Source organism: Shewanella sp. MBTL60-007 (assembly GCF_019654915.1).
In the GTDB taxonomy this organism is placed as follows: domain Bacteria; phylum Pseudomonadota; class Gammaproteobacteria; order Enterobacterales; family Shewanellaceae; genus Shewanella.
The window spans coordinates 1-57068 of sequence record NZ_BPET01000036.1 but is presented as its reverse complement, the minus strand read 5'-3'; the positions used below and the strand labels follow the sequence as shown (position 1 = coordinate 57068).

The window sequence follows — 57068 nt, the reverse complement described above, 5'->3', positions numbered from 1 at the left end:
TTTATATATCCATGGCCCTATCCTCTACTTTTGAAATTCCGGGTCGTTATCTGTAGTTGTCACAATCGAGTTCGAGACTATTTCTTGATTGCTTGATTTGTAGTCTAGAGTAATTTTCATTACAATTTCACAATAAAAATTTTACATTGTGAATTTTACAGAATGAAAAATAATCAGAGCTTGATCAGAAAGTCACATTTCTTGGGCACAAAGATCCGTAACTTGAGGAAGAGAAATCACCTCACGATGGAAGATCTCTCTGCGCGCTGCGTACGTGTTGATCCCGAATCAGCCCCCTCTGTATCCTACTTATCCATGATTGAGCGTGGTAAGCGTGTACCTAGCGCAGGCATGCTTGCAGTCATCGCCGCGGTGTTTCAAAAAGAGATAGATTGGTTTCTAGATGATGTGCCCGAAGATGATGCAATTACCCCTAATAAAGGACGCCGTGGTGGTATAAGTGGAATGGCGTTAGAGCCAAGCTTTCTTTTTTCCAATGACATTTTACAGATTGCGATCCCAGAAATGCTGTCACAAACGGGTACCACAGGAAGGGAGTTTGCTCACCTCTTAATTCGTGCCCATCAAGAGCACCACCAGAACCACTTTCCTGATCTTGAGCGCGCTGCCGAAGAGGTTGGACATAAACGCTTGCCGCTTGCGATAGATGATCTTAAAGATATTGCTAAATCACTAGAACTCAAATTAAAGTGGATCGATAGAACGCCTCAGGAGGTCGTTGATGAGATGGGAGTTAGCACCACCCATGTTGTCACCTCTTTTTTTGAACCGCCTTCCACCATCTATTTAAACAAGATGCTCAAGTCTTTTCCCACACGGCTTAAGTACGATTTGGCTGTGCATATTGGCCATTGCGTCCTGCATAATAAAGATGGGTTAAAATGCGTCTTAACCGCCGGAAGACGCCATACCGCCGCCCATGAAGAGCCTGCAGCACCGACTTCATCAACGCTTAATGCACAAGATATTTTACATGCATGGCGTGACTTCGAATCGAGTTTTTTTGCTGGAGCACTGCTCTGCCCTAGAGTGCCTTTCAGACAGCTCTTGGATCGACACGGCTATGAGATCGATGTTAACAAATCCATAGGCGTTTCCGCTTCTGTGGCAATGCGACGAATGACCGTGGTGTCGCCTTACCCTCATTGGCATTACTTCGATGCCTACGCGCCAGGCAAACTAAAAGCTGTCTATCGTGGTAACGGTATTCCTCTACCTTGGGGGAATATGCGCGTGGTAGAAGATCCCTGCCAACACTGGGCCGTATTTCGAATGATCAACGAACCTAAAGTCGGGACATCGGCGCAGATATCGATACTTGATGTTGCTGATGAGCCAAGGATCTATTGTTGTGAGTCGATAAAAATTAAAGATATGGCGGGTAATAATCACGTTTTATGTGCGGGTATCGATCTTAACCCTGCAATTGATGCTCAAGGCGGTGATGCAGCAAGCATTGCTGCCGAGCTAAAACAATCTTGCGCAACAAATAATGGAACGGTAGAGATGCCGAGTAATATTAAACAAAATCTAATGAGCGTGGCTAAAATCCTTAATATCAATTGGATAGAGAGAGGCATTAAAAACGAGGCAAGATTAATTTGTGCGAGAGGCGCCGTTTGTCCAAGACAACCAAGCTGTTATCAAGCAGGAAAGCCTCAATGTCTTGAGAGTTAATCGCGAACAAGGCTAAGTGCTAACACTGATAAGCGTCGATATAGCAGCAAAATAGAAACAAACAGAACGGCCTAAGTTCTGTTTGTTTAATCCAGTTTTATTTCACTTTTTTACCATAGGCAATACCTTGAACCTTAATGCATTGCTCAGAGTAACCAATACCAAATGACAGAGAATCGTCTATGGTCACATCGGTGATGATCACCGTGCCTTGAATAGCGCTTTTAGCTGCGGCAATGGCCTTAGGAGAGGAAACACTGTCCCCCATAGGGAACAGATAAAGAAACTGGGTTTGGCAACTCTCGCCAAAAATAGGCCCTAATTTGACGAGAGTATCTGTAGTCGCTTTATCCTGATAAGTACTGGTCACAAATGAGCCATGATTGGCGATATTACACCCTGTCATTGTAAGCGACACAGTCAATAGAAATGCTAATTTACGCCCTACTACCATAAGTCATTCCTTTAAAAAATAATTCCTATTAAAACGAGAGAAGCTAACTGTTCAATCCTACTCCCGCTGATATGCCAATGTATTAATGTGCTGCACCCCATAGGCAAAATGCCTTCGCCTACTAAGCAGCTAGTTAGTTCACCGTAACAATCTCAAAGTCGCGACGGTTCCCAGCAACCAGTAAACTAAACTCATCTCCTTGCTCTTTATTCATCATAGCTCTGCCAAGTGGAGACGCGAGCGTGACAACCATCACCGAATATTTATTCCAAGTTACCTTTAAGCCACCAGCGCCTGGTCCAACAAACAGATATTGGCTTTTCCCTTCGGTGTCCATCAACTCTACTAGCTTTCCTAAGCCCACCTTAGGCACATTGACCTCTGACACGCCACTTAATCGGGTAAACAAGGCGTCAAAATCTCTTATATCGGCTTGACATTGCGCTACCCTCACAGACTGTCCGTGTGCGAGATAGGATGCTTCTAGGCCAAATGTTTCATACTTACTCTTAGCAATACTCTCCGTGTCAGTTGCCGTTTCATGGGCTCGCTTTGCTGCTGCGATGGCACTGACGAGTGCTTTTTCCAGTTCCCGTCGAATAAGGTGATGCAACTGATTAATAGGTAACACTTCTCTTGCTTATCCTGAGTATAAAGCTGCCACTATACTAAGAGTACCAAAACCGCTCTACGATGGCGTATTAATAATTCGGTGTCTAGACAAAAATCCACTTGATAAACAGCGCTGAATTGTTAGCTTAGTGTTAATTGCTTGGATTATTGAAAGCAAGGTCATAGGTGTTTATCCGTTAAATCCGGCTTGAAAAGAGCTGTGTTTATCGCAGTCGGTAAAGGAATAAGATTGAAAAATCAATACAACCTGGCTTGGAATGAAATATTAATCAACTCCCTTGGCTTCGCTCCTGTTAGGCTGAAATGGTTTATATTGTCTCCCCTATTATTGTTGTGTAAACCTTGCTTGGCTCAAGATCTTGAACCTCGTAGTTACACTAACATTCCTATTGGATTGAACTTCTTAGCTGCAGGTATCGTACATTCCGAAGGTGAGCTATCCCCAGCTCCAACAGCGCCGATAACAGATGCAAACTTAACTATCGATGCAGCCGTTATTGGGTACGCACACACCTTCGCCTTAGCGGGTAGTTCATCAAAGATTGATCTTTCTACTACCCGCGTCTGCTATGAAGGTAGCGCAACAATTAATTCTGAACGCCTCTATGCTGACCGCTGTGGATATGGTGATCCGACAATAAGGCTAACCTGGAATTTTTTTGGCGCACCAGCATTAGAACCGAAAGATTTCTCCAGCTGGCAGCAAGGCGTTGTCGTTGGAGCGAGTATGCAGATTGCTTTGCCGATTGGCAGTTACGACTCAGGTAAACTACTCAATACCGGAACCAATCGTTGGGTATTTCGCCCAGGTATTGGTATGTCACATAAGCTCGGGCGCTGGTATTACGACCTGATAGCGTCAGTTCGGCTATATGGTGATAATGATGAATATTTTAACGACACTCGCTTACAACAAGAACCCCAATATACGCTCCAAGGCCACCTCATCTATAACATTAGCCGTGGACACTGGGTCTCATTGAACGCTAATCTATTTTTTGGTGGAGAAACCAAAAAAGATAATATTGCCTCATCCGATGATCAGCGTAACTCACGTTTCGGCATCACCTATTCGATCCCCGTGAGCGCCCAACACAGTGTAAAGCTCTACGCCAACACAGGTGTCATCACTGAAGTAGGTAACGACTTCGATACTTTTGGCGCATTATGGCAATACCGATTTTAATGTCATACCCATCAGGATATAAAAAGCCCAACCGCTTAAACTGCAATTGAGCTCTGTTTATATCAAGGATCGCGCCTATAGATAATACTACGAACGGTCACTCTCAGTCTAAATCGTCAAAATACCAATAGCCCGCATTAACCCACTGCGTTAACTGCGCCATAACGGCTTCATCATCAAACCAAGTTTGAATATCTTCAAGGGTAAGCATCTGTTTGTTACAGCAAGCTTCGATAACCTCTGAAGCACCTTTAGCAAACTGCACTTGCTCACCATTGATGTACATGACACCTGAGCCTATAGTCGCAGCAAAATAGAGGCAACGTAGACCCCCTAAGCGGATCAAGGGCTGTTCGGCGATAATCGCCTTAACATCTTCAACATCGAAGCCAAGATGAGCCTCCGGTAAATCCAGTTCGCACTTAGATTGCGTCAGATAACGACCACTAAACTCACTAATTAAGGTGTCGTCCAAGGTATCTACAAGTTGCTGCTTAATGCGGCTAAGATCTCGGTCATCAATTAATCCAGAGTGTTGACTAAGACCGCGGTCCGGATCGGTGATCTGTTTAGTACCAAGCTCATTATCGATAAGGTGGTCAGCCAAAGCACTCACCATATCGCGCGAAGATGCTGTGCGATAGCCTACAGAGAAACTCATCGATGGCTCTAGGGTGACGCCGTCATGGGGGTACCCTGGTGGCAGATAAAGAATATCACCCGGTAATAATTCAACATCTATGATCGGCTCAAATGCTTCGGTATGAAGCAGTGCAGGATGAGCAGCAAACTCTTTGTGTGGCCCTAAGTCTCCGACACGCCATCTACGTCTTCCTGAACCCTGACAGATAAACACATCGTAGAGATCGATATGTGGGCCCACTCCACCACCTGGCACAGCATAACTAACCATTACATCGTCTAAACGCCAGCGTGGGATAAAGTCAAAACACTTAAGCAGATCTTCAGCTTGAGGCACCCAATTATTTAATGCTTGAACAATCAATGTCCAATCGGTTTCACCGAGATGCTCATAAGATTCAAATGGACCAAACTCAGCTTGCCACTCCCCTTTTTCTCGGTAGACCCTGCGGGACTCGACCATTTCATCACAAGCTAGTCCAGCCATCTCATCTGGAGAAAGCAGATCTTTAAAGTTTTTAAATCCTTGGCGGATCACAAGCGGTTTCTTTTGCCAGTACTGCTCAAGAAATTCCTTTGGCGTTAAACCATTTATATCTAATTGCATGCTATTAACTCACGAAAATTTGCACGCATTCTATCAAATGTGACCAGATAAAAATCACGTAGGGATCATGAAAACATGCTTACTCGGTGCAGCTATTAACGAAATTATTAAAAAGCGAAGTTAACGAAAGCAAAGCTAATTGACTGTAATAGCCGGATCAATACAATACCAAGCAAACATTACAGACGAATGATTAAATTGACCAATAGCAAACTCGCCACCCTATCTCGCCCCGCCGATACCGTTATCGTACTCGACTTTGAAACCACTGGCTTGTCACCAACTCAGGGCGACCGTGCGATTGAGATAGGGGCGGTCATGCTCAAAGATGGTAAAGTTATAGACCGTTTTCAGCAGCTAATGAATCCAGGCTTTAGAGTAAGCGGCTTTATCGAAAGTTATACAGGGATTACAAACGCCATGTTAACTGATGCGCCTTCATGCGAAGAAGTTATGCTGCAATTTGCTGACTTTATCGGTGACTATAACTTGGTTGCCCATAACGCCTCTTTCGACCAACGATTTCTTGATGCCGAGCTTAATCGAATTGGTAGTCATTATGTCGGTCAATTTGCTTGCTCCATGCTCATAGCACGCAGACTCTACCAAGATGCGCCGAATCATAAGTTGGGAAGCCTAGTTAGTTATAAGAATATTGAACATGATGGTGTATTTCACCGAGCCCTAGCCGATAGTGAAATGACCGCAAACTTATGGCTGACCATGCTAGAAGATTTGCACCTAGACTACCAATTAATCAAGCCTGACTTTGGGTTATTACAGAGTATTGCCAAGCAGAGTAAATCGAATGTAAACCAATATCTTAAACGACAAAAATAGCATTTACGCACTGTTTAATCAGTGCGTAAATCCAGCTAACATTTGCTAGGTTGCTAGGAGAGAGAGTTTTATAGGCCTAACTCATCGAGTAGATCGTCAGCGTCAGTTTTACTCGCTTCCTTTTTCTCTGAGATGTTTGAAACAGGCGTAGGATTGGAATTTGCTAAAATCTGACCGTGCTCTGCAAGCAACTCATCTAAATCAAAATCATCATCCGCTTCGAATTCACTTAACTTGATAAACTCAGTCTTATCCATGGCAAATTCGAGATAGAAAATATGATTATTTTTGGTCTTAAACGATACTCTTCTCGCTACTGCTTCATCTAGGTTGGTATCGATCGATATTGTCAACTCTTTATTAATAGTCAGCATCTTAGGTTGACTTTGACTGATGCTCGTTTGCAACTCTTTGCTTATTTTGTTGATGAAATCCCCTAAGATCTGGTTCATCAATTCGCCCATCACATTACCAACTTCATCTGAAGTATGTGAAAAAGCAAGATCGGACTCAGGCATCCCCATGTTAAGCATGTATTCTCGATAGATCTCAAGCGCAGCAGGCGCCGAAAAGTTAATCACCACCAAGCCAGAAAAACCGCCATCGAAAATAGAGAAACAACCTAAATCAGGCTTTAAACAGGTACGGGTAATAGATTGCACCATACCTGCGTGGCTAACTTGACTATGCGTCGTGCTAAAAAGGACATGAGATACTGAGTGGCATAGCTTTAATAAAATATCATCGGTCGTAACTGATACAGTGGCTTGCATAAAATTAACCTTTTTAAAATAGTCGAGACATATTGCCCTAGCGAATTAACAAAACAAAGTAAAACAGCAAAACAAATTAAACGAGTTTCCCCTTTTAAAAAAAATAGCAACCGACTGACACAGCACTTGATATGGCAATCAGGTGAAATTCTAGCCTACCCAACTTAATTTGCCAGCACATATAGTGATATCACCCTGATCAAACAAATTCTATGACGCCTTGCGCAAAATCGAGCAGATATCACCCACGAACCTCTTGGCAGATACAGTTAACATTTTTAAAATAAACATACGCTTACTGTTTCACCTTAGCGACATTAAGAGTAAGTTTTATATACGTATTCGTAAACAGAGCTACAACGCTATGACAGCCCTACTAAGACAGTTTACTATTCTACAGCGCTTAATCTTAATGCTCATGCTTGCAGCAATCGGTACTGTTTGTTTCGCCAGTTTTTCAATCAACAAACAGTACAACAATATTATCGCTCAGAAATGGCTACAAAATGATGCTCTCATTAATACAGCGATTAAGATCATCGAAGCTAATAACCAGCAAGTAGATGGTCAGGCTGTCGATATTATTAAGGCTCAGCAAAGTGCCGCTCAATTGATTAATCAGATCCATTTTGGAAATGATGGTCACTTCATCATCTTAGACGCTCAGCGAAATATTATCGTTCACGGTGCAGATACGAATGCCCTATCACAAAGCGCCACCAGCCTTGTTCAATCGCAAGAACAAGCCAATCTAGACGCCTTAATCAACCTAGCCGCAACCCAAGCGTCGGCTAAGGCGCAAATTAGCTTTCCAAATCCAAGTAGCGGTCAGTTAGAAGCTAAGCTGATGGAGGCTAAACTGTACCAGCCCTGGGGCTGGACCGTGATGACAGGCAGCGATATGAGTGAAATCGAAGAACTCATGTATTCGATGGCGCTAGATTACTTAGTCATTATGCTAATAATTTCCGTACCGATTTTTCTTTTTTTCTTAGTACTTAATGTCTCTATCACTGCACCACTAAAAGATGCCATCGCCGCAATGAAGGATATCGCACAGGGTGAAGGCGATCTAACACAAAAGCTACCAACTAAAGGCAAAGATGAAGTCGCAGAGTTGGCTGAGGCTTTTAACCTGTTTGTAGTCAAAATTCACGACATGGTCGCTCAACTTCAACCTATTGGTAAAAATTTAGATAGAGATGCTATCGGCCTGCTAACCGCAGTCGAAGAGTCTAATAGCAGCGTCGAGCACCTGCATCGAGAAACCTCTAGCGTGGCAACGGCAATTAATCAAATGCTGTCCACAACCCAAGAGATGGCAAGCAGCACTAACCAAGCAGCAGATGCGGCTAACAGTGTTAAACACCAAGCTCAACAGAGTATGTCGATGATGAACTCAACACTTGATAATGTTCAACATCTTGCCGATGAACTTATACATGCGCAACAGCTGACCCACACCCTAGGTCAATCATCGGTACAGATCGGTAGTATCTTGGATGTGATCCGCGCCATAGCAGAGCAAACTAATCTTCTTGCACTTAATGCCGCCATTGAAGCCGCTAGAGCTGGAAGTCACGGTCGTGGTTTTGCTGTTGTAGCAGATGAAGTTCGTGCCTTAGCCAATCGCACCCAAGATTCCACCAATGAAATTCAAGGGATCATCAAAGATATTCAATCGGGTGTAAATTTGGTTGTCGCTAGTAACGAGCAGAACCAGAACCAATCACAGCAGGTTCAATCACAAGCTAAGGGCGTCAGTGAGTCATTGAACGATATACTCAATCTCATCGCCCATATTAGCGACATGAATACTCAGCTGGCCAGCGCTACAGAGGAACAATCCATTGTAACCGAGGAGATAAATCGTAATATCTGTACTATCACAGAGCTTACCGAAGTATCGGTAAAAGCCAATGAAAGTAACCATAATGCGGCTATATCTCTTCAGACCATCAGTAAAGACTGCGCACAAACCTTAGGCCAGTTTAAAGTTAACTAACAATCGCCAATTCAGATCCGAGGGCAATATTCGCCCTCGCGCTCTTAACCATTTGTGATAAGCTAAATTCACAAAGGGAACTTATCTAAGAGTAAATTTATGGCTCGTATGACCTTAGCGACTCACCCCGAGCTCTACACTATCCATAGCTTTTCATCTGACTGCACTATTCCCGCGGAAATTTTTCAGCAAGAGATGTATTTTATTGGCAAAACTAAGGATGAGATCTCAGTCGTTGTTTCATCTAAGCTTGCTCTAAATAGCCTTGAGCAGGAAGATGACTGGCGCTGCCTCGAAGTGATCGGTCCATTAGGTTTTTCAATGACTGGGATCCTCGCTAACGTCTCCGGAACACTTGCCAATGAAAAGATCAGTATTTTTGCTATCTCCACCTTCGATACAGACTATATTCTGGTAAAAAAAGACACCTTAGCAGCTGCGACCAAGGCGCTCAAAAAGAAAAACTATCAAATAATTGATTATTAGCTTAATAGTTCTTAGATTAATCACTCCTACGCATAAATTGAGCTAGCCATTAGCTACTTCTAAGAGTTTAAAGATGATGTATGAAAAAGTAGTGACCATTACCGCTAAACACGGCATTCACACCCGGCCTGCAGCACTTTTGGTTAAAAAGGCTAAGTCTTTCGACTGCAACATCATAGTGGAGTGTGACGGTAAAAAGGCCAGTGCAAAAAGCCTATTCAAGCTGCAAACACTGGGACTTTATCAAGGCGTTTCAGTTAAAGTTATCGCTGAAGGGGAGCGCGCTGAGCAAGCTGTGGAAGAAGTGTCTGAATTACTCATTACATTAAGTTAAGGGTCTTGCTATGTCGATTACTGGAATTGTTGTTTCATCGGGGATCGCCTTCGGTCAGGCTTTACACCTCAATTTGCATCACGAAAAAATCGACTATAGAGTCATAGCTAAAGCTCAAATTCCCGTTGAAATTCAAAAACTAAAAAAAGCCTTTGAGCTTCAAAAGCTGCACTTGGTCCAAGGGCTTACCAAATTAGAACCTAAAACCAGCCATTTCGAGCTTATCGAAGCCGATATTCTTCTATTGGAAGATGAAGAGCTAGTTAACCAAATCGAAGAGGCGATAACAGCACTGCAGATCCGCGCAGCAGTTGCAATTGAGCGTATTTTTACCTATCAAGCATCGGAGTTAGAGCAATTAGACGACCCCTATTTAGCTAATCGTGCTCAGGATATGCTCTGTTTAAGTAATCGTCTCATTGCCCGACTAAATGGCGCACAGCATCTCGATGTCAGTCAACTTAAGCAAGATACTATTATCTTCGCACACGATTTAACGCCTGCCGAATTCGCTATGCTTCCTCTTGAGCATATAACAGGCTTAGTGCTTAATACTGGCGGTATTACCAGCCATACAGCTATTCTCGCCCGTAGTGCCGGTATACCCGCCCTGCTTAGCTGCCAATATGAGCAGGCTAATATTAAAAATGGTGCTCAAGTCGTTCTTAATGCCATCGACGGTGAGCTAGTGATTGAGCCAACGAGCCAACGTCACGCTCAATTAATGCTATTAATGCAGCAGGATGTTGAACGCAAGCAACAATTATTGACCCTTAAAGATCTACCAACCGAAACCTTGGATGGTCACTGCGTATCTCTGTTAGCGAATGTTGGTAGCCTAAACGAGATCAGCCACTTAGCCGACGTTGGAGCAGAAGGGATTGGACTGTTTAGAACCGAATTCATGTTAATGAATACCAGTACACTGCCCGATGAAAAAACCCAATACCACTTTTACTGCGATGCACTGCATTTGATGGAAGGCAAAACCTTTACCATCAGAACCTTAGATGTCGGCGCAGATAAAGAGCTGCCATGTCTGACGCCATTAATAGAGGATAATCCAGCATTAGGCATTAGAGGGATCCGCTATAGTCTGGCCAACCCTGAACTTTTCAAAACCCAGATGAAGGCCATTCTAAGAGCCGCCAATCACGGTGCCATTCGTCTAATGTTCCCGATGATCAATCAAGTTGAAGAATTAGAAGCGTTATTAGGGCTCATCGACGAGTGTAAACTTGAGCTAGTAGAAGAGGAAAAAGGCTTTGGCCAACTAAGCTATGGAATTGTGGTTGAAACTCCTGCAGCGGTACTCAACCTATCTTCTATGTTACCTTTGCTCGACTTTATTAGCCTAGGCACCAATGACTTGACCCAGTATACGATGGCAGCGGACAGAACCAATCCGTCGCTAACAAAAACCTACCCGTCGCTGTCGCCTGCTGTATTACAGCTCATAAAAACCGCGGTCGACCTTGCCAAAGAAAACAATATTAGGGTTTCATTATGTGGTGAACTAGGCAGCGATCCAAAAATAGCTCCCTTACTCGTAGGTATGGGGATCGATGAGCTTAGCGTCAATTTAAGTTCACTATTAGAGGTAAAATCAGGCTTACGTGATATAAGTTACCAGACATGCGTAACCCTAGCTAAGCATGCATTAAAGATAAAAAGAATCGAAGAATTAGATCTTTACATTAACGGTTTCAAATAATACCGATATAATGGCTATCGCCTTCATCGATCTCCTATGAACATAGCAAGAGGCAAATATAGATGGGATTTTTAAGCCGTATTCGACGCCTGATCTCAGGTCAAGCTGACATCGCTGGTGTTGTGAATGTTTATGCCCCAGTTTCCGGTAAAATTGTTGCCGTAGAAAAAGTACCCGATGCCGTTTTTTCAGAGAAAATAGTAGGTGACGGATTAGCTGTCGAGCCCAAAGGCCAACTGGTCCTTGCGCCTATTGACGGCACTATAGGAAAAATATTCGAAACAAACCATGCATTTAGTATCGAATCTACTCAAGGTCTTGAGATTTTTGTCCATTTTGGCATAGGCACTGTCGAACTCAGAGGTAATGGCTTTAAGCGCCTAGCAGAAGAGGGTCAAGAGGTAAAAATCGGGGATCCTATATTAGAGTTTGATCTCGACTATTTAACCGAGCACGCCGATAGCTTGCTAACTCCCGTACTCATTGCCAATATGGAAGACATACAAAGTTTGGACAAGAAACAAGGTAACATCGAAGCAGGCAAAGATGTTATCTTTTCAGTCATGCTGTAGCGCATGAAAATCTGCGTAACTGAAATTGGCTCAACTGACAGCTTTTAGACCTGCAAAGATACGCCTTGAATAACACTCAACTAAGGCTTTATCACGTCAGTTCACTCTTGAGCCGATTCAAAAGCAATGCCACAATGCAAAAAATTTATAAAAACAGATTGGAGTACCCTTTGAGACTTTTCGGAATTAAGAACTGCGATACCGTACGTAAAGCACGTAAATGGCTAGAAGCCAATCAAATCGAAGTGGCTTTTCATGATTTTCGTGAGGACGGCCTTAACACTGAGCAGGTTGAAAAATGGGTTGCAGCTATTGGTTGGGAAACGCTATTTAATAAGCGTAGTACTAGCTTTAGAAATCTTACCGAGACAGAGAAAAGCGATCTTAATGAGAAAAAGGCCATTGCGCTCATGACCCTATATCCGACCTTGATCAAGCGTCCTGTTTTAGTTGCAAATAATCAGGTATTAGTTGGTTTTAAAGAGGCCGATTACCGCGTGTGGTTCAATCTATGAGCCAGCAAGACGAGTCCGCAGTACTAAAACTCGCCAAAGATCTTATTTCTCGCCCATCTGTAACCCCTTTAGACGAAGGGTGTCAGCCATTGATGGCCGAACGGTTGCAGCAGGCCGGCTTCGACATTGAGTCAATGGTTTTTGAAGATACAACTAATATGTGGGCTCGGCGAGGAACGCAGTCTCCGGTCTTTTGTTTTGCGGGCCACACCGATGTGGTTCCTGTTGGCGATTTAAACCGCTGGCACACACCGCCTTTTGATCCTGTCGTTATTGACGAATATCTTCATGGTCGTGGTGCTGCCGATATGAAAGGTTCATTGGCAGCCATGATTGTCGCCACCGAGCGCTTCGTTAAAAAGCATCCAGATCATCAAGGCTCGATTGCATTTCTAATTACCAGTGATGAAGAGGGACCGTTTATCAATGGCACCACTCGGGTTATCGATACTTTAGAAGCGCGGAACGAAAAAATTACTTGGTCCTTAGTAGGTGAACCATCGTCGACCCATAAGCTTGGTGATATTGTAAAAAATGGTCGCCGTGGTAGCCTCACTGGTAACTTAACGGTGAAAGGGATCCAGGGACATGTCGCCTACCCTCACCTAGCCGACAACCCTATTCATAAGGCTGCTCCGGCGCTGGATGAGCTAGCCCGTATGAAATGGGACAATGGCAATGAGTTCTTTCCACCGACCAGCTTTCAAATAGCGAATATTAACGGCGGCACTGGCGCATCAAATGTTATTCCCGGCGCACTTGAAGTGATGTTTAATTTCCGCTACTCCACAGAAGTTACCGCCGAGGTTTTGATTGAGCGTGTACTCAATATTCTAGATGCCCATGGCTTAGATTATGATATCGACTGGGTCTTTAACGGATTACCTTTCTTAACAGGTGAAGGACCTCTATTGGAGGCCACAAAAGCCGCAATTAAAAAAGTGACAGGCTCCGATACCGATCCTCAAACCTCAGGGGGAACTTCCGATGGACGGTTTATAGCCCCAACTGGTGCACAAGTTATCGAACTCGGTCCAGTCAATGCCACCATCCATAAAGTGAACGAGTGTGTGAAGGTATCCGACCTTGAGTTGCTCACCGACTGCTACGAAGCTATCTTGGAAAATCTACTGTGCAAGTAACTCAGTCCTATCTATACGGCCTCGACAAACAGGGCTTTGTCGATTGCCAAGGGCACCTTTTGGAAAAGAATACTGCCGCTGCATTTTTAACAATGCAGCGTGCAGCTGTTAACGACGGTATCGATCTTCAGATCTGCTCTGCATATCGTGATTTCGAGAAACAACTTTCCATTTGGAATGCTAAAGCAAGCGGTAAAAGAGTCCTGTTAAACAGAGAATCCAAGCCAGTATCGATAGGAAATCTATCTTCAAATGAGTTGGTAAATCTTATCCTTATATGGTCTGCTATCCCAGGTATGTCACGCCATCACTGGGGTACTGATATCGATATTTTTGATGGCAGCCGAATAAACCGTGAAGATCTCCGCCTAATTTCATCCGAATATCAAACTAACGGTCCCTGTTTTGAATTAGATCAATGGTTGAGCATTCACGCACAAGATTACGGATTTTACCGACCCTATCAGCCGTTGCTAAGTGGTGTAAGCCCAGAGCCTTGGCACTTGAGCTATTTTCCCGTTTCAGCTGGCTACCTTGAAGCTTATAATTTGCAATCAGTTAAATCGGTGCTGGAGTCTTCAGACATCCTAGAGAAAGAGACAATACTAGCCCAGTTGGATTCTCTCATTAATGAATACGTAATAAGAGTCGCTCCTATCCCTAACTGCTAGTGAACCCTTTTAAATTTAAATTATTCACACTTATTTGAGATCACACTGTGAACAAGACAGAAACAACTACCCCGTACGCCCAAAACAGACAACAACTGGTGATTGAAGGAAGAGAGCTAAGCTTCCTTGATATTGGCCAAGGCCCCGTTTTACTGCTTGGTCACAGTTACCTGTGGGATAGTGATATGTGGGCACCTCAGATTGCTCACCTCAGTCAGCACTATCGCTGTATCGTTCCAGATCTCTGGGGACACGGCTTATCTGGAGCCTTACCTAGCAATTGTCGTAACCTTAAAGATATCGCTGCCCATATGCTGTCGCTTATGGATCATCTTCAAATCGAAAAGTTCTCTGTGATTGGCTTATCTGTTGGTGCCATGTGGGGCGCAGAACTTGCGCTCAAAGCACCTACTCGTGTGCAAAGTTTGGTTATGTTGGGCAGTTTTATCGGTTATGAGCCCGAGATAACTCGCGATAAATATTATGCCATGCTCGAAGTCATTAACAATGAGCAAACAATTTCAGACAAAATCATCAACACGATTACTCCAATCTTCTTTGCTAATCATCCAAAAACCGAATTAGTCGAGATTTTCAAGGAAAAACTAAAGCATTTCGACAGCAGTAATCTTGATAACCTGTATCAGATAGGCAGAATGATTTTCGGCCGCCGTGATACCATGGATGACGCCCACCTGCTTACCCTGCCTTGTTTAATCATGACCGGAGTCGAAGATAAAGCGCGTAGCGTATTAGAAGGCTATTTAATGCATGATGCCATAGATGGTAGCGAATTCGTACATATTCCCGATTGCGGCCACATTTCGACCTTAGAGCAACCTGACTTTATTAATCATAGGCTTAGCAGTTTTTTATCGGCTAATTTCCAAGTATAGCTGTGTCAATACAAGGCTTTCACTAGATGCTTAGGTTTGGTTTTATTTACGTATTTCAAACCAGCCTAAGCACCACTTAATCTCAAGATATTCGCAACACCTAACACCGAGACGTCCGCAATAAGCGCACACAAAAGCAACAATATTAACAATTATTTAAGATTGCTATTCTATAGTACTGATTAGACCAGCTAGGTTAGGTTACAGTGATAAACTTAGCCTGCATTCAAGTTAATCTTAACTGAGCAAACATAAGGCCCAAATGAAACTACTAAAACCGCTTTTTGAAAATAATCGTCGCTGGGCAAATCGGATCTTAGAAGAAGATCCGAAATTCTTCGAGCAACTCGCCAAACAACAAACGCCTGAGTATTTATGGATAGGCTGCTCCGATAGTCGAGTCCCTTCTAATCAAATAATTGACTTGATGCCAGGGGAAGTTTTTGTCCACCGTAATATCGCCAACATGGTCATTCATACCGACTTAAACTGCTTATCAGTACTCCAGTACGCAGTCGAAGTACTCAAAGTAAAGCACATCATGGTTGTTGGCCACTATGGTTGTGGCGGCATTAAAGCCTCAATGGGCACCGACAGGTTAGGCCTTATCGACAATTGGCTAGGCCATATCCGTGACGTATACCGCTTACACAGTGCCGATCTTGATGGTATGGATGAGTCTGAACGTTTCGATCGTCTGTGCGAACTGAACGTTATGGAACAAGTTGCCAATGTAACCAGTACCACGATTGTGCAAGAAGCTTGGGCAAGGGGTCAGGATGTGGCAGTTCACGGCTGGATCTACAGTGTTGAAAACGGCTTACTCTCTGATTTAGATGTTACCGTTAATAATGAAACGGCTAACGAAAAATAGTTAATTCCTAACAATTTTTCATTACCAAATTAAGGGCTAGCTCAGACAACATACTGAGATAGCCCTTTTTTACAGCAATCGTTACTTAATTTTTACTAAATATGAGAAAAATAGTAAGAATTCTCGCAGTTACCTCCCCTTCACAGTTATAATCGGCTATTTATTTTTGGCGTAATTTGGCGCAGTGAACACTAAGGAAATATCCATGCCTGGTTTTGAATTATTTGGTCCTGAAGAGAAACAAGAAGTCGCGGATGTAATGGAAAATGGCTTTACCTTCCGTTATAACTTTGATCATATGCGCAACGACCGCTGGAAAACCCGTGAAATGGAAGCCCTGCTATGCGAAAAGATGAATGCCCAGCATGCGCATTTAGTCTCTAGTGGTACGGCTGCCTTACAAACAGCAATGGCTGCAGCTGGAATTGGTGCTGGTGACGAAGTTATCGTGCCGCCTTTCACCTTTGTCGCTTCGGTTGAAGCCGTATTTATGGCTGGCGCAGTCCCTGTTTTTGCAGAAATCGATGAAACACTTTGTCTTTCTCCAGAAGGTATTGAAGCGGCGATTACCCCAAAGACTAAGGCAGTTAACTTAGTTCATATGTGTGGTTCGATGGCTAAGATGGATGAGATCAAGGCGATTTGTGCTAAGCACAACTTAGTATTACTCGAAGATGCCTGCCAAGCAATTGGTGGCAGTTACCGCGGCCAAGCACTGGGCACCATTGGTGATGTCGGCTGCTACTCTTTTGACTCGGTGAAAACCATCACCTGTGGTGAAGGTGGTGCAGTTATCACCAACAATGAAACCATCTACAATCATGCCCATATGTTTTCAGATCATGGTCACGACCACGTTGGTAATGACCGCGGCGCTGAAGGCCACCCAATTATGGGACTCAACTTCCGGATCTCTGAGATGAACTCAGCTATGGGTCTAGCACAGCTACGTAAGCTAGATAAAATCATCGACATCCAGCGAACCAACAAAAAGCTAATTAAAGATGCAATGGCTGAGATCCCAGAAGTTTCTTTCCGTGAGATCCCTGATGTTGAAGGTGATTCAGCAGGTTTCCTAACCTTCTTTATGCCTACTGAAGCACGCACAATCGAAATCAATAAGAAGCTAGCCGAAAACGGTGTCGATGGTTGTTTCTACTGGTATATAAATAACTGGCACTATTTATCAAATTGGAAGCATATCCAGGAGCTTAAGTCTCCTTCTGCGCTCCCGATAACACTTATTGAAGACAGACCCGATTATACTAAGGTGTCTGTGCCTAAGTCTGATGCAATCATGAGCCGTACTATCTCAATGCTTATTAAGCTGTCATGGACTGAGGAAGAAATTAAGCAGCGTATTGAAAACATTAAACGCGCTTTCGCTTAAGCAACAACTAGTATCCGTCGCGCCGGGGATATCGGCGCGATGGCACATTTTAAATTAATGGCCCAACGGAGAATGTCGTAATGAGTTTTAAGAATTTCAAATGTGTACCAAAAATGATTTTTGGTCGCGGTTCATTTGTTCAGCTCGATCAAGTGCTAGCAGATGAGCGCCAATTGGAAGATGATTTTGTGGTGTTTTTAGTTGATGATGCGCATCAATCAAAACCATTAGCTAATCGTGTTCCAGCCAAAGCGCAAGACTTACTCATTTATGTCAATGTGGATGACGAACCCACGACAAAACAAGTTGATGCTCTAACCGAGCAAGTTCAAGCTTTTAATAGCAAATTACCCGTCAGTGTTGTTGGTATAGGTGGAGGTTCGACCCTAGACTTGGCAAAAGCGGTATCGCTGATGCTAACAAACCCAGGCGGGAGCGCTGAGTACCAAGGCTGGGATCTGATTAAGAATCCGGCCATTCACCATATTGGTATTCCAACGGTATCGGGAACCGGCGCTGAAGCGTCTCGCACAGCTGTTCTTTGCGGACCAGTACGTAAATTAGGCTTAAACTCTGATTACACAGTGTTTGATCAGATCATTATGGATTCTGAGCTTATCGCTGGCGTGCCAACTGATCAGTGGTTCTATACAGGCATGGATTGTTATATCCACTGCGTTGAATCACTAGAAGGCACATATTTAAACGAATTTGCTAAAGCATTTGCCGAAAAATCGATGGATCTTTGCCGTGAAGTCTTCCTAGACGATCATGAAGAGAAAGATGATAAACTGATGATGGCATCTTATATGGGCGGTATGAGTATCGCCTATAGCCAAGTTGGCGCGTGTCATGCCGTATCTTATGGTCTAGGCTATGTACTGGGCTACCATCATGGGATCGGTAATTGCCTAGCATTTGATGTACTTGAAGAGTTCTACCCAGAAGGTGTTGCCGAATTCCGTAAGATGATGGATAAACACAACATCGTTCTGCCGAAGAACATCTGTAAAGATCTTCCTGACGAAACTATCGCTAAGATGGTTGCCGTGACCAAGAGCATGGGCCCGCTTTGGGACAATGTTTACGGTGAAGGCTGGGAAGAAAAAGTCACCGACGAAATGCTGACTAAGCTATTCCGTCGTATCTAAACTCTAGCGTAAGCATAGAATGGGCTTCAAAAAGAAGCCCATGATACTTTTTTAAGTAGGTAAATTGAATGAATGTAACCTTATTAATCCCTGCTCGTTACGGCTCAAGCCGTTTCCCTGGCAAGCCATTGGCGCCTATTAACGGCAAGCCAATGATCCAGCATGTCTACGAGCGCGCTGCTTTAGCAAAAGGGCTTAAAGACATCTATGTCGCCACCGATGATGAGCGCATTAAAAACGCTGTAGAAGGTTTTGGTGGCAAAGTTGTTATGACAGGTGCAGATGCCGCATCGGGTACGGACCGTATCGATGATGCAATTACTCAGCTAGGTCTTGCTGATGATGATCTTGTTATTAACTTGCAAGGCGATCAACCACTTATCGATCCTATCTCTATTGAGCAACTTGTTAGCCTATGTGAGCGTCACCCAGGTGAATTTGATATGGCAACTTTAGGTGTTGAGATAAAAGACGAAGCTCAGATTAATGATCCTAACCATGTAAAAATGGTATTCGATAATAATTTTAATGCCCTATATTTTTCTCGTGCAACGATTCCCTTCGGTCGTGACAACAGCGATTACCCTGTATACAAGCATCTAGGTATTTACGCATATACACGTAAATTTATTCAGACATTCGCAAAGCTGCCACTTGGCCGCCTAGAAGATCTTGAGAAACTTGAACAGTTACGCGCACTCGAGTATGGCTACAAAATCAAAGTTGCCATAAGCGCCTTCGACTCACCTGAAGTGGATACTCCAGAAGATATCCGCATTTGTGAAGCTAGACTTGCCGTTGACTAATTGAGGTTAAGTGATGTCAGATCTTGAAGTGGGTTTATTGATTTTACTGGTGCTCGGAGTGATCGCCAGTAACCTTGCAGTCTTAAAGTACAGTGCTAAACACAAGATGACCCAATTTGGTAAAAATCATCACGACAAAAAACGTTCTAATAAAGATGGAACGGAACAGAAAGAAAGTGATCAAAGCGGTGTTACCACACCTAGCAATGATAAAAAAGTCGCCAATGACCAAAGCCAGAGTGACAAGGCTGACAAATCATAGATAGTAGGCAATCGCTATTAGCCACTTCAATTAAAACTCACAAAAAAGGCGCTTATCGCGCCTTTTTCTTTACGTAATCCAAACTCTAACTAGCCTCGCTATTGGGACAACTCCTTCTCAAGCTGCTTAGCTATCGCCTCTGGAGAACTGGTATTTTTAGCTAATAAAGAATAAGCGACTGGAATAACAAACAGGGTAAAAAATGTCGCTAACGTTATACCTGAAAGCACAACCACACCGATAACGAAACGAGTTTCCGCCCCCGCCCCTTCTGCAAGTACGAGTGGTACCGCTCCCGCAGCCGTGGTGATTCCCGTCATCAAGATGGGTCTAAGCCTTTGGCTTGAAGCCTGAATAATCGCTTGCTGAAATTCAAATCCTTTGTCTCGTAGCTGATTGGCAAATTCGACTATTAAAATACCATTCTTTGCAGCCAAGCCCACCAGCATGATAATGCCTATCTGACTGTAAATGTTAAGACTCTGATCCGTTAGCCATAAGCCAATTAGAGCCCCAAGCGTAGCCAAGGGAACCGTCAACATGATCACCAACGGATGAATGTAGCTTTCAAACTGTGCCGCTAGCACTAAAAAGACAATGCCTAAGGCTAAGATAAACACAAAATACATCGAATTTCCGGAGTCTTGATAATCAAGTGATTGGCCCTTATAGCTGACAATTGCCTCGGTAGGCAAATACGCGTGGGTCAAATCATTGAGATAATCTAACGCTTCTCCTAGGCTATAGCCATCGGCCAAGTTGGCCTCAATGGTAATCGCCCGCATACGATTATAGCGATTTAACTGACTAGCGTCGGCAAACTCCTCTATAGAGATAAGGTTGGAGAGAGGAATAAGCTCTTTGCTCCTATCGGAGCGCACGTAGATATTTTCCAGATCGTTGGCGGTATTTTGATTATCTCGGTTACCTTCAATGATCACATCATATTCTTCACCATCTCGCATGAAGGTAGTGACTAAACGAGATCCCAACATTGACTCAAGCGTACGGCCGATATGAGAAATGGATACCCCAAGAGCAGCGGCTCTGTCTTTATCTATTACCACTCTAAGTTGCGGTTTCGTCTCATTATAATCATGATCTAACCCCACTAGATTTGGGTTTTCTTTCGCCTTTTCAATAATAATGTCACGCCACCTAGCAAGCTCTTCATAACTTGGCCCACCAAGGACAAACTGCACTGGCTTACCAACCCCTCGCCCAAAGGCCTGACGCATCACAGGAAAGGCGCGCACTCCCGCTAAGTCAGATAGACGGCCACGAATATCACCAATAATCTCGAAAGCGCTACGTCGAACCGCCCAATCTTCCAAGACGATGATCGCCATACCATTTGAGAAGTTTGCGCTACGACCGAAGCCTCGTGGAGCTCGAATAAGAAGCCGCTTAATTTCACCAGCCTCCACAAGTGGCATCAAGCGATTTTCAATCTCATCCATATATGACTCAATATATTCAAAGCTCGCGCCCTGAGGGCCGTTAACGATCAGGAACATCGAGCCCCTATCTTCTCTCGGTGCAAACTCCTTAGGCACCTCATTAGCCAGAAATGCGCTACTCACCAATGCAACGAGAATTAAGGAAGAGACTAAAAATGGATGCCCCATAGCCTTAGCAAGAATTGAGCGATAAAGGATAGACAAGCTATCCATTCCCGCATCAATTTTACGCACTAACCAGGGATCTTCTCCTGAAGGCTTAAGTACCTTTGAGCACATCATAGGACTTAAGGTCAAAGCCACAATACTTGAGAATATCACCGCTGCACTCATGGCAACCGCGAACTCTTTAAACAGCTTACCCAAATCTCCTTCTAAAAAGGTTATCGGCATAAATACCGCGACTAGCACTAAGGTGGTGGCCACGACAGCAAAGGCCACCTCACGTGCTCCCAAAAACGCCGCTTTTAACGGCGAATCCCCCTCCTCAATTCGCCTATGGATATTTTCAAGTACCACAATGGCATCATCGACGACCATACCAATAGCTAAGATCATCGCTAATAATGTCAGTAAGTTAATGGTATAACCTAAGGCAAACAATACGATAAATGTAGCCATCAAAGAAACGGGCACAGTAAGGGCAGGAATTAGCATGGCACGTACACTACCCAGAAACAGGTAGATCACTACGATGACTAAAAACATCGCAATAAACAAAGTTTGGTAGACCTCTTTAACTGAGGCCTCAATAAAAACAGAGCTGTCGTAAGAGCGTTTTATCTCCATTCCAGCGGGTAGAGTCGGGTTAATCTGGTCAACTAGCTTGTTTGCGGCTCTTGCTACATCTAATGTATTAGCCGTTGATTGCTTGGAGACACCTAAACCAATCATGGCCTCACGGTTACCTCTAAAGGTTATACGCTCCTCTTCGGAGCCGATTTCAACTCTAGCAACATCACCCAACTTAACTAAGTAGCCATCATCACCTTCAGCTAATACTAAGCTAGCAAAGTCATCAGATGTTTTAAAACTGCGCTCCAGACGTACAGTAAAATGACGTTCTTTTGATTCAACACTCCCGGCGGGCAATTCAACATTTTCAGAACGAAGCGCGGCTTCGACATCGGCAACCGTTAAGTTTCTCGCAGCTAGAGCTTGTCTGTCGATCCACACTCGCATGGCATAAACTTTACCACCACCTAAACGCATATTAGCCACACCATCAATCACTGAAAAACGATCGATTAAATATCGGCGAGCGTAGTCTGTTAGCTGAAGGGTTGTCATTTGGTCTGAAACAAGGTTCAACCACATGATCACTTCGTCGCCACCATTGGCTTTTTGAACCTCTGGTGGATCGGCTTCCTCAGGTAAGTTGTTTAACAGTCCAGAGACTCTGTCTCTCACATCATTTGCTGCAGCCTCGATGTCACGACCCACATCAAACTCCAGAGTTACATTAGAGCGACCATCGCTGCTCGATGAGCTAATATGCTTAATGCCCTCAACACCGCTAATCCTGTCTTCGACAAGCTGCGTTATACGACTCTCTACAACAGCAGCACTGGCGCCACGGTAGTTAGTTTGTATCGACACAACGGGAGGATCAATATTGGGGTACTCTCGCAATGGCAGTTTTTCAAATGCCACTAGGCCAAAGATGATCAACAGGATACTGATGACCGAAGCGAAAACTGGTCGCTTAACCGAAATATCAGTCAAGATCATGCTACTGGCTCCACATTCGCTTGCTCAAGAAAACTAAAGCGTTCACTAAATGTCACCTTCACTTTATCGCCAGGACGTACTTTTAATAAACCACGGATCACCACTTGCTCACCGAGTTCTACGCCATCTAAGATCTCGACCCAACCTCGCTTACGTAAGCCGAGAGCGACCTGCTTTTGGGCTATCACGCCCTCTTCATTTACCAAATATACATAGTGTCTGTCTTGTATTGGGATGATGGCGGACTCAGGTAAGATCAGCGCTTCTCTGCTCGTCTTAATCAACTTCACTTTCATCAGCATCCCGGGCAATAAGCGCTGATTTGGGTTGGGGAGTTCCGCTCTGACAATCACCGCACGAGTTGTCGGGTTTATACGACTATCGATAGAAACAACTTTACCTTCAAACACCTCACCATCGAAGGCGACCGCTGTCGCTTCAACAGTTTTACCCAATGCCAATGCTTGTAAAAAGCGTTCTGGTACAGAAAAATCAAGTTTGATCACCGAGATATCATCTAACGTCGTAATCGCATCACCAGGAGAAACGAGCGCACCAACACTCACCTGACGTAGCCCTAGCGAGCCAGAAAAAGGCGCGACGATACGTCTATCACTCAATGCTGACTGAGCCTGAGCAAGTTCAGCTTTCGCCGTATCGATGAGCGTTTGCAGCCTATCTCGTTCAAGCTCTGCGATGGTTTGGCTCGTTACTAAAGTGCTAATACGTTCGAGCTCTCGCTGATGATCATTCACTTTTACTTTCGCCACGGTAACACGGGCGTCTTGCTCACTATCTTGAAGCTGCACCAGTAAGCGCCCTTTGCTGACTAAATCACCGTCACTAAAATTAACCTTTGTCACCACATCGGTCACCTTTGGCGTCACCGTAATCGACTCATTAGCTTTACTGGTACCGAGTGCTTCGACCTCATCACGAATGGCTTGCATCGATGCCTTCGTGACCACCACATTAGGTGTTGGCCGCGCTCTTTTGACTTTTTCGCTCGGAGATTGTTGTAGATAGAAATAAGCACCAGCGGTGCCAATTAATGCGAGGATTATTATTATTTTTTTCATGAGTGCCCTGACAGACGAATGTATCCAATTTTTGTCTAGTTTACCTTGAGACAAATTGGCTTCAATACGTTTTACTTTTTCTTACAAATAACACACTTGCGTCACACTCGTCGGCTAACAAAGTAAATAATGAGAATTCAGACAATATAGAGTCAATAACGGCAAATTAACTAGGATACAAGGATAAATGTAAGGTTAAACCTTGCTAAGCAGCAGAAAGGACCTTTATCTAAGAGGAGGGATAAGCACATGAAATAGAGGCTGATGATACATCTGCAATGCGTAGATAACAAAAAAGGAGCCTAGGGCTCCTTTTTTAAAGTGATCGCAATTAACGTACTTTACGGTCTTCTTGCATTAACTCAGAGAAACCATCATAGACTGCGGTAACAACCTCATTTGAGAGAGGCTCATTTTTCGCATTCAATAGGTGGATTTCAGTTTTATCATCAATGCCATCTTTTAGTTCAATACGGTAAGAGCCCGCCTCGATTGGCAGCTCTTTCTCACCCCATAGAGAGCTCCAGAAGCCTGAATCATCAGAAACGTTAATGTAAAGCAGGCCTTTGTTGCTGTCCATATCGACAATCTCAAAGCCCATCTCAGGTAATACAATACGCAGACGATCCCAAGTACGTTTGAACTCTGCATCGGCTAACCAATACGCCTGCTCTTCAGCGGCTGTGATCAGGTCAACATCGATACCTAAGCTTTGCTTAAGACGTTTAGCCTTAAGTGCCTTAGCACGTTCAATACTGATATAACTAATCGAGTCATTTAATCTATCGATAGTATAGCGACGCTTATCTTCGCCACTGAGTAGAATGTCCTGTAGATCGCCATCATAGCTCTCTTCATGCTCAATAAGGTCAATAGTTAAATTACCACTACGACCATGGGGGCGAACGTCAACATGGTAGATATAACGTTGCTTAAGCTTATAGACCTTATCACTGCCCCAAAGGCTTGATTCGATCACTTGGTCACTCTCGATCCAATCAGTCTCTAATGTGCCTTTTTCAAAATCTTCACTGCGTAGCGAAATTGATTTGCTGGCGAAATATTCTTTTAGTACCTCGAAAAGCTCTTGCTTAAGGTCGATGTCGTTATCAATCGATTCAACTACGATTTTGATATTGTCACTGCCCTCTTCTACACGGGTACCTTCTGCCATTGGCAATACCTGTAGTGGCGGACGAATATCTAGCCTTTTACCCACTAAGCTTTGATCTACTTTACTGCCCACAGCAGGAATATCGTACTCCTTGCTGTATGTCGGCTTATGTAAACCTTCAGGAATAATTAATTGTGGCTCAGCAGTGAGATCTTGATAGTTCTGATCCGTATCGTTAGCCTGCCTTCTGTCAATCGGCGTACTACATGCAGTAACAGCTGCAACTAAAATTAGTGGTGATATTTGCTTTAGCATTTATTATTTAACCTCTATTCGGGCATTTTTCATCGCTTCTAGCAACAGACCATGAAACTCGGTAGAAAGTTCAGTCAAAGGTAAACGAATTGTTCCATTGCTAATGAGTCCCATACGATGTGCAGCCCATTTTACAGGGATCGGATTGGCTTCGCAGAACAGTACGCTAAACAATTCTTTAATCGATTCTTCGGCGGTAAGTGCAGCAGGAATATCTCCAGCCATAGCCGCATCACACATGGCTTTGAACTGCTTAGGTACGATATTATTCGCAACCGAGATGACGCCATTACCTCCCAATGAGAGAAACTCTCTTGCAGTCGCATCGTCGCCACTATAAAGAAGAAAATCATCGCCGCATAATTGACGTAGTTGTTTTACGCGAGAAAGGTCTCCCGTTGCCTCTTTAACACCGATAATGTTGCTAATTCCAGCAAGCTCGGCAACGGTTTCAGGGCGCATATCAACCGCTGTTCTTCCTGGCACATTGTAAAGAATTTGCGGAACATCTGTGCTCGCGGCAACTGCAGTATAATGAGCAATAAGTCCCTTTGGCGTTGGCTTATTGTAATAAGGAGTTACGCCTAGCATAGCTGCCACGCCCACATTAGAGAGGCCTTTGGTCAGCTCTATCGCTTCAGCAGTTGCATTGGCGCCATTTCCGCCAATAATTGGAATTCTACCTGCGGCAAACTTCACAGTCTGCTCAACAACAGCAATATGCTCCTTTGCTGGCAATGTGGCTGACTCACCGGTTGTGCCTACCGCTACGATGGCATCTGTACCTTGGGCGATATGGTACTCAACTAAACTTTCAAGACTTTTATAATCAACTGTGCCGTCACTGTTCATTGGTGTGACTAAGGCAACGATGCTTCCGTATATCATGTATATTCCCCAAGGGTTCAGGACAGGCTATGGTACTGATGCAATCCACTAAAAACAAGCACTACAACGCAAGACTTAAGCATATTCATCATCAAGTTGAAACATATTAAATATGTTACAGGATCACAATGACAAGGGTCGCATTCTGATTAAGTTGTGATAGCATTAGCCACCGCACAAAAAAACGTTATTTATTTGACGCTTTTTTTTAAGTCTAACTAATAAGAAAATGGGGTATTAAATGTCCAATCACTTGGTCGTTACTGCAATGGGGGCCGACCGTCCTGGTATTGTTAGTAAGTTTGCACGACTCGCTAGTGAGTGTGACTGCGATATCGTTGATAGTCGCATGGCACTTTTTGGTAATGAATTTACCTTAATTATGATGCTTTCGGGATCATGGCCATCGATCACTAAAATGGAGTCAACGCTACCGAGCCTAAGTGTCGAGCTAGAGCTGTTGACGGTTATGAAACGCACGTCAAAGCACACACCGCAAAATTACATCTCCCGTTTAGAGGTAAACTTCAGCGGTCACGATCAGCGCGGTACAATGAAAAAGATCACTCAGTTTTTGGCTGACAGATCATTAGATCTCGCTGCAGTGAAGTCCCATGCAGAAGAAGACGCTACCGGTAAGCCAACACAAAACATTAGCTTAACGATCAATGTGCCTGAGAAAGTCGACTTAGATAAGTTAGAAGTTGGCATAAATGAATTAGCAGAAGAGTTAACACTCGAGTGTACGATCGAACGTATGCAAGGTGTCGAAAGCTAGACTTTTAAGGATAAAAATATGAATACCTTAACCGTTGGCGATAATGCGCCACTTTTTACCCTACAAAATCAAAGAGACGAAAGCATTAGCCTTGCCGAGGCGTTGAAAGCAGGCCCTGTACTGGTTTATTTTTATCCAAAGGCTTCGACGCCTGGTTGTACAGTACAAGCATGTGGTCTTAGGGACAGCAAGGCTGAACTCAACGAGCTATCAGTAACAGTGCTTGGGTTAAGCCCTGATCCCGTTGCAAAGCTTGCCAAGTTTTCTGACAAACAAGGCCTTAACTTCTCTCTATTAAGCGATGAAGACCATGCAATAGCCGATGCATTCGGCGTATGGGGAGAAAAGAAGTTCATGGGTAAAGTCTATGACGGCATTCATCGCCTAAGCTTCTTAATCGGACAAGATGGTAAAGTGGCTCACGTGTTCAACAAGTTTAAAACTAAAGAGCATCACGAAGTCGTACTTGAGTACCTTAACAACATGTAATGTTTACATTTAATCGAAAAAGGAGCCTATTGGCTCCTTTTTATTACCCTATGTATGGATAAATCAATGCTGCTGCAATTGACCACATGGTGATACAGATAAACCTATCCAGATAACACCACGCTTTAGGCTTTTTAAACACTGGGCTTAAATATTTAGCACCTAAACTTAAGCTGAAAAACCAAACGAAAGAAGCTAATACCGCTCCCGCTCCAAACCACTGCTTTTCCGTTCCCTCAAACTGTACGCTAATACTGCCGAGTAACACCACCGTGTCTAAGTAAAGGTGCGGATTGAGTAGGCTAATCGCCAGTGTTGTTAACACCGCCTTCTTCAAGCTATCGGCAGCTAACGTATCATCGCTCTCCATTCTTGACTCGCGAAAAGATGATTTTAATGCACCATAACCATAAATCAGCAGAAACAGCGCACCGCCAAAACTGGCGATATCTTTAATCAATGGGAAAGCCAAAATAAGGTGGCCTAAACCAGCGACACCTGCGGTTATCATAACCGCATCGATAAAAGAACAGATAGCGGCTATTGGTAACGAATGAGATCGTTTAAGCCCTTGTTTTAGAACAAATGCATTTTGTGCACCTACTGCCATAATTAGGCTTCCGCCAATTCCCATACCTTGAATAAATGCTGTCTGCATACCTACCTCAAATCCCGCTTAATTTCGATGGCGCAAGCATAATACCGAGCTAAAAATAAGTACAACTAATAAATTTAATAATGTATAAATAAAACTTATCTTTATTGTTATTTGATACAAGGTACAGAGGATGTTTGATTACGCACACCTAAAAGCCCTCTCAATTGTCGTATCCCAAGGCGGATTCGATAAAGCCGCCCAGCACCTGTTTATCAGTCAATCGGCGGTATCTCAGCGGATCAAGCAGCTCGAAGACAAAGTCGGTCAAGCCTTGCTCGTTAGGTCTAACCCTGTAGTCGCAACGGAAACCGGTAAACGACTCCTCAGACATTATGCTCAGGTACAATTGCTTGAAAGTGAACTGCGCTCTGAAATGGATGTGGACGACCCTTCCCTACCTACAATAGTAAAAATAGCAGTTAATGCCGATAGTCTAGCCACTTGGTTTCTTCCCGCATTAACCGAAACCTTTAAGTACCATAAATGGTTATTAGAGCTCGTTGTTGACGATGAAGCTTACACACACCACCTATTAAAAAGTGGTGAAGCAGTTGGTTGTGTAACAACTACACAGATTGCCCTATCGGGTTGCAGTAGTGAATATCTTGGCAATATGGAGTACCAATGTGTTGCAACACCGGCGTTTATCGAGCAGTACTTTCAATCAGACGAGGCAACAGATGATATTGCCCAAGCCCCCGCGGTGGTATTTTCAACTAAAGATAAACTTCACGATAAGTTTTTAAGCTTTTACTTTGATATCAATGATAAGAGTTGGCGGGAGCACAAAATTCCCTCTTCCGAAAGTTTTCTTGAAGCGATAAGGATGGGATTGGGTTATGGCTTAGTGGGCCACTTACAGGCTAACCCCCTACTTGATAGTGGTGAGTTAGTAGAAATCTTCCCCCATAAACGCATGCAGGTGCCGCTTTATTGGCAACACTGGAACATCAAGGCGAAGCAAACCAGCATTATTTACCGTGCATTAGCCACGAGTGCAAAAAAGTTATTGCTCTCCTAACTCTTCCCTTTCAAGCTCACAGTAAAAAAGGGGCTCTATGGCCCCCTATATCACACAGATACACACTAATTGGTGTCTTGTAATCTATCATCTTCCTGAGGAGTAGATTTATTCTCATCAATTTGAAGAGGTACTGGCCAAGCATTGATGACGGCCTTGACGAGTGACGCCAGCGGAATAGCAAAGAACACCCCCAAAACGCCCCATAAACCACCAAAGATCAGCACAGCAGCGATAATAAATACCGGATGTAGATCAACAGCATCTGAGAATAAAAGCGGTACTAATACGTTACCATCTAGTGCTTGAATAATCCCGTACCCCACCATTAGATAACCAAACTCAGGACTTATTCCCCACTGTACAAATGCTACTAGGGCAATAGGAAGTGTCACTAACGTCGCACCAACATAGGGGATCAAAACCGACAGCCCAGTTAATACACCAAGCAGCGCCGCATACCGCAGATCCATTAAGGCAAAGAAGATATAACTGACCACCCCGATGATAACAATCTCGATAACTTTTCCACGAATGTAATTAAAAATCTGTTGGTGCATCTCGTTCCAGACTTTTCGCGCCAAGTCACGATTAGTCGGAAAGAAGCGCTTACTGCCTTTTATCAGTTCATCTTTATCTTTTAAAAAGAAGAACACTAATAAAGGAATTAAAATCGCATAGACCATGAGCACTAACAGTGATGCAGAGTAACCTAAGATCTGCTTGCCTATATCCAGCAAATGCTGGGTATCTAACATCTTCTTGAGCTCTGCAACCATAGTGTCTAGCTGACTTGGGTTCACAAATTGGGGATATCTATTGATATAAAGCTGGGCGGTGTTAAGACCTTTGTCGATCATGTTAGGTAAATCTGCCATCAAATTTACCCCCTGACGCCAAATACTCGGTACCAAGCCAAAACTAATTAACAGCATTAAACCGATAAACAGTATAAGAACTAAAGAGGCGGCTGTAGGCCGATTGATCCCGATCCGCGCCATCTGAGCGACTGGCCACTCTAATAAAAATGCCAATACCAAGGCGATCAATAATGGGGCTAATAAGCTACCAGCAAAGTATAGTGCGAGCGCGAAGCCCACTAAGATGAGTACTAAGGTTACAGCTTGCGGATCACTAAAACGTTCTTTATACCAACGGCTTAAAACAGATAACATTCATACTCCCTAGCTAGACGACTGAGTTGACAATTGCAGCCATCGTTAAAATCATATTTCACTCAATGTAAAACTGTATAAAGTCTCTTTTACTTAGACACGGTTATAGACAAAATGCTGTCATTATCTTGTTCGACAATATGGCAATAACCCGCTTTTTTCAGGTAACGGGGAACATCTTGCCTAGAACCGGGGTCAGATAATACAACACGAATGCTGTCGCCTATTGAAAGTTGCTTGAGAGCCAGTTTGACTTTAACAAGCGGCAGCGGACAACGATATGGCGTTAAATCAATAATAATCATAATGAACTTGCTATAACCAATCTAAGGCTATTATCCTAATAAGCAACGCAAACCACAAGCAAGCATTGTGAATTGCTAATAACAGAAGCATAGCCCAAAATAAGGATCCGCTTGAGTAAATCAACTTTATCACAATCCGTTATCGCTGGTGCCCTGTCTTTTATTTTATGTACAAGCTCAGCAGCCACTTATGCCAATAACGACTTACCAGACTTAGGCACAGCCGCTGTTAATACCTTTAGCTTGGAAAAGGAAACCGAAGTCGGTGACGCTTATATGCGAGTGATCCGCGGTTCCGCGCCCATGCTAAATGATCCAGTATTAAACCAATATCTAACTGAGTTAGGTAATAAATTGGTTGCTCATGCAACAGGTGTAAAAACCCCCTTCTATTTTTTCTTATTAAGAAACGATGAGATCAACGCATTTGCTTTTTTCGGTGGTCATGTCGGAGTACATACTGGCTTATTTCTTAATGCTGATACCGAAAGTGAACTAGCCTCCGTTCTGGGTCACGAAATCACTCACGTTACTCAGAGACATCTTGCACGTTCAATTGAGGCACAGCATAAAACTTCGCCAGCCACTATTGCCGGTATGCTCGGTGCAATCTTATTAACGATTGCATCGCCTCAGGCGGGGATGGCTGCATTAGCAACAACTCAGGCTTTAGCGACACAGTCAAAAATCAACTACACTCGCTTGCATGAGAAAGAAGCTGACCGGATCGGTATGCAAGTCATGGTCGATGCTGGATTTGACCCAAATGGTGCCTCAGATTTTTTCGGTAAGCTTGCAACTCGATATCGGTTCACCACTAAACCACCACAAATGCTACTGACTCATCCCTTGCCAGAATCGCGGATCTCAGAGGCTCGGATTAGAGCTCAACAATACCCCCATAGACAGATCCCCGATAACCTTAATTTCCAGCTTGCTAAGGCTCGAATTCAGGTAAGATTTTCCGGATACAGTGAGCAAGCAGCACTTTCTATCTTTGATAAGCAGCTTAAGCATCATCGCTATACATTTAAGAGTGCGGCTCTATATGGCAAGGCGCTGGCCTTGTTTAGGCTAAAGAAATATGACGAATCAGAAAAAATCATCGATGAGTTATTAGCTAAGAGCCCCAACAATCTGTTTTTTATCGATACTAAAACCGATCTGCTTAGCCAAAGAGGCGCACAAAAGGAAGCCATTTCGCTGTTATTAACCCAAAAGCAGTTGAAGCCGACCTCTCAAGTCGTCAATACCAACCTTGCAAACGTCTACATTGAAGATAATCAAGTCGGTAAGGCTATACCTTTGCTTGAGGAGCTTATCTTTCTAGATAAACAAAATCAGCTTCCCTACTTCTTACTGAACGAAGCCTATAAGAAGAATGGTAACAAGGCGATGGAACACTTCGTTAAAGCGGAGTCTTTAGCACTCGTAGCCGATTATAAGACAGCTATCGACCAGCTCAATTTTGCTTATAAGGCGTCAAAAGGTGATGCACTACAACTGGCGAGAATTGAAGCACGGATCAGACAGTTTAGACAGGCAGATAGAGCCTTAGAACAATTACAATAACACCAGTTTGGTTGTGACTATGATCACAAAATAAAGTATCATGGTCACAACTTTCAATAACAATAAAATGCATATGACAAACGTTACTATTTATCATAACCCAAGATGTTCAAAAAGCCGCCAAACTCTAGCCTTACTAGAAGAAAATAACTGTAACATTCATATTGTTGAGTATTTAAAAACCCCCGTTTCCTCTGCAGAACTGACCGATATATTGACTAAACTCGATATTGCTCCTAGGGCGCTAATGAGAGTCAAAGAAACTGAATATAAAGAGCTAGGTTTAGCCGATGCAGCGCTAAGCGATGAACAGCTAATTCAGGCTATGCTCACAACACCAAAGCTTATTGAGCGCCCTATTGTATTGGCAAATAACAAGGCTGCGATTGGCCGACCTCCAGAAAATGTACTCTCTATTTTATAAGTGAGGGCTATCATGAACTCAACAACCCTATTTAAGCTTTGCCGCACAGGTTATGTGGCATTGGTCATGTTGTTAGGGGCATGGTTCATACGCCAAGGACTAACTGGCGAATATTCAATGCTATTTAGCTTACTCTGGCTAATACCGCTATTACTCCCAATAAAAGGGATCCTAACAGGCAAACCCTATACCTATGCCTGGGCAAGCTTTATTTTATGCCTATATATGCTACATGGACTGACCTTGGTCTATGTAACTGAAACTAATACCCTGTTCGCCGTTATTGAGTGCCTACTTATTGCTAGCCTACTTATTGGCTTTCCTTTTTATGCACGGATCCGCGGACGTGAACTTGGTCTTGGGTTAAAGAAAAAGAAAAGTTAAATAATTCGACAATGAAGACGAGCTTCGGCTCGCCCTCATTTCTCTATTGCGGATCACTATTCTGCCGTTCCGAAATAACAATTCATTAAACTATCCTTTGTTTGCGCAACAATTGCCGTGCTATATTGCCTACTTAGCCAGCATTAAAAACAATAAAAAAGGATAAATTCATGCACCGATCCTTAAGTTACCTATTGATAAGTGCCATTGGCCTAACAGGCTGCGGTGGAAGCAGCGACAGCTCTAATGGCAATATAGTCACTCCGCCGCCTGTAGTACCCGATGGCTTAGTGCGCTGCGATACTCAATCCCAGAACAATTCAATCAACACGTCGTCCGATCTAGCCTTTATTACCGAGGCCAATTACCATGCCGGGCAACCTGCTGCTATCATCGCGACACTTAAGGGAAAAAAGGTCTCTGACTTTCAATTCAATTGGACTCAAATCAGCGGCCCCAGCCTCATTTTAAAAAGCATTAAAAGCCCAGTTTTGGCTTTTACAACCAGTGAAAGTGGTAACTATAAGTTTGAAGTGACTGCAGTTGGCAACCAAACTTCTTATTTAGAATCAATTGAAATAAGCGTAGATGCGGCCGGTACCGCACAACTTGCCGCGCGAGTGGATCATCAAGCCAGTGAAGGTAACTCAGTTAGCTTTAGAATCGATACCCCCAATGTCAATCCCCCTTCGCAGATTAGCTGGTGTATAGCAGCAGGTCCAGATGTTGACGTTGACATTAGCACACCGGAAAAAGCCTTGTTCACCGCCCCAAGCGTCAGCGAAGACACCCTTTCGACTCTGAGAGTATCGGCCATTATAAACGGTCAGTCCGTTACCGATGATGTACAACTGTTGATCACTCAAGAAGATGCCATCACCTCCCAGTACTTTGATGAAAGAGTGGCAGAGACCTTTGCCTATAACGACAGCTCGCCCTATAAAGATGACTTACAACCATGTGTGTACTCCAATCAGCTTCAGCAAAGTTGTAGCATATCTCGTCTTCCATTAATCGGACAGGAAGCCAATATAGACACGCAGACAATATTGGACAGAGTGTTAGTATCCCATCAGTGGATGGGGCAGAACTTCGAGTACTTTCTTGAGAATCTCGACCCTAACAGCGATTTCGCCACTCTGTTACAATCAGTAACTGCCATTGTGATTAGCTATGATGTTCGCCCCTCCTTTTATTGGGTCCTCACTGGGGCAATATATTTAGATCCAAACGATCTTTGGCTATTAGCAGAGGAGCGTGACACCATAAACGAAGCTCCGGATTATCGTAGTGGCTTTGGTAATGAGTTAAACTTCTTAATGCCTTGGCGCTATGTAAAGAATAACAGCTATACCTCTTATGTTGTGCCAAGGAGCGTACGTACAGACCGAACAACGCAAGAGATGATGCCGGACTTAGCCTCATTGCTTTACCATGAGTTGGCACACGCAAATGACTTTTTCCCCCGAAGCATACACGCAAGTTTATCAGGGCCGACACTACTTGATGATTATCTCCGCCGTAGCGATGCAAAGCAGCTGATCTCCGATCAACTGGCGACACTTTATCCCCTTGCCAGCCAAGAGATGGCCAATTTGGCCGAAGTCAGCTTTAAAGGTGAAACCGCTAACGATACCCAAAAATCCTATACTGCTGGCGACATCAGTAGCTTCTTTTCAGCGGACCGCGCCACAGACTACTATGCCTATTCGACAAGGCGTGAAGATGCGGCAATGTTATTTGAAGAAGCTTTGATGAGTCATCGATACGCAATACAACGAGATGTCGCGGTAACCGACAAGCCTGATAATCCCACAGCGAGTAGTATCACCGTCGACTGGGGGCAACGCGGGCGGATTGGCGATATAAAACTCGAGAATCGCGCTGTATTTGTCATCGACCAGATGATGCCTGAACTTAACGCACTCTCTTTGGTCAATGCTTTGCCAAATCCAATTGAGATGAAGCAGGGTCAGTCTTGGTCTGAAAACTTAGTCATCTCTCCCACTAGTAGCCCACAGCGAAATAAAGCCGCACCTCAGAAAAGTTATTCTCCTGAATTACGTTTAAGCGGTGATAGGCATATAAAGCCCGTGGATTAGACGATGGAATAGCGACACTTAAAACAGAAAGCCCAGATGATTATCTGGGCTTTTTTATTCGACAAATCAATGGAGCTAAAGGCGCAACATCTCTTTAATGAAAGGGATTGTCAATTTTCGTTGGTGAACCATAGAGGCTTTATCGAGCCTATCGAGTACATCAAATAATGTTCTTAAATCTCGTGCCAAACGATTTAGTAGAAAGCGTCCAACATCTTCTGGAAGCTGTAAGCCCCTCATAGCCGCTCTGCGCTGCAGTGCGGCAAGCTTTTCATCATCGGCCATAGGCTGTAGCTGATAATTAAGCCCCCACTGCATACGAGACACGAGATCCGGCAATGAAAAACCGCTGTCACTGGGTGAAACACTTGCACTGACGACTAACGCACAAGTTTTCTGTTCTGCAATTCGATTGTAAAGATCAAATATCGCCTCTTCCCAAAGCGGGTGTCCTGCAATCGCATCGACATCATCGATACAGACTAAATCCAGTTTTTCTAGCCCTTCTAATAATGCGGTAGAAATACTCGCATGGATCCCAAGAGGAATATAGAAACTACTTCGACCTAGATCGTTAGCATGGGCACAGGCGGCGTGCATAAGATGGGTACGTCCAGATTTTTCTGGGCCCCATAAAAATACAGCACCATCCGACTTGCCCTCTGCACAATCTTGTAAACTTCGAATAAGCTCATCATTACCCGCTGCTGGGTAATAACTATTGAAAGTTTCATCATCAGGTAGATGAACTGGCAGTGATAATTGTAAAGGAGAGTTTGACTTCACTCAGGTACTTCTCAATGGCGCAATATTTCTATATTAGACACACATGGTAGCATGTGTGTCTCGTGATTGGGAGCTATTGCCCTTTCCAATAATAGATCTGTGTCTCTTTCTGAGATGCTTCTATCGCCTCTACCGAGGAGTATTCCTGATTTTGCTGATTATTTGACTCAAAGGTTCCGACTTGAGGATCCAGTGACAACAGCCTATGTAGATCGGCTTCATCACCAAATAATGCAAGATTGAACTCAACAGTTTGACCTTGAATACTGGCTATACTGGCCGACTTAATCGCACTTAATTGAGCAAGGTAGCGTTCGATCACCACAAGCTGCTTGATATCCGTTACATCAACAAAGGCTATTTTAGTCGTGTTACGCTCACCGGAGTCTGCAATCGCATACTGGCCAACATAATATTCACTGGTTGCAGCAACTATCGCGGAAACAGCATCTTCAATGGTTGCCGTCTCACCACTGCTATTAATAAGCGATGTCATCTGCAGCGCCTGTGGATCTTTTTCTCTAGGATAAAGCCCCATCTGATACTGATACACAGCCCCTTGGGGTTCGATTGTCGCCATTAAAAAATAATTTGCCTGATATCTTAACGAGGCATTAGCTACGTTGTCAGTGAAACGTCCTCGAATATCATTTACCCCCACCTTCATTGAGTCATCAAGATCCATCAATGGAAAAAGTAAAGGGACTGCGCGACTCGATGACTCAGAGTCAAATGTGTTACGACTTGATGAAGCTGCGCCGTCACTTAATATTTCACGACCTCCATTTTCGTTAATAACTAGCCAAACTAAGGTTAGGGGTCGTTGTTTTCCCCATACAGGTAGGCCCGCCTCTCTCAATAATCGAATAATGCGCTTATGGTCAAAGTTCACCTTAAGGTATAGTTCACCGGCATCTTCAAAGTAACCATACTGAGTCATTAACGAGCTAGCGCTCTTCAACTGTTTTTGAACTAATGGATTAGTTAAAGCTGCCTGTGTGCCAGAATTTTTAAGGATTACGGCTGCAAAGGCCTGCTTGATCCCCTCACTTCTAAGCGTTGTGGCTCTTGACTCAATTGAGACTGCGGCTTCATCAAGCGAATTGACATCCGCAGCATGTACCGGTGCAGATAGACTCGCAAGAAACGGAAAAGTAACAAAAATACCTAATATGAATTTCAACATGTTTAAGATTCAAGGACGACTCAATAGGCAAAATTGTACCACATATTTTTTGGTTTAGGCCGAGTAAAAACCACCAGACCACCACAAACCGACTCTCTTTTTCCTGATAAGGTTCACATACTTCGCCATCAAAAACAGTTATCATTGATAGGTTTACATAAAATTAAGAGAAAAAGAATGAAAAAACTAATGATGCCTTTGCAGGGTGCGCAGATGCTGTTTGTCGCCTTTGGCTCCCTTGTATTGATGCCCCTTCTTACGGGCTTAGATACAAACGTTGCACTCTTTACCGCCGGTATTGGTACTCTACTGTTCCAATTAATTACAAAGCGTCAAATCCCGATTTTTCTAGCCTCATCTTTCGCGTTTATCGCACCCATTATGTATGGCGTACAGACTTGGGGGATCCCATCGACAATGGGTGGCTTAATGGCTGCAGGTCTGGTCTATGTTATTTTGGCATCAATTATAAAAGTCAGAGGCGGCGGTTTTATTAAACGCCTCCTACCACCTGTTGTAGTCGGCCCCGTCATCATAGTTATCGGTTTAGGCCTCGCTCCTGTTGCCGTTAATATGGCTGTAGGAAAGAGCGGTGACGGTAGCCTAATACTTGTTGAACAGAACGTCGCGCTGTTTATATCACTTGCCTCGCTCATCACTACCATAGCCGTAGCTATTTTCGCTAAAGGCTTACTAAAGTTAATGCCTATCCTGGCTGGTATATCTGTTGGATATGGCTTAAGCCTAGCCTACGGTATTGTTGATTTTACTCCCGTGAGAGAAGCTGCTTGGATTGCGATGCCAAACTTTGTCGCTCCTGAATTTAACTGGCATGCCATTTTGTTTATGATCCCAGTAGCAATCGCGCCAGCGGTCGAGCACATCGGCGATATCCTCGCTATCTCAAACGTCACAGGAAAAGATTATCTTAAAAAACCAGGATTACACCGCACACTAGCTGGTGACGGCGTTGCAACCATAGCAGCCTCAGCATTTGGTGGGCCACCAAATACAACATATAGTGAAGTCACAGGCGCAGTGACACTAACTAAAAACTTTAACCCTGTTGTAATGACTTGGACCGCAATTACCGCAATTCTATTCTCTTTTGTAGGCAAGCTAGGTGCACTACTACAAACAATACCTGTACCTGTTATGGGCGGCATCATGTGCCTACTGTTTGGTTCAATTGCAGCAGTCGGTCTTAACTCGCTAATTAAGAATCACGTTGATATGAATGAACCGCGTAATCTAAGTATCGTCGGTGTTACATTAGTATTTGGTATCGGTGGAATGGCCTTTGGTATAGGCTCGTTTAGCTTAACGGGGATCAGCCTTTGCGGTATCGTAGCTATTGGTATGAACTTACTACTACCAGATAATGCAGCCTCACATGAAAAAATTATCGCAGAGAAGATTAACCCTTCTTCATAATTACTGCTAAATACTAAAAAGCCCCTATTGATATCATCATTAGGGGCTTTTTATTAGCTTAAAGCTGTAACACAATAAAGCTTATGCTTGATCGTCTTCAGTCTTAAATTTTGCTGCTGTTTCTTTGATAAGCGTTTGTAGCTCACCTTTTTGATACATTTCTGTCAGAATGTCACAGCCACCAATCAATTCACCTTCCACCCATAGCTGAGGAAAAGTAGGCCAATTTGCGTATTTTGGTAGCTCGGCACGGATATCCGGGTGCTGAAGGATATCAACGAAAGCAAACTGCTCTTCACAGTTGATCATAAGCTGTGCTACCTGAGAAGAAAAACCACAGCTAGGTAACTTAGGTGAGCCCTTCATGTAAACGATAATTGGATTTTCGGCAATTTGCTGCTTGATTTTATCTACAGTTTCCATTTTATTTCCTGATTTAAACATCACTACAATCAGCCCATTGTACGTCAGTATTTCACAGAACAAAAACCTACTTTTTGCATGGTTAATTACCAATAGAAATAATCGATTAAGATAATCGCTCTTTTTGAATAAACAATGATACACTTCACAAGTTTATTAGGTAAAATGTGCCGCAGTGAGCAAGAACACACAAAATAACAAACCAGAGTTAATGGAGAACAGAAATGGCTTTTGAATTACCAGCTTTACCGTACGCAAAGAACGCACTTGAGCCACATATCTCGGAAGAAACAATCAACTTCCATTACGGTAAGCATCACAACACTTATGTTGTTAAGCTTAACGGTTTAGTTGAGGGTACAGAGCTTGAGCAGAAGAGCCTAGAAGAGATCATCAAGACCTCTACTGGTGGTATCTTCAATAACGCAGCTCAAATCTGGAACCACACTTTCTACTGGAACTGTCTATCACCAAACGGTGGCGGCGAAGCGACAGGTCCTGTTGCCGACGCTATCAACGCAGCCTTTGGTTCATTCGAAGCATTCAAGGCTCAGTTTACCGATGCTGCAGTTAACAACTTTGGTAGCGCATGGACTTGGCTTGTAAAAAATGCCGATGGCACTGTAGCAATCGTCAATACAAGCAATGCGGCAACTCCGCTTACAGATGAAGGTGTTACTCCAATCATGACTGTGGATGTATGGGAACACGCCTACTACATCGATTACCGTAATGTGCGCCCTGACTATTTAGCACACTTCTGGGAGCTGGTTAATTGGGATTTTGTTAACGCAAACTTCGCAGGTTAAGCTGTTAACTTTGCAATTAAATGAAAGGAGCCTTAGGGCTCCTTTTTTATTGCTTTCTTAAAAATACAGCCCTTCATCTCAACTGCAATAATTGCAAATGCAACTATTTCTTATTGTTTTTATTTAGTTTTTTCCCACACAGCTCTCATTTTGCGTCTAACATTAAAGGTAGGGGGCGAACTTTGTTTACCTCTAACCTTACTAATTTTGCGTTTCAGGGGGCCGATTATGAGTATATTTGAGCATTACCAACAGCGCTATGAGAAGAAGCTTGATGAAGAATATTCATTAGAAGACTTTTTAGCTATCTGTAAGAAAGACCGAAGTGCCTATGCTTCTGCTGCAGAGCGGTTATTGGTGGCAATCGGTGAGCCTGAGCTCATCGATACCTCTAAAGACCCTGTTCTCAGTCGATTATTTTCCAACCGTCTAATATCCCGCTATCCAGCATTTAAAGACTTTTACGGAATGGAAGAAGCCATAGAGCAAATTGTCGCCTATTTAAAGCACTCAGCTCAGGGGTTAGAGGAATCAAAACAGATCCTCTACCTGCTTGGACCTGTAGGTGGTGGTAAGTCATCGCTGGCTGAAAAACTCAAAGCATTAATGCAGAATGTCCCCATCTATGTGCTAACGGCCGATGGCGTACGTAGCCCAGTAAACGATCACCCTTTCTGTCTGTTTAATATCGATGAAGACGGGGAAATTCTAAAGCAAGAATATGGCATTCCTGAGCGCTACCTCAAAACTATCATGTCACCATGGGCTGTAAAGCGCCTGCATGAATTTGGCGGTGATATCTCCAAGTTTAAAGTTGTTAAGGTGTATCCCTCAATTCTCGATCAGTTAGCCATCGCGAAAACCGAGCCTGGAGATGAAAACAACCAAGATATCTCTTCGTTAGTCGGTAAGGTCGATATTCGTCAACTCGAACACTTTGCCCAGCATGACGCCGATGCTTATTCATACTCTGGCGCCTTATGCCGTGCCAATCAAGGGATGATGGAATTTGTGGAGATGTTCAAGGCCCCAATTAAGGTACTTCACCCGCTGTTGACAGCGACACAGGAAGGTAATTATAACGGCACTGAGGGGCTATCTGCCCTGCCCTTTAGCGGTATTATTCTTGCGCACTCTAACGAGTCTGAGTGGCAGACCTTTAGAAATAACAAGACCAACGAGGCGTTTCTTGACCGTGTTTATATCGTCAAAGTGCCCTATTGCCTCAGAATTTCTGAAGAAGTACGGATCTACCAGAAGTTACTTGCTAATTCAGAGTTAGCAAATACCCCTTGTGCGCCAGGTACATTAGAAACCTTGGCACAATTTAGTGTGCTCTCTAGGGTCGTTGCACCGGAAAACTCGTCTATTTACTCTAAGATGCGGGTATATGACGGTGAGAGTTTAAAAGACACAGATCCTAAAGCTAAATCTTATCAAGAATACCGTGACTATGCGGGTGTAGACGAAGGTATGCATGGATTATCGACTCGCTTCGCCTTTAAGATCCTCTCCAGAGTGTTTAACTTTGATCACACCGAAATTGCGGCAAACCCAGTGCACCTATTTTATGTGCTAGAACGTCAAATCGAGCAGGAGCAGTTTCCATCAGAGTCTGCAGAGCGCTATCTGGAGTTTTTGAAAGGTTACCTTATCCCCAAATATGTAGAGTTTATAGGTAAAGAGATCCAAACTGCGTATTTAGAGTCTTACTCTGAGTATGGTCAGAATATTTTCGACCGTTACGTCACCTACGCCGATTTCTGGATCCAAGATCAGGAGTATCGTGATCCTGAAACAGGACAGCTATTCGATAGAGCCGCGTTGAACTCTGAACTTGAAAAAATCGAAAAGCCTGCCGGGATCAGTAATCCAAAGGACTTCAGAAATGAAATCGTTAACTTCGTTTTACGCGCAAGGGCAAACAACGAAGGCACAAACCCGCTGTGGACGAGTTACGAAAAGCTGAGAACCGTCATCGAGAAGAAGATGTTCTCTAACACTGAAGATCTGTTACCAGTTATCTCTTTCAACGGCAAAACTTCGACAGATGATCAGCGTAAGCATGATGACTTTGTCAATCGAATGATGGAAAAAGGCTACACCCAAAAACAAGTAAGACTACTTTCAGAGTGGTATTTGAGAGTAAGAAAGTCTTCTTAAAAAGCCCTAAGGGGAGATTTTCTCCCCTTCTAATTGGCTAGGAGGTGCGCATGACAAGTTTCATTGATAGAAGGTTAAACTCTAAGGGTAAGAGTACTGTTAATCGACAGCGCTTTATCAATCGCTATAAAAAGCAGATAAAAAAAGCCGTTAGTGACGCCGTCACCCACCGTAGTGTTACCGATGTCGACAAGGGTGAGAAGATCAGTATTCCTACAAGAGACATCAGTGAGCCTACTTTTCATCAAGGTAACGGTGGCGTTAGAGAGCGAGTCCACCCTGGTAATGATAAATTTGCTAAGGGAGATCAAATCGAGCGTCCGCCATCTGGTCAAGGTCAAGGTGCTGGCCAAGGTGAAGCTTCAGACTCCGGAGAGGGTCAAGATGACTTTGTATTTCAGATCTCAAAAGATGAATATTTGGAACTTCTATTTGAAGATCTAGAACTACCAAACCTTCAAAATAATCGATTAAATAAACTGGTTGAATACCAAGTTTATCGAGCAGGTTTTACCAATGACGGTGTACCAGCCAATATCAATATTGTGCGCTCACTTCGCTCATCGCTTGCTCGAAGAACGGCGATGACCTCGACTAAAAAAGCCAAGTTAACCGAACTAGAGCAGGAGTTAGCGCTGCTAGAGAATACTCCCGGCTCTAAGGCCGAACGTATTTTAGCCATCAAAGAAGAGATTGCCGACCTTAAGCAGCGTATTAAGAAAGTCCCATTTATTGATACCTTCGATCTTAGATACAACAATTTCGCCAAACGTGAAGTACCGTCAAGCCAAGCGGTTATGTTCTGCTTGATGGATGTATCGGGCTCCATGGATCAAGCGACCAAAGATATGGCAAAACGCTTCTATATTTTACTCTATCTATTCTTGACTCGAACTTATAAGAATCTGGAAGTGGTGTATATCCGTCATCATACCCAAGCTAAAGAGGTGGATGAGCACGAGTTTTTCTATTCACAAGAAACGGGTGGGACCATAGTTTCCAGTGCACTTAAATTGATGCATGAAATTCAGCAAAAGCGTTACCCCGAAAACGAGTGGAACATTTATGCTGCTCAGGCTTCGGACGGTGATAATTGGGCTGACGATTCCCCCTCTTGTCATGAGCTATTAGAAAAGAAATTACTGCCCGTTGTTCGCTATTTCAGCTACATAGAGATCACCAACCGCGCCCATCAGACACTTTGGCGCGAATATGAAGATCTACAAAAGTCATACAGTAATATTGCCGTACAACATATAAAACAAGCTGAAGATATCTACCCAGTATTTAGAGAGCTATTTAAAAAGCAGGCTGTTTAGGGGGCGATTATGGAAAATCCAAACAAAAGAACACCATTAGACGATGGCCCAGATTGGAACTTCGACTTATTACAGACCTACCTTACAGAGATTGAACGGGTGGCTGATTTTTACCGATTAGATGCCTACCCTAACCAAATTGAGGTCATTACCGCAGAGCAGATGATGGACGCATACGCGGGAATTGGTATGCCCATAGGCTACACACATTGGTCATTCGGCAAACGCTTTATCGAAACGGAACAGGGATATAAGCGTGGTCAAATGGGGCTCGCTTATGAAATCGTCATCAACTCTGATCCCTGTATTGCCTACCTAATGGAAGAGAATACCATCACCATGCAGGCACTGGTGATGGCCCATGCGAGTTTCGGTCACAACAGTTTTTTTAAAGGCAACTACCTATTCAAAACCTGGACCGATGCCAGCTCAATTATTGACTACCTAGTATTCGCTAGAAATTATATCAGCGAATGCGAAGAGCTTTACGGCATAGACAAGGTGGAGGGGATTATCGACTCCTGCCATGCACTGATGAGTTACGGTGTCGATAGATATAAACGCCCCAGTGAAATCTCATTTAGAGAGGAGAAGATGCGTCAAAAGGATAGAGAGGCCTATCTTCAAAGTCAGGTGAACGAACTTTGGCGCACGATACCTGATCAACCACAGGAGGAAACTAAAGAGGATACGAAGCGTTTTCCATCTGAGCCGCAAGAGAACATTCTCTACTTTATTGAAAAGAATGCTCCTCTACTTGAGCCATGGCAGCGAGAGATTGTGCGAATTGTCAGAAAAATGGGCCAATACTTCTATCCACAAAAACAGACTCAAGTTATGAATGAAGGCTGGGCGACATTTTGGCACTATACCATCCTCAATCATCTCTATGATGAGGGGTTGGTAACGGATCGTTTCATGCTTGAGTTTTTACAAAGCCATACTAATGTGGTTGCTCAGCCTAGCTATAATAGCCCCTACTACAGCGGTATTAATCCCTATGCATTAGGCTTTAATATGTTTGTCGATATTAGGCGGATCTGTGAAAACCCAACCGACGAAGATAGGCAGTGGTTTCCGGATATCGCAGGCAGTGATTGGTTAACAACCCTACACTTCGCCATGGAAAACTTTAAGGATGAGAGTTTTATTAGCCAATATCTGTCACCTAATATCATCAGACAGTTTAAGCTATTTGCAGTTTTAGATGATGATCGGAAAAACCACATCAGCGTTTCGGCTATTCACGATGAAGAGGGATATAAAGCGATTAGGCAAAAGCTATCACAGCAGTATAACCTGTCTAATTTAGAGCCCAATATTCAAGTACAGAATGTCGAAATCACCGGTGACCGCTCTATCACCTTGAGATACATACCAAACAGCCGGATCCCACTGGCTGATACTTGCCATGAAGTGGTTAAACATCTACACAGGCTTTGGGGCTTTGATGTAAAGCTTGAGCAGTATGATGATGGTAAATCCCACATCATCGCATCCTGCCCAGAAAACACAGAAACGTCTTAATTTAGGCGATACACGAAAACCTAGATATAAAAAAAGCGCCTAATATGGCGCTTTTATCAAATCGACTTAAAAATTAAGCGAATTTGAAGTCAACGTGTTCAACCATTGGCTTGAACGCGTGACGTTGCATGTCTTGAACGCGAACTTTAACGTCTTTACCTTCTAGAGCGATAGTTAGCTCAGAAGTGTAGAAATCTTGGTTCTCTTGAATGTTGATGATGTCTTTGTGTTCAAAAACAATAGAGATAGCTTCTTTACCTGGACCGTAGATAACACCAGGAACTTTTTTCGCATGACGTAGGCGGCGGCTCGAACCTTTCCCGATTTCTGTGCGAACTTGTGCTGGAATAGTGTAAGACATATTTAACTCACTTAATAAAATATATAAAATAAACGGCCACGATTTTCGACCAACCATGACCTGCTAAAAGCGGGCGCATTCTACCATAGAAGATTACAGTTAACAAAGATTATCACATCAAGAATAAAACTTTGTTTACCCTACCATCACCAATGTCTTACCGGACCAGTATCGATATGAACAAAGCCAGATTTCGGATAATAACCAACACCACCAAGTTTAAGCTCTATAGCCGCTTCCCTAATATGGGCAAGCTTAACTCCAGGTAGAGCTAAATCTAATGCCATACCTTTCATATGATAGCTTTTTTTGGCTACACCGTTGCTTTGCTTTGCGAGCATTGCATTGGTTTTCGGCGAGCGATAGCCTGAAATCACATGCAGTTCATCTTTAAAACTCAATGACTCTCTTAACTGATAAGCGAAATCAAATAGGCGTTTATCCATTGGTGCGGCTTCATTTTGGCGGTGATCACGCAAGATCTGACTAAAATCAGTCAATATCTTACTCTGATAATCACCATCAACCCAGTAGCTTCCCTGCCCGCGTTCACCGGTATGGCGATTATAAAAGCCTAGGCTTCTAACTCCCTTGGTTGAACGACTTGCTTGTGCTTTAGAAGGCAACATAGAAAACATCGCTACGCCACCCAAACCTAATAATAACTGTCTACGAGAGGAACATACTACTGACAAACTGACACCACTGACTACTTTTCCAACAACTGGCAGGCAAATTACCCCGTCAGATCCAAGAAAGCAAGTAATTAGCCTAAATTAGTAAAAACTGCATTATAAGTCGTTGATCTGTGCACCACAGGGGTAAGTTAGCTAGAGCCAGCCTGCATCTGATAGATATCATTTCTATACTGCACTTGGTTGGAGTCATCTATCCAAGCAGTCCAATAAACTAAATGTACATCAAGCGTTGAGTTCAGTGCGAACCATTGAGTTCGCTTTCTGTCTGCATGCCTATCGACCCAGGTTTGCTTATCCTTAACTAAGTTTGCTGCCATCCAATTTGCCAAGCCCTCAACATTCTCGACTCTAATACAGCCTGATGAAAGCGCACGATTATTGCGCTGAAACAACTTCGGCTCAGAAGTATCATGCAGATAAACACTAAATTCATTCGGGAAGTAGAATTTATAACGCCCCAGCGTATTATTACTTCCTGGTCGCTGAACAAACCTAAATGGAAATGGCCCCTTGGCTAAATCACGCCACTGTTCGGGAGTTCTCACGACCAGTTTATTATTTCGGTCATACACATCAAAATTACGCTCCGCGATATAGTTACCATTTTTTCTAACCTGAGGTAACAGGTCGTTATAGAGTATCTTTTTGGGAACTCGCCAGCTTGGGTTTATCACAACATTAGAAATAGAGCTACTGAGAAGCGGTGTCGGCCTGTAAGGCTTGCCGACGATCACTCGGGAAACGAGTTCTACTTTGCCATTATTAAATAGCTCCATTTCAAACGCAGGGACATTAATAACGAGGAAGCGCTGCCCTCTCTGCGCCATAAATTCTGCTCGAGTCACAAAGTTTTTAGCTAAGATTAACGCCCGACTCTCAGGAGGCAAATTGATCCATTTTAATGTTTCTGGACCAATGATCCCGTCAGCTTTCAAACCATGGCGCCGCTGAAACCGTTTGATCGCGTCAACAATAAAAGGACTTAAACGAGTCGACTCGGAAGTAGCTGTTTTAGCGTCACCGAGCAACCACAAACGCCTTAAGACCTCAGAAACTATTGGATCATCCTGATTGGGGCGAACTAAATACTCAAGCTCAATCGGCTGCCACCAATCCTGCTCCGCTAACCATTGCAAGTGACGAATACGATTTTGAAGCTCTAGATATCCCGCCAATCGCGGCTCAATAGCCATCGCCCTAATAAATGGATCATTAGTCTGACTCAGCTCTTTATTACGAATGGGGATCTGACGTTGCAACCAAAACTGTGCGATATCAGATTCAATATTTATAAGCTGCTCTTTTGACAATCTAGACTCGAGAAGCGCTTTTTTATGATGATTAAACTTGTCGCTCTTATCGACCAAGGCAAGTACAGAAGCCTGCTGATATAACAACTTTTGAGCGCTCTGCAACCGCTCACTCGCAGATGAAGTTAAACTCAAAACAATCAATGCCATACAGCAAATAACACTCAAAACTCGCATTTAACCACCCTATTATCGCTAACATTTAAAGTATGGCAAACAATTATGTTTTGTATATGAGGGGGCATAAAATTAGTCGCTAAGTTTGTAAGCTTTGATTAGTTAGCGGAATTAAGATACAAAAAAGCTCCTGCGGAAGAGGAGCTTTAATAGCGTTATACAAGCCATAGTGAATAAGAAACTAGTTCACACTAAGCTCACCTTTACCGATTACCGTCTTACCCGTTGCTGGATAGTATTTCAGCTGCCAGTTTTTAACACCTTGGCTACGGTCATCCGCTATATAATTGTAATAACAATAGGTATCACTCGAGCTCAACGGTCCTCCAGAGTACCAGTAAATGATATCATCACCTTTATCGAAGGTATTATTACCATGGCTTTCTAAAGTATATTCATCATTATCTAGCAGTCCTTGCCAGATCTCTTTGCAATATTCCCCTTGTAGCTTTGTACCATTGTCGCTCTGGGAAGTATCCTTACCAAGAGGGTAGCCTGTTACTGAAGAATCGAGCGTACCATCACCATAGCAGGCTAAATCAACTTGATAGCCACTCTTCCCCGACGTTAACCAGCAGCTGTGGTACAACTTCACTGCTGACGTAAAACTACCAAAGGCGCTTTTGATCGATGCATCATGAGCATCTTGGTTTAGATTAATAAATTTGGGAGCGGCGATAACGGCTAAAATCCCTAACACTATGATAACCACCACCAACTCAATTAGGGTAAAGCCTTTAGCTAATACTTTCATAAAAAAATCCATTACAAAGAGATCGTGGACAATATAACTCTCAAATCCGGTTTCGTCACTTACGATTAATTAAGTTTAGTGAAATCATTAGAGATAACCCCCGTCTCTATGATTTTAGTCAAAGATCACAACACGCTAAATTAGAAACCTAACTTTCATTAATCAGTTATGCCGAGCGTTTAACTCATTACGCTGAAATTTCCGGTGACTTAATGCTTAAAGGGGAGTCATACGGTTTCAAGGCCAGATTTGAACTGGCACACCTTACTTTGTGAAGAGTGTGAGACTTCTCTTATAAAAAGCAATCCCTTGTACTTTCTTCATAAACAACGAATACAAAAAAACCTCAACACGTTAATGCAGAGGCTTTAATGATGGTACCCGTGGCCTGACTTTATCTGATACGGTTATTTAGTGAGGCATCTCTAATAAAAAGCAATCCCTTGTGCTTTCTTCATAAACAACAAATACAAAAAAAGCCTCCGCACGTTAATGCAGAGGCTTTAATGATGGTACCCGTGGCCAGACTTGAACTGGCACGGTTATTTAGTGAGGCATCTCTTATAAAAAGCAATCCCTTGTGCTTTCTTCATAAACAACAAATACAAAAAAGCCTCCGCACGTTAATGCAGAGGCTTTGATGATGGTACCCGTGGCCAGACTTGAACTGGCACGCTTATTCAGTGAGGCATCTCTTATAAAAAGCAATTCCTTGTGCTTTCTTCATAAACAACCAATACAAAAAAGCCTCCGCACGTTAATGCAGAGGCTTTAATGATGGTACCCGTGGCCAGACTTGAACTGGCACGCTTATTCAGCGAGGGATTTTAAATCCCTTGTGTCTACCGATTCCACCACACGGGCAAACTCTTTGACTCTGACGATACGTATTATCGGTATTAATACTGCTTGCTCTATTGTTTACACAACATGTAGCAAACTCATCAAACTCTTAAATTGTGGAGGCGCGACCCGGAGTCGAACCGAGATCGACGGATTTGCAATCCGCAGCATAGCCATTCTGCCATCGCGCCACATATTTAAATTGGAGCGACATATCGGGTTCGAACCGATGACCTATACCTTGGCAAGGTATCGCTCTACCAACTGAGCTAATGTCGCATTTCAATTTAATTCGTTTTCAAGTTGTTGCTTAGTTCGCTTCCCCTTGACTACGGAATGGCATTCTACCGATTTACTTCGAAGAGTCAACGCTATATTTATAGATAAAAATTCGTTTGCGCACTATTTGATCTTATCGGTGTTTTAACAGGCTATTCAGCCGTTAAATCTTTCCATGCGGCTAAAATATAACTGACCATAGACCAGAATGTCAGAACTGCAGCCACATAAAACAGCGCAAACGCTGCATAAGTGATTAGTTCATTCGGTTGCCAAATCAATCCGGTGATAGCGATCATCTGCGCAGCCGTTTTATATTTGCCAATCCAAGAGACGGCAACGGCGCCTCTCTTGCCAATTTCCGCCATCCATTCACGTAGTGCTGAGATCACGATTTCGCGACCGATCATGAATAACGCTGGTAGTGTCAGCCAAATATTACTGTATTCGGAAATTAACAAGACTAACGCCGTTGTCACCATGATTTTATCGGCAACAGGATCGAGGAAAGCACCAAAACGAGTCGACTGCTTTAATTTTCTCGCGGCATAGCCATCTAACGCATCTGTAACCGCTGCAAGCCAAAACACAAATGCAGCAGCAAAGGGAGACCAAGGTGCTGGTATATAAAAAAGTACAACAAAAACAGGTAACAGTAATAACCTGAACAATGTTAACGCAATAGGAATGTTAAACGGCATTTTAGAACCTAATATTCAAAAGCAGCGCCAATCTTGCCTTAATTTTGTTACCCTCGCAATGCATCATGTATCGTTTGTGCCATTTCTAAGCTAATACCTGGCACTTTTACCAATTCAGACACACTTGCTCCTTTAACTTCTTGCAAACCACCTAAATATTGCAGTAAGGCTTTACGCCGCTTAGGCCCAACTCCCGCAATCGACTCTAAGCTCGAGGTGTTGCGAGTTTTCTGGCGCTTGTTTCTGTGGCCAGTAATGGCAAAACGATGGGACTCGTCACGAATGTGTTGAATGAGGTGCAAAGCACCGGAGTCCGCTGGAAGCGTAAATGACTCTTCGTTCTCTCCGTAAATCAATGTTTCAAGTCCAGGCTTACGCCCTTCTCCTTTTGCAACACCTATCAAAGTTGGAGCATTGTCCAGCGAGACAAACTTCTCATCCACTATTTTCTGTGCGATTCGTAACTGCCCTATTCCACCGTCAATAAACAGGATATCCGGAACCTTGCCGCCACTGCCTATTTTATCAAAACGCCGAGTTATCGCCTGCTTCATCGCAGCATAATCATCACCAGGGGTAATCCCTGTAATATTATAGCGTCTGTAGTCAGCTTTATTCGGCCCCTCTCGGTTAAATACTACACAGGATGCTACAGTGCTCTCTCCCATGGTATGACTGATGTCAAAACACTCCATACGCTGAATTTGATTTGTCGACTCGATCGCTTCCTCTAGCAGGAGAAAGCGCTGTTCGATAGTATTTTTATGAGAAAGACGCGTATGAACAGCATTAGTAGCATTGGTCAACGCCAAGCGCAAAAAGCTTGCTCGTTCACCTCGTACCTGTGTTTTTATCTCAACTTTCTTGTTTAGAGCGGTTTGAATTGCGTCAGCTAGTTCATTTTTCTCATCGAATGGTTCACTGATTAAGATCTCTTTCGGTGTTAACCGCTGACTATCTGAATTCAGATAGAATTGCAGCATAAATGAGCGTAATACCTCAGACACTTCAGTGTTAACTGGAACCTTAGGGTAATAACTTCTGCTACCGAAAATCTTGCCTTCTCGGATAAATAGCAGATGAAAACAAGCAACGCCGGAAGCATAATATGCCCCTATCACATCCATATCACCCGATGCGTTCGATACTTCTTGCTGCTCGGAAACTCGCCTTAAAGCAGCAATTTGATCGCGATAGAGCGCCGCCTGCTCATAACGCATTTCGCTAGCAGCCAGCTCCATCTTATCAACCAGTACCGACATCACTTGTTTGTTCTTACCTTTTAAAAACAAGGTCGCGAGTCTGACCTGCTCCTGATAATCCTCTAGTGATACCTTGTCCACACATGGCGCACTGCATCGACCTATCTGATATTGAAGGCAAGGCCTTGAACGAGACTTATAGTAAAGATCATCACATTGCCTTATCGGGAAGATTTTCTGCATCAAATGCAGACTTTCTCGTACCGCGCCGCCATTAGGATACGGGCCAAAGTACTGTCCCTTATCACGCTTAGCACCGCGATGGTATGCCAAACGTGGATGTTTATGGTTACTCAAAAGAATATAAGGGTAAGACTTATCGTCACGCAGCAGTACGTTGTATTTAGGCATGTACTGCTTGATATAGTCATTTTCGAGGATCAAGGCATCGGTTTCACTATGGGTCACAGTGACATCGATATTTGCAATATGGGACACCAATGCCTGAGTCTTAACATTGGTTAAATTTTTACGAAAGTAAGAGGAAAGTCGTTTCTTTAAATCTTTAGCTTTCCCCACATAAATAACAACATCTTTATCATCATACATCCGATATACACCGGATGATGATGTAACTGTCTTTAAAAATTGTTCGGCATTAAACGCATCAGACATAGATAGAGGCTAGCTGTTTAGAATTGTCCTGTATCTAACATTTTATATCGAATAGCCAAGCGAGTCAGCTCTACATCTCCACCAATGCCCAATTTAGCGAATAAACGGTAGCGATAACTGTTGACTGTTTTTGGGCTCAAATTTAACTGCTCAGAGATCTCACTGACTTTTTCGCCATTGGTGATCATCAACATGATCTGCAGTTCTCTTTCCGAAAGTGACTTAAATGGATTATCTTCAGATTGGTTAAACTGACTCAATGCCATTTGCTGTGCAATTTCTGGCGACAAGTAGCGCTGACCATGTGCCACCTGTCTAATTGCCTGCAATACTTCTGGAGAGGTTGCCCCTTTGGTCAGGTAGCCAGATGCACCGGCCTGCATCACTTTGGTCGGAAAAGGATCTTCAGTATGAATGGTGAGCACAATAATTTTTGCATGTGCTTGAAAACGAAGGATCTTACGTGTCGCTTCTAAGCCACCGATGCCAGGCATGTTCATATCCATCAAAATTACATCGGCTTCATTCTTGCGACACCACTGAACAGCGGTTTCGCCGTCTCCCGCTTCCCCAACGACTTTAATGCCACGCTCGTCTTCGAGGATCCGCCGAATGCCTGTTCTGACTAACTCGTGGTCATCAACTAAATATACAGAGATCAAAGTCGCCTTACCTTTCGCTGTTCAACTTAAAGCCTGGGAATTAACAGACTCCAAATAGATAATGTTATAAAGGTCAATTTATCGCATCTAAGTGCATATAGAAAGTAAAAATTTAACTGATGTGATTCTGGGATATAGCTAAAGATACCAATGATTTTCAATCGCTTACATGGACTAAAAATGCAAAAAGGCAGCCTTTTGGGCTGCCTTTTCTGAATGTGGCGGAGAGATAGGGATTTGAACCCTAGATGGGCTACAAACCCATGCCGGTTTTCAAGACCGGTGCATTCGACCACTCTGCCATCTCTCCGAACGCCGTAAATATTATGCGTTTCCTTTGGTGATGTAAACCCATTCCTAGCAAAAAAATAGTCTGGCTGACGCTAGCGCTCAACTATTGGCCGATAAGTATGCTGCCATAGTCGCTATAGATTAATTAAACGACAACTTCATCACAGGTTCGAGTTCAAATATAGCGCCAAAGCGGTAACTGGCAAAGCTCGCTTAAAAATGTGCTAGTATCTCCCTACTAAAACTAGACATGCACTTTTATGAACTCAAACGTTATTCCTGTTTCCGCTCTTACTCCAAGTTTCAATCTTGCTGCTGAACAAGCGTTCATCTCAAGTCCTAAGGCAGATCTACTCGGTCAAGAGCGAAGCCTAGATGCATTTCGCTTACTCACCGAAACCGATAATCAGCATATGTATTTGGCCGATTATTTTGGTTGTAATCGAAAGCGAATTATCAATGCTTTAGTTAAAGAGCAAGGACAGTTCCCGACATCAAGCTTAATTCTTGATGAAGATAACGCCACCAGCTGGGTTGAGCATAAAGAGCAGCAAAACAAAATGCTTGCGACTAAGACTCATCAATATCAATATCTATCGGGGTCGATACGCAAAGCCGATCTAATTGGACGCTATAATAGTGAAACACAGACCTATGAGGCTGGCCTGCTTGCCAGTTGCCACTATCTGTTCATCTGTGCCGACTCATTATGGAAAAAAGAGAACCTGTGGGATCTACTACTCGAAATACTCGATAAGCAATCCTACCACGTCCACTCACAACTGCCTGCTGTCGCATTTAAATGTAAAGTAATCTTAATTGGCTCAAGCCACCAATATGGTAGCTGCTGGTTAGGCGAACCGAGCTTCTCACGCCACTTCCCTCTGCTTGGCGAATTGCTCAATGAGATGGATCTGTCTGAGCATACCGCATTGGATTACTGCCAATGGCTAGCTCACATATTTAATGATCTTAATATCACGCTAACGCGCTCTGCTCTGCTATTGCTGTTGCAATACAGCTCAAAGCTTGCGGATCATCAGCAGCGCCTTAGCCTAATGGCGGTAAATATAGAACAACTGTTGGCTCAAGCTAAAGCTTATGCTCAAAGCCTTGAGATCTCTGAACAGGTGTTACTGCACAGCATTGGCATGATTAACCAGCGCCATAATGCCTCAGAAAAACTCTCAGAGCAGAATTTTGATGATCTCTTTATCAACCTACCTACCCAGGATGAAATCATAGGCCAGATTAATGGTCTAACCGTGGTTGAAAACGCAGAGTTTAGTTACGGTGAACCTGCGCGAATTACCGCGTCTGTTCATTATGGTGACGGTGAGGTGGCCGATATTGAGCGCAAGTCGGAATTAGGTGGAAATATTCACGCAAAGGGAATGATGATCCTCTCTGCCTGCCTCTATCGGATCTTCGGTAAAGATGCCCCGCTGCACCTCAACGCCAATATTGTATTTGAACAGTCCTACCAAGAGATCGATGGTGACAGTGCGTCTCTTGCAGAATATTGTTGTTTAATTTCAGCTATTTCAGAGAAACCAATTAAACAGAGTTTGGCAGCGACTGGCGCAATTGACCAATTTGGTAATGTCCAAGCCATTGGTGGCGTTAACGAGAAAATTGAAGGCTTCTTTAAGCTTTGTAAACGTCGAGGACTGACTGGTCAGCAAGGTGTAATAATTCCTAGCTCTAACATGCAACAACTCAATTTACATCACGATGTGGTCGAAGCTATCACTGCTGGTAAGTTCACCTTATATCAAGTGAAGCATATTGATGAGGCCGTCGAGATCTTGATGCAAACACAAGCAGGTACAGCCGATGAAGACAACCAATTTCCAGATGACTCACTCTATGGCTTAGTGCAATCACGCTTAGAAAACTTAGCCGGGTATCAAGAGGAGGAGAAGAGCCTTTTTGCAAGATTGATCGAGAAATTAGGATTTTCTAGCTGATCGGAGTTGTTTAGCGTACACGTGTTCGCTAACCTTGGCGACTCAAATTGCTGGAGTATCTAAAATAATGAGTAACGCAAACAGTTTTACCAAAGAAGACCTTATTGCCTGTGGACTTGGCAAACTATTCGGACCTAATTCTCCGAGACTACCTAAAGACAACATGTTGATGATCGACCGTGTTCTTAAAATTAACGCGGATGGTGGTGAATTCGGTAAGGGTGAAATTGTTGCTGAACTCGATATTAATCCTGAGCTTTGGTTCTTTGACTGCCACTTCGCCGGTGACCCCGTTATGCCGGGATGTTTAGGTCTTGATGCTATGTGGCAGCTAGTCGGATTCTTCCTCGGCTGGGAAGGCGCAGAGGGCAAAGGGCGAGCGCTAGGTGTAGGTGAAGTCAAATTTACTGGTCAAGTACTACCTGAAGCGAAAAAAGTCACATATAAGCTAACGATTAAGCGTAAGGTATACCGTAAGCTGGTTATGGGTATTGCCGATGCCACTATGGAAGTGGACGGCCGTGAGATCTATAGTGCTAAAGATCTTAAAGTCGGTATCTTTACTGACACCACTAGCTTCTAGTTCCTAGACATTACACTAGCTATACCGCAATAAAAATGCCCTCTTACAAAGAGGGCAAAATTGTTTCTCAACGATTGTTTACTTCAAGATAATTCTTAGAATTAGGTTACTGAGTCTTGTTTATTCATCAGCCTTACTTATTAAATAAACCGCTCAGCCGACCATCAATGCCTTCACGCCAACCTCCAAGCCATTGTGATTTTGAATCTAGTGTCGAATATGGACATATCTCTTTCGACCGGCCACCAATTCCTGCTTGAAAGCCTTTCGAAAAAGCTCTATCTAATCGATCTCTTTTTTGTCTTTTCATGCAAGCATCCTCTCTGAGATAACAAAAGAAGCTAACGCTTCACCACCATAAATAATGCTTTTTAAACTCAAGATCAATCCCTAAAAAACCCAAAAACATAGGTTAAAATTTAAGCTATTGAGAAATCTTACAAATTTATTGCAAAAAAAATCGAGGCACATACCTCGATTTTTATTAAGTAAATAATCTATTCAGCCTTACTTAACTCGACGTCTAAACCATAGCAAAGGTAAGGTTAGAAGCCATGCAAAACTTGCTGCACCTTTACGCTCATAGTTATCATTACTGCCATCATCATCCTTAACCGTACAAGCTTCTGCGCCCGATGTACTCGGTTGTAACACGACCATACGTGGCAGGAATGAGGTTACAGGATCACCGTAGCCGTTTACCTCAAAGAATGGTAAACCGTTTTCACCTATCACTAAGTTACCGTCTTCATCGAACTTATATGATGGTTTACGAATAAAGGCGGTTCCTACAATAGTGCCGTCTTCGTTGATGCTGTTACCCTCAACGACAATGATCTCACTCTTATAGGTCAAGGTCTTACCCGAGCCATCTTGCACTTCAACTAAGTTACGCTCCCACTCACCATCAGCATTCTTTTTGTAGCCTTTCGAGTCACAGGTCAGTAAATCGTTTACATTGCTAAACTCATCCTTTGGTAGATCATACAAGAAAGCGGCTTTAGGGCGTGGCTTCTCTTTATCGTGTGTCGTCTCGATATAACCGACAACTTGACCTTGGTTGTTAATATCACGCGCACGGCTACTCAAGTCCGATAGGTTCTCATAGAAGTCGTTAGGCGTAACCAGCGCAGTTTCTGGGTTATTTGTATCGAAATAGAAGAACTTATCTCTTCTATAGCCATTGATGTACTTGTTGTAGCTACCGACTAAGATGCCATTGTCGTTGATGTCATAAGCAATCGATGAATAGACATCTTTGACTTTATCAACGTCAACCCAGTGATACTTGTACTCTTCAACGCCACTTTCATTAAGCTCTTTTGTCCAGTAGGCCGCATCGTAATACAATCTGTCTTTATCGTTTTTACGATAAACGTAAGAACGTCCGGCAACAACCCCTTCATTATTGACGCCTAAACCTTGAGCGCTATAAACGTTGTCATTGGTCACTTCTAGACCAAGTGGTAGCTCTGTCGCGGTGACACTGCCTGACTCATACTGCCAAACATAGCCTCGCATCTGATATTGAATATCACTGTAACCGTATTGATTTGGAAACTGCTTAGCTTGAATACAGATCTCTTGCGGAGCCGTGTCACTATTACTATCTACGCAAGAGTTAATAATATTGGCACTGTTATCGCTGATGTCGGTACTGGCATAACCCGCCACTAAACCACTAGCGTTAACCGCTGCAGCACTAGAGAAACCACCAAGATTAATAGTTTGCTCATCTGACTCACCTTCCTTATAGATATATTCACTAT

General features: G+C 43.4%; 54 protein-coding genes and 4 tRNA genes. 31 read left to right on the top strand and 27 right to left on the bottom strand.

Going from position 1 to position 57068, the window contains the following annotated elements; genetic code table 11:
- The first annotated feature begins 162 nt into the window (after window positions 1-162).
- On the top strand, window positions 163-1698 hold the full coding sequence (locus K5Q92_RS14545) for a DUF3612 domain-containing protein (RefSeq protein WP_220769712.1): 1536 nt from the start codon (window positions 163-165) through the stop codon (window positions 1696-1698).
- A 97-nt stretch (window positions 1699-1795) separates the two neighbouring features.
- On the opposite strand, the gene K5Q92_RS14540 is transcribed toward K5Q92_RS14545, so the two are convergent.
- Both K5Q92_RS14540 and K5Q92_RS14535 read right to left on the bottom strand, forming a co-directional pair.
- Window positions 1796-2152 carry a TRL domain-containing protein gene (locus K5Q92_RS14540; protein WP_259649585.1) on the bottom strand — a complete coding sequence of 119 codons (357 nt, stop codon included), beginning with the start codon at window positions 2150-2152 and terminating at the stop codon, window positions 1796-1798.
- Between the two features lie 133 nt (window positions 2153-2285).
- On the bottom strand, window positions 2286-2783 hold the full coding sequence (locus K5Q92_RS14535) for a GreA/GreB family elongation factor (protein ID WP_220769711.1): 498 nt from the start codon (window positions 2781-2783) through the stop codon (window positions 2286-2288).
- 231 nt (window positions 2784-3014) lie between these two features.
- On the opposite strand from K5Q92_RS14535, the gene K5Q92_RS14530 reads away from it, so the two are divergent.
- On the top strand, window positions 3015-3971 hold the full coding sequence (locus tag K5Q92_RS14530; RefSeq protein WP_259649584.1) for a transporter: 957 nt from the start codon (window positions 3015-3017) through the stop codon (window positions 3969-3971).
- A gap of 103 nt (window positions 3972-4074) precedes the next feature.
- Here the strand turns inward: K5Q92_RS14530 and K5Q92_RS14525 are convergent, their stop codons facing one another.
- Window positions 4075-5220, bottom strand: a complete 1146-nt coding sequence (locus tag K5Q92_RS14525) for a cupin domain-containing protein (protein WP_220769710.1) — start codon at window positions 5218-5220, stop codon at window positions 4075-4077.
- A 189-nt stretch (window positions 5221-5409) separates the two neighbouring features.
- On the opposite strand from K5Q92_RS14525, the gene K5Q92_RS14520 reads away from it, so the two are divergent.
- Entirely contained in the window at window positions 5410-6060 is a 651-nt protein-coding gene (locus K5Q92_RS14520; protein WP_220769709.1) for a PolC-type DNA polymerase III, read from the top strand.
- 68 nt (window positions 6061-6128) lie between these two features.
- On the opposite strand, the gene K5Q92_RS14515 is transcribed toward K5Q92_RS14520, so the two are convergent.
- On the bottom strand, window positions 6129-6833 hold the full coding sequence (locus K5Q92_RS14515) for a DUF3334 family protein (RefSeq protein WP_220769708.1): 705 nt from the start codon (window positions 6831-6833) through the stop codon (window positions 6129-6131).
- Window positions 6834-7197: 364 nt separating this feature from the next.
- Between K5Q92_RS14515 and K5Q92_RS14510 the strand changes: the two genes are divergently transcribed.
- The 14 genes from K5Q92_RS14510 to K5Q92_RS14445 all read left to right on the top strand — a co-directional run bounded on the left by K5Q92_RS14510 (window position 7198) and on the right by K5Q92_RS14445 (window position 19651).
- Window positions 7198-8838, top strand: coding sequence for a methyl-accepting chemotaxis protein (locus K5Q92_RS14510; RefSeq protein WP_220769707.1), 1641 nt, complete (start codon window positions 7198-7200; stop codon window positions 8836-8838).
- Between the two features lie 99 nt (window positions 8839-8937).
- Window positions 8938-9324 carry an ACT domain-containing protein gene (locus K5Q92_RS14505; RefSeq protein ID WP_220769706.1) on the top strand — a complete coding sequence of 129 codons (387 nt, stop codon included), beginning with the start codon at window positions 8938-8940 and terminating at the stop codon, window positions 9322-9324.
- A 76-nt stretch (window positions 9325-9400) separates the two neighbouring features.
- Complete coding sequence (locus K5Q92_RS14500) at window positions 9401-9658, top strand: HPr family phosphocarrier protein (RefSeq protein WP_220769713.1); 258 nt, start codon at window positions 9401-9403, stop codon at window positions 9656-9658.
- A 10-nt stretch (window positions 9659-9668) separates the two neighbouring features.
- On the top strand, window positions 9669-11372 hold the full coding sequence (gene ptsP / locus K5Q92_RS14495) for a phosphoenolpyruvate--protein phosphotransferase (RefSeq protein WP_220769705.1): 1704 nt from the start codon (window positions 9669-9671) through the stop codon (window positions 11370-11372).
- 62 nt (window positions 11373-11434) lie between these two features.
- Window positions 11435-11944: a PTS glucose transporter subunit IIA gene (gene crr, locus K5Q92_RS14490; protein ID WP_220769704.1), complete on the top strand. Its 510-nt coding sequence runs from the start codon at window positions 11435-11437 to the stop codon at window positions 11942-11944.
- A 134-nt stretch (window positions 11945-12078) separates the two neighbouring features.
- Window positions 12079-12459, top strand: coding sequence for an ArsC family reductase (locus K5Q92_RS14485; protein WP_220769703.1), 381 nt, complete (start codon window positions 12079-12081; stop codon window positions 12457-12459).
- A complete protein-coding gene (gene dapE, locus K5Q92_RS14480) occupies window positions 12456-13601 on the top strand; it encodes a succinyl-diaminopimelate desuccinylase (RefSeq protein ID WP_220769702.1) in 1146 nt (381 codons plus the stop codon). The genes K5Q92_RS14485 and dapE overlap by 4 nt, the downstream gene beginning before the upstream one ends.
- Window positions 13592-14272 carry a M15 family metallopeptidase gene (locus K5Q92_RS14475; protein ID WP_220769701.1) on the top strand — a complete coding sequence of 227 codons (681 nt, stop codon included), beginning with the start codon at window positions 13592-13594 and terminating at the stop codon, window positions 14270-14272. Before dapE ends, K5Q92_RS14475 begins: the two co-directional genes overlap by 10 nt.
- Window positions 14273-14319: 47 nt before the next feature.
- Window positions 14320-15168 carry an alpha/beta fold hydrolase gene (locus K5Q92_RS14470; RefSeq protein ID WP_220769700.1) on the top strand — a complete coding sequence of 283 codons (849 nt, stop codon included), beginning with the start codon at window positions 14320-14322 and terminating at the stop codon, window positions 15166-15168.
- Window positions 15169-15430: 262 nt separating this feature from the next.
- The gene (gene can, locus K5Q92_RS14465) at window positions 15431-16042 is read left to right on the top strand and encodes a carbonate dehydratase (protein ID WP_220769699.1); all 612 of its coding nucleotides are present in this window, start codon (window positions 15431-15433) and stop codon (window positions 16040-16042) included.
- Window positions 16043-16247: 205 nt separating this feature from the next.
- Window positions 16248-17432 carry an 8-amino-3,8-dideoxy-alpha-D-manno-octulosonate transaminase KdnA gene (gene kdnA / locus K5Q92_RS14460; RefSeq protein WP_220769698.1) on the top strand — a complete coding sequence of 395 codons (1185 nt, stop codon included), beginning with the start codon at window positions 16248-16250 and terminating at the stop codon, window positions 17430-17432.
- An 80-nt stretch (window positions 17433-17512) separates the two neighbouring features.
- A complete protein-coding gene (kdnB, locus tag K5Q92_RS14455) occupies window positions 17513-18583 on the top strand; it encodes a 3-deoxy-alpha-D-manno-octulosonate 8-oxidase KdnB (protein WP_220769697.1) in 1071 nt (356 codons plus the stop codon).
- A gap of 68 nt (window positions 18584-18651) precedes the next feature.
- Complete coding sequence (kdsB, locus tag K5Q92_RS14450; RefSeq protein ID WP_220769696.1) at window positions 18652-19389, top strand: 3-deoxy-manno-octulosonate cytidylyltransferase; 738 nt, start codon at window positions 18652-18654, stop codon at window positions 19387-19389.
- Between the two features lie 13 nt (window positions 19390-19402).
- Window positions 19403-19651, top strand: a complete 249-nt coding sequence (locus tag K5Q92_RS14445; RefSeq protein ID WP_220769695.1) for a DUF2897 family protein — start codon at window positions 19403-19405, stop codon at window positions 19649-19651.
- 98 nt (window positions 19652-19749) lie between these two features.
- Here the strand turns inward: K5Q92_RS14445 and K5Q92_RS14440 are convergent, their stop codons facing one another.
- The 4 genes from K5Q92_RS14440 to dapA all read right to left on the bottom strand — a co-directional run bounded on the left by K5Q92_RS14440 (window position 19750) and on the right by dapA (window position 26238).
- Window positions 19750-22842: an efflux RND transporter permease subunit gene (locus tag K5Q92_RS14440; protein WP_220769694.1), complete on the bottom strand. Its 3093-nt coding sequence runs from the start codon at window positions 22840-22842 to the stop codon at window positions 19750-19752.
- Complete coding sequence (locus K5Q92_RS14435) at window positions 22839-23921, bottom strand: efflux RND transporter periplasmic adaptor subunit (RefSeq protein ID WP_220769693.1); 1083 nt, start codon at window positions 23919-23921, stop codon at window positions 22839-22841. The genes K5Q92_RS14440 and K5Q92_RS14435 overlap by 4 nt, the downstream gene beginning before the upstream one ends.
- Before the next feature lie 331 nt (window positions 23922-24252).
- Window positions 24253-25350, bottom strand: coding sequence for an outer membrane protein assembly factor BamC (bamC, locus tag K5Q92_RS14430; protein ID WP_220769692.1), 1098 nt, complete (start codon window positions 25348-25350; stop codon window positions 24253-24255).
- A gap of 3 nt (window positions 25351-25353) precedes the next feature.
- The gene (gene dapA / locus K5Q92_RS14425) at window positions 25354-26238 is read right to left on the bottom strand and encodes a 4-hydroxy-tetrahydrodipicolinate synthase (protein WP_220769691.1); all 885 of its coding nucleotides are present in this window, start codon (window positions 26236-26238) and stop codon (window positions 25354-25356) included.
- A 241-nt stretch (window positions 26239-26479) separates the two neighbouring features.
- Here dapA and K5Q92_RS14420 point away from each other — a divergent pair, with 241 nt between their 5' ends.
- Together K5Q92_RS14420 and bcp are read left to right on the top strand one after the other, a co-directional pair.
- Window positions 26480-27016 (top strand): glycine cleavage system protein R, encoded by a 537-nt coding sequence (locus K5Q92_RS14420; protein ID WP_220769690.1) that lies wholly within the window; start codon window positions 26480-26482, stop codon window positions 27014-27016.
- Window positions 27017-27034: 18 nt separating this feature from the next.
- Window positions 27035-27505 carry a thioredoxin-dependent thiol peroxidase gene (gene bcp, locus K5Q92_RS14415; RefSeq protein WP_220769689.1) on the top strand — a complete coding sequence of 157 codons (471 nt, stop codon included), beginning with the start codon at window positions 27035-27037 and terminating at the stop codon, window positions 27503-27505.
- A gap of 43 nt (window positions 27506-27548) precedes the next feature.
- Here bcp and K5Q92_RS14410 read toward each other — a convergent pair whose 3' ends face one another.
- Complete coding sequence (locus K5Q92_RS14410; protein ID WP_220769688.1) at window positions 27549-28163, bottom strand: LysE/ArgO family amino acid transporter; 615 nt, start codon at window positions 28161-28163, stop codon at window positions 27549-27551.
- A gap of 130 nt (window positions 28164-28293) precedes the next feature.
- Here K5Q92_RS14410 and K5Q92_RS14405 point away from each other — a divergent pair, with 130 nt between their 5' ends.
- Complete coding sequence (locus K5Q92_RS14405) at window positions 28294-29184, top strand: LysR family transcriptional regulator ArgP (RefSeq protein ID WP_220769687.1); 891 nt, start codon at window positions 28294-28296, stop codon at window positions 29182-29184.
- Window positions 29185-29249: 65 nt separating this feature from the next.
- Here K5Q92_RS14405 and K5Q92_RS14400 read toward each other — a convergent pair whose 3' ends face one another.
- A complete protein-coding gene (locus K5Q92_RS14400) occupies window positions 29250-30359 on the bottom strand; it encodes an AI-2E family transporter (protein ID WP_259649583.1) in 1110 nt (369 codons plus the stop codon).
- An 89-nt stretch (window positions 30360-30448) separates the two neighbouring features.
- Window positions 30449-30664: a sulfurtransferase TusA family protein gene (locus K5Q92_RS14395; protein ID WP_220769686.1), complete on the bottom strand. Its 216-nt coding sequence runs from the start codon at window positions 30662-30664 to the stop codon at window positions 30449-30451.
- Between the two features lie 111 nt (window positions 30665-30775).
- On the opposite strand from K5Q92_RS14395, the gene K5Q92_RS14390 reads away from it, so the two are divergent.
- The 4 genes from K5Q92_RS14390 to K5Q92_RS14375 all read left to right on the top strand — a co-directional run bounded on the left by K5Q92_RS14390 (window position 30776) and on the right by K5Q92_RS14375 (window position 35146).
- Window positions 30776-32236 (top strand): M48 family metalloprotease, encoded by a 1461-nt coding sequence (locus K5Q92_RS14390; RefSeq protein ID WP_220769685.1) that lies wholly within the window; start codon window positions 30776-30778, stop codon window positions 32234-32236.
- 73 nt (window positions 32237-32309) lie between these two features.
- Entirely contained in the window at window positions 32310-32660 is a 351-nt protein-coding gene (arsC, locus tag K5Q92_RS14385) for an arsenate reductase (glutaredoxin) (protein ID WP_220769684.1), read from the top strand.
- Between the two features lie 12 nt (window positions 32661-32672).
- The gene (locus tag K5Q92_RS14380) at window positions 32673-33044 is read left to right on the top strand and encodes a DUF2069 domain-containing protein (RefSeq protein ID WP_220769683.1); all 372 of its coding nucleotides are present in this window, start codon (window positions 32673-32675) and stop codon (window positions 33042-33044) included.
- Between the two features lie 170 nt (window positions 33045-33214).
- A complete protein-coding gene (locus K5Q92_RS14375; protein WP_220769682.1) occupies window positions 33215-35146 on the top strand; it encodes a hypothetical protein in 1932 nt (643 codons plus the stop codon).
- Between the two features lie 75 nt (window positions 35147-35221).
- Here the strand turns inward: K5Q92_RS14375 and hda are convergent, their stop codons facing one another.
- The gene (hda, locus tag K5Q92_RS14370) at window positions 35222-35932 is read right to left on the bottom strand and encodes a DnaA inactivator Hda (protein WP_220769681.1); all 711 of its coding nucleotides are present in this window, start codon (window positions 35930-35932) and stop codon (window positions 35222-35224) included.
- A 73-nt stretch (window positions 35933-36005) separates the two neighbouring features.
- Window positions 36006-37118, bottom strand: a complete 1113-nt coding sequence (locus K5Q92_RS14365) for a DUF2066 domain-containing protein (RefSeq protein WP_220769680.1) — start codon at window positions 37116-37118, stop codon at window positions 36006-36008.
- Window positions 37119-37295: 177 nt separating this feature from the next.
- Between K5Q92_RS14365 and K5Q92_RS14360 the strand changes: the two genes are divergently transcribed.
- Complete coding sequence (locus K5Q92_RS14360) at window positions 37296-38552, top strand: uracil-xanthine permease family protein (RefSeq protein ID WP_220769679.1); 1257 nt, start codon at window positions 37296-37298, stop codon at window positions 38550-38552.
- An 81-nt stretch (window positions 38553-38633) separates the two neighbouring features.
- On the opposite strand, the gene K5Q92_RS14355 is transcribed toward K5Q92_RS14360, so the two are convergent.
- Window positions 38634-38975, bottom strand: a complete 342-nt coding sequence (locus K5Q92_RS14355; protein WP_202722041.1) for a Grx4 family monothiol glutaredoxin — start codon at window positions 38973-38975, stop codon at window positions 38634-38636.
- 224 nt (window positions 38976-39199) lie between these two features.
- Here K5Q92_RS14355 and sodB point away from each other — a divergent pair, with 224 nt between their 5' ends.
- The 4 genes from sodB to K5Q92_RS14335 all read left to right on the top strand — a co-directional run bounded on the left by sodB (window position 39200) and on the right by K5Q92_RS14335 (window position 44793).
- Window positions 39200-39784, top strand: coding sequence for a superoxide dismutase [Fe] (sodB, locus tag K5Q92_RS14350; protein WP_220769678.1), 585 nt, complete (start codon window positions 39200-39202; stop codon window positions 39782-39784).
- A 228-nt stretch (window positions 39785-40012) separates the two neighbouring features.
- Window positions 40013-41947, top strand: coding sequence for a PrkA family serine protein kinase (locus tag K5Q92_RS14345; RefSeq protein WP_220769677.1), 1935 nt, complete (start codon window positions 40013-40015; stop codon window positions 41945-41947).
- Between the two features lie 50 nt (window positions 41948-41997).
- Window positions 41998-43266: a YeaH/YhbH family protein gene (locus tag K5Q92_RS14340; protein WP_220769676.1), complete on the top strand. Its 1269-nt coding sequence runs from the start codon at window positions 41998-42000 to the stop codon at window positions 43264-43266.
- 9 nt (window positions 43267-43275) lie between these two features.
- The gene (locus K5Q92_RS14335) at window positions 43276-44793 is read left to right on the top strand and encodes a SpoVR family protein (protein WP_220769675.1); all 1518 of its coding nucleotides are present in this window, start codon (window positions 43276-43278) and stop codon (window positions 44791-44793) included.
- A 73-nt stretch (window positions 44794-44866) separates the two neighbouring features.
- Here K5Q92_RS14335 and rplY read toward each other — a convergent pair whose 3' ends face one another.
- The 11 genes from rplY to K5Q92_RS14280 form a co-directional block, all read right to left on the bottom strand.
- On the bottom strand, window positions 44867-45154 hold the full coding sequence (gene rplY, locus K5Q92_RS14330) for a 50S ribosomal protein L25 (protein WP_220769674.1): 288 nt from the start codon (window positions 45152-45154) through the stop codon (window positions 44867-44869).
- 146 nt (window positions 45155-45300) lie between these two features.
- A complete protein-coding gene (locus K5Q92_RS14325) occupies window positions 45301-45792 on the bottom strand; it encodes a DUF882 domain-containing protein (RefSeq protein ID WP_374758452.1) in 492 nt (163 codons plus the stop codon).
- Between the two features lie 188 nt (window positions 45793-45980).
- A complete protein-coding gene (locus K5Q92_RS14320; RefSeq protein ID WP_220769672.1) occupies window positions 45981-47339 on the bottom strand; it encodes a murein L,D-transpeptidase in 1359 nt (452 codons plus the stop codon).
- Between the two features lie 181 nt (window positions 47340-47520).
- Window positions 47521-48093, bottom strand: a complete 573-nt coding sequence (locus K5Q92_RS14315) for a type II secretion system protein (RefSeq protein ID WP_220769671.1) — start codon at window positions 48091-48093, stop codon at window positions 47521-47523.
- 778 nt (window positions 48094-48871) lie between these two features.
- Window positions 48872-48957 (bottom strand) — tRNA-Leu (locus tag K5Q92_RS14310).
- Window positions 48958-49053: 96 nt separating this feature from the next.
- Window positions 49054-49127: transfer RNA gene (locus tag K5Q92_RS14305), tRNA-Cys, on the bottom strand.
- Window positions 49128-49139: 12 nt separating this feature from the next.
- Window positions 49140-49215, bottom strand: a tRNA-Gly gene (locus K5Q92_RS14300).
- A 152-nt stretch (window positions 49216-49367) separates the two neighbouring features.
- The gene (gene pgsA, locus K5Q92_RS14295; protein WP_220769670.1) at window positions 49368-49916 is read right to left on the bottom strand and encodes a CDP-diacylglycerol--glycerol-3-phosphate 3-phosphatidyltransferase; all 549 of its coding nucleotides are present in this window, start codon (window positions 49914-49916) and stop codon (window positions 49368-49370) included.
- Between the two features lie 47 nt (window positions 49917-49963).
- Window positions 49964-51793: an excinuclease ABC subunit UvrC gene (uvrC, locus tag K5Q92_RS14290; protein WP_220769669.1), complete on the bottom strand. Its 1830-nt coding sequence runs from the start codon at window positions 51791-51793 to the stop codon at window positions 49964-49966.
- Window positions 51794-51810: 17 nt separating this feature from the next.
- Window positions 51811-52455 carry a UvrY/SirA/GacA family response regulator transcription factor gene (uvrY, locus tag K5Q92_RS14285; RefSeq protein WP_220769668.1) on the bottom strand — a complete coding sequence of 215 codons (645 nt, stop codon included), beginning with the start codon at window positions 52453-52455 and terminating at the stop codon, window positions 51811-51813.
- Between the two features lie 219 nt (window positions 52456-52674).
- Window positions 52675-52765, bottom strand: a tRNA-Ser gene (locus K5Q92_RS14280).
- 241 nt (window positions 52766-53006) lie between these two features.
- On the opposite strand from K5Q92_RS14280, the gene K5Q92_RS14275 reads away from it, so the two are divergent.
- Both K5Q92_RS14275 and fabA read left to right on the top strand, forming a co-directional pair.
- Window positions 53007-54716: a S16 family serine protease gene (locus K5Q92_RS14275; protein ID WP_220769667.1), complete on the top strand. Its 1710-nt coding sequence runs from the start codon at window positions 53007-53009 to the stop codon at window positions 54714-54716.
- Window positions 54717-54783: 67 nt separating this feature from the next.
- On the top strand, window positions 54784-55299 hold the full coding sequence (gene fabA, locus K5Q92_RS14270) for a bifunctional 3-hydroxydecanoyl-ACP dehydratase/trans-2-decenoyl-ACP isomerase (protein ID WP_220769666.1): 516 nt from the start codon (window positions 54784-54786) through the stop codon (window positions 55297-55299).
- A 133-nt stretch (window positions 55300-55432) separates the two neighbouring features.
- Here fabA and rmf read toward each other — a convergent pair whose 3' ends face one another.
- Window positions 55433-55609, bottom strand: coding sequence for a ribosome modulation factor (gene rmf / locus K5Q92_RS14265; protein ID WP_012155190.1), 177 nt, complete (start codon window positions 55607-55609; stop codon window positions 55433-55435).
- Between the two features lie 197 nt (window positions 55610-55806).
- A partial coding sequence (locus tag K5Q92_RS14260) for a DUF3466 family protein (RefSeq protein ID WP_220769665.1) occupies window positions 55807-57068 on the bottom strand: 1262 nt, incomplete at its 5' end.

Excerpts from the sequence above, each read along its gene's own strand:
- K5Q92_RS14545 (WP_220769712.1), top strand. The coding sequence starts at position 163 with ATGAAAAATAATCAGAGCTTGATCAGAAAGTCACATTTCTTGGGCACA.
- K5Q92_RS14540 (WP_259649585.1), bottom strand. The coding sequence starts at position 2,152 with ATGGTAGTAGGGCGTAAATTAGCATTTCTATTGACTGTGTCGCTTACA.
- K5Q92_RS14525 (WP_220769710.1), bottom strand. The coding sequence starts at position 5,220 with ATGCAATTAGATATAAATGGTTTAACGCCAAAGGAATTTCTTGAGCAG.
- K5Q92_RS14520 (WP_220769709.1), top strand. The coding sequence starts at position 5,410 with ATGATTAAATTGACCAATAGCAAACTCGCCACCCTATCTCGCCCCGCC.
- K5Q92_RS14515 (WP_220769708.1), bottom strand. The coding sequence starts at position 6,833 with ATGCAAGCCACTGTATCAGTTACGACCGATGATATTTTATTAAAGCTA.
- K5Q92_RS14510 (WP_220769707.1), top strand. The coding sequence starts at position 7,198 with ATGACAGCCCTACTAAGACAGTTTACTATTCTACAGCGCTTAATCTTA.
- K5Q92_RS14505 (WP_220769706.1), top strand. The coding sequence starts at position 8,938 with ATGGCTCGTATGACCTTAGCGACTCACCCCGAGCTCTACACTATCCAT.
- K5Q92_RS14500 (WP_220769713.1), top strand. The coding sequence starts at position 9,401 with ATGTATGAAAAAGTAGTGACCATTACCGCTAAACACGGCATTCACACC.
- ptsP (WP_220769705.1), top strand. The coding sequence starts at position 9,669 with ATGTCGATTACTGGAATTGTTGTTTCATCGGGGATCGCCTTCGGTCAG.
- crr (WP_220769704.1), top strand. The coding sequence starts at position 11,435 with ATGGGATTTTTAAGCCGTATTCGACGCCTGATCTCAGGTCAAGCTGAC.
- K5Q92_RS14485 (WP_220769703.1), top strand. The coding sequence starts at position 12,079 with ATGCAAAAAATTTATAAAAACAGATTGGAGTACCCTTTGAGACTTTTC.
- dapE (WP_220769702.1), top strand. The coding sequence starts at position 12,456 with ATGAGCCAGCAAGACGAGTCCGCAGTACTAAAACTCGCCAAAGATCTT.
- can (WP_220769699.1), top strand. The coding sequence starts at position 15,431 with ATGAAACTACTAAAACCGCTTTTTGAAAATAATCGTCGCTGGGCAAAT.
- kdnA (WP_220769698.1), top strand. The coding sequence starts at position 16,248 with ATGCCTGGTTTTGAATTATTTGGTCCTGAAGAGAAACAAGAAGTCGCG.
- kdnB (WP_220769697.1), top strand. The coding sequence starts at position 17,513 with ATGAGTTTTAAGAATTTCAAATGTGTACCAAAAATGATTTTTGGTCGC.
- kdsB (WP_220769696.1), top strand. The coding sequence starts at position 18,652 with ATGAATGTAACCTTATTAATCCCTGCTCGTTACGGCTCAAGCCGTTTC.
- K5Q92_RS14445 (WP_220769695.1), top strand. The coding sequence starts at position 19,403 with ATGTCAGATCTTGAAGTGGGTTTATTGATTTTACTGGTGCTCGGAGTG.
- K5Q92_RS14440 (WP_220769694.1), bottom strand. The coding sequence starts at position 22,842 with ATGATCTTGACTGATATTTCGGTTAAGCGACCAGTTTTCGCTTCGGTC.
- K5Q92_RS14435 (WP_220769693.1), bottom strand. The coding sequence starts at position 23,921 with ATGAAAAAAATAATAATAATCCTCGCATTAATTGGCACCGCTGGTGCT.
- bamC (WP_220769692.1), bottom strand. The coding sequence starts at position 25,350 with ATGCTAAAGCAAATATCACCACTAATTTTAGTTGCAGCTGTTACTGCA.
- dapA (WP_220769691.1), bottom strand. The coding sequence starts at position 26,238 with ATGATATACGGAAGCATCGTTGCCTTAGTCACACCAATGAACAGTGAC.
- K5Q92_RS14420 (WP_220769690.1), top strand. The coding sequence starts at position 26,480 with ATGTCCAATCACTTGGTCGTTACTGCAATGGGGGCCGACCGTCCTGGT.
- bcp (WP_220769689.1), top strand. The coding sequence starts at position 27,035 with ATGAATACCTTAACCGTTGGCGATAATGCGCCACTTTTTACCCTACAA.
- K5Q92_RS14410 (WP_220769688.1), bottom strand. The coding sequence starts at position 28,163 with ATGCAGACAGCATTTATTCAAGGTATGGGAATTGGCGGAAGCCTAATT.
- K5Q92_RS14405 (WP_220769687.1), top strand. The coding sequence starts at position 28,294 with ATGTTTGATTACGCACACCTAAAAGCCCTCTCAATTGTCGTATCCCAA.
- K5Q92_RS14400 (WP_259649583.1), bottom strand. The coding sequence starts at position 30,359 with ATGTTATCTGTTTTAAGCCGTTGGTATAAAGAACGTTTTAGTGATCCG.
- K5Q92_RS14395 (WP_220769686.1), bottom strand. The coding sequence starts at position 30,664 with ATGATTATTATTGATTTAACGCCATATCGTTGTCCGCTGCCGCTTGTT.
- arsC (WP_220769684.1), top strand. The coding sequence starts at position 32,310 with ATGACAAACGTTACTATTTATCATAACCCAAGATGTTCAAAAAGCCGC.
- K5Q92_RS14380 (WP_220769683.1), top strand. The coding sequence starts at position 32,673 with ATGAACTCAACAACCCTATTTAAGCTTTGCCGCACAGGTTATGTGGCA.
- K5Q92_RS14375 (WP_220769682.1), top strand. The coding sequence starts at position 33,215 with ATGCACCGATCCTTAAGTTACCTATTGATAAGTGCCATTGGCCTAACA.
- K5Q92_RS14365 (WP_220769680.1), bottom strand. The coding sequence starts at position 37,118 with ATGTTGAAATTCATATTAGGTATTTTTGTTACTTTTCCGTTTCTTGCG.
- K5Q92_RS14360 (WP_220769679.1), top strand. The coding sequence starts at position 37,296 with ATGAAAAAACTAATGATGCCTTTGCAGGGTGCGCAGATGCTGTTTGTC.
- K5Q92_RS14355 (WP_202722041.1), bottom strand. The coding sequence starts at position 38,975 with ATGGAAACTGTAGATAAAATCAAGCAGCAAATTGCCGAAAATCCAATT.
- sodB (WP_220769678.1), top strand. The coding sequence starts at position 39,200 with ATGGCTTTTGAATTACCAGCTTTACCGTACGCAAAGAACGCACTTGAG.
- K5Q92_RS14345 (WP_220769677.1), top strand. The coding sequence starts at position 40,013 with ATGAGTATATTTGAGCATTACCAACAGCGCTATGAGAAGAAGCTTGAT.
- K5Q92_RS14340 (WP_220769676.1), top strand. The coding sequence starts at position 41,998 with ATGACAAGTTTCATTGATAGAAGGTTAAACTCTAAGGGTAAGAGTACT.
- K5Q92_RS14335 (WP_220769675.1), top strand. The coding sequence starts at position 43,276 with ATGGAAAATCCAAACAAAAGAACACCATTAGACGATGGCCCAGATTGG.
- rplY (WP_220769674.1), bottom strand. The coding sequence starts at position 45,154 with ATGTCTTACACTATTCCAGCACAAGTTCGCACAGAAATCGGGAAAGGT.
- K5Q92_RS14325 (WP_374758452.1), bottom strand. The coding sequence starts at position 45,792 with ATGTTTTCTATGTTGCCTTCTAAAGCACAAGCAAGTCGTTCAACCAAG.
- K5Q92_RS14320 (WP_220769672.1), bottom strand. The coding sequence starts at position 47,339 with ATGCGAGTTTTGAGTGTTATTTGCTGTATGGCATTGATTGTTTTGAGT.
- K5Q92_RS14315 (WP_220769671.1), bottom strand. The coding sequence starts at position 48,093 with ATGAAAGTATTAGCTAAAGGCTTTACCCTAATTGAGTTGGTGGTGGTT.
- pgsA (WP_220769670.1), bottom strand. The coding sequence starts at position 49,916 with ATGCCGTTTAACATTCCTATTGCGTTAACATTGTTCAGGTTATTACTG.
- uvrC (WP_220769669.1), bottom strand. The coding sequence starts at position 51,793 with ATGTCTGATGCGTTTAATGCCGAACAATTTTTAAAGACAGTTACATCA.
- K5Q92_RS14275 (WP_220769667.1), top strand. The coding sequence starts at position 53,007 with ATGAACTCAAACGTTATTCCTGTTTCCGCTCTTACTCCAAGTTTCAAT.
- fabA (WP_220769666.1), top strand. The coding sequence starts at position 54,784 with ATGAGTAACGCAAACAGTTTTACCAAAGAAGACCTTATTGCCTGTGGA.
- rmf (WP_012155190.1), bottom strand. The coding sequence starts at position 55,609 with ATGAAAAGACAAAAAAGAGATCGATTAGATAGAGCTTTTTCGAAAGGC.